Source organism: Winogradskyella poriferorum (assembly GCF_050618035.1).
Classification (GTDB): Bacteria; Bacteroidota; Bacteroidia; order Flavobacteriales; family Flavobacteriaceae; genus Winogradskyella; species Winogradskyella poriferorum_A.
Window position 1 is genome coordinate 1 of the sequence record NZ_JBODPY010000008.1, and the last position, 57,671, is coordinate 57,671.

A 57,671-nucleotide genomic window follows, 5' to 3' on the forward strand; every position below is an offset into this window, starting at 1 on the left:
GAACATCAGTATCACACCAAGAGATTTAATTGATACTCATCATATAATGACTATTGTTATGAAAGGTTCAGGTGTTTGAATTTTAACTCCTCTTCACCCAAGATAAAATTACTTTGAAACTTTCAAGGTTACTTTTGAAGAATTAAAATCGGTTTCGTCGATATGGCCTAACACTTTACGATCATCGGAAATAAAGTGTGCGTGAAAGAAACTGTCGTGGTGTGTAAAAACAGCCTTATGATTTCGAGAAAAGAAGCCGATCAAAGATCCACTAATATTTTTGAAATCATATTGAGTCAATCCTTGGTGCGCTTCATCTGGGGATGATACTTTCTTACCCTCAGGTAGATTCACACTGTGAACTTTTATGTTATCAAATAAACCATCGATACGTATTAATAGTGGTTGGTCATAATCTTTGTACACTGAATTAATATATTCCTCAAGCCCCTTTAACGTAAAATTTTCACGATTGAATTCAACAACTTTTAAATCACTATTTGTGCTGTATACAAAAAAGGGAGCCCTGACTGAGGGAATTTTAGTTACCTGATGAGAAACACTGTCAATAACCTTCGACACAAATGTTTGTCCTTCAAATACTACTATCTCTCCTTTCAAAAACTCAATAGGTCCTAATCCATAGGTTTCTTTGTAATTTAATGAATCTGTTGCAATCTTACCTTTTAAATCTCCTTTCCACATCACATCTCTCATTTCACCAACAACCTTAATAGAAGAAGTGTTTGTTGATTTGGTACATGAGGCTAACAAAAGCAGGGAAAAGATGTAAATAATATTTTTTAACATGCTGTAAAAATAAAAAAACGGTTACACTTTATAATAGTATAACCGTTTTATTGTTTTAGTAGATAACTCAATGGAAATATCGAACATCAGTTTTACGCCAATATATTTGATTGACACTCATCATATAATGACTCTTATTATGAACTAATGACGTTGCAGCACAACTGACGCGATTGTTTACTTAACTACCTGCAATAGGAGTTCCAAAAAGGCCTACTGCCAACTCTGCCCATATTAACATAAATATTATAACCAATATTCCAATGTATAGGACTCGATTTTTTAAATTCTTTACACGACTACTCACTAAATTAATTCCAATACCAAGGAGAATTAGTAGTGAACCCATAGTAAAGAAATCAAATGGACTCCAATTAATTTCATCAGTGATAGTCATCCCAATTAAAGGAATTAATAACAAAAAAAGAGGATAGAAAATTCTTTTTGACATATTCAAAAATAAAGAAACGGTTACACTTTATAAAAGTATAACCGTTTTATTGTTTTAGTAGATAACTCATTGGAAATATCGAACATCAGTTTTACGCCAATATATTTGATTGACACTCATCACATAATGACTCTTATTATGATAGGTTCAGGTGTTTGAATTTTGATTTCCCCTCCCCCTATTATTCAAAGTTGCAGCACAAGTAAATCTTTAAGTGAATTAAATTTTACTTGCCGTTCTGAATAGGGTCAGTGTTAGGTATAAGTTTGTTTCAAATTGAATAAACTGGGCAAAACTTAGTTATTGGACTAATAAGCTGAAGACCACCAACAGCTACAGCTACAGCTATCCATAAAAAATCCAGATTCGAAGTATACAATGTTAAACCAACACTTAACAGGTAAAGTATACCGTCAATAGCATCATGAGCTCTTACTTTAGAAACTTCTTCTTCCATATTGATTTATTCTTTTGGTTAATTGAAGTTAACTGTTCATAATGAGAAATACTTAAATTTACTACCATTGAAGAGTATAACATTAAACCCAACCTGCAGTGATTTAAATAGTTTCTCCTATCAAAATTGTGGGTGCACCTCCGGTTGAAATTCTAGTTGCATCTGCGGCTACTTCCTGCATACCAGTGGATGACATTGTTTTTTCAAGTTGTTCTTGCGATTCAAATGGCATGATGAACATGAGATGAAACGGTGGTTTGCCTTCAGAACCAGATAAAAATCTAGTAATGCTGTACGGCTTTACATCAGTTGGTATCCCTGTTTTTTCATGGAGTAATTTCAGATGAGCATTATAATCTGATTCAAATTTTTCTTGATTAAGCGGCTGAGGATAAAGTACAGTAACTTTCATAATTATATGGTTTTATAAGGTTTGATAAAAATTATTTAGAGGCTAACTTAAAGGTGAAAATTGAAACATTTCATTTGAGATTCCATTAAGTTTAATTACTTCATCTCTTTCAGGAGTAGATAATAATTCTTTCAACTTACTCATGTCCACATCAAACATTAGAACAATGAAATTATGTTCATCTATTTTACTAATTGTAGTTTTCGATTCGTCACAACATTGAGCTCTTGTTTCTGAGAGTTTCATAAAGTCTTTATGCACTGCAGCATAACTTGAAGTACATTTTCCTTTTATTACTAAGTTCATTTCTATTTAATTATTCCATTGCCGCAATAACTGGTGCCCCTAAAAGTCCAGCAACACAGTAAGTGTTTGTTAAATCCACTAGCTCAGCAAACATTGCTTCACGTTGTTGACCTAAAGTCATATGTGCTTGTACACCTTCGGGCCCACTGTATATTTCAGTTAAACCATAAAGAGTGTTTCCTGTTTCACCACTATTAGGATCGAAAGGATTGTTGAATTCTGGGGATTTAAATACAGAATAAGATAATATAATTGGTTCTTGATCACCAGACAGGTGATGAGTCTCCCGCATAAACTGTTCATGTGTTGCTATAAACTGATCCATTCTTTCTGTGGCATCGTTTGGCACTACAAATGATACATGAAAACCAATGTTTCCTCTTTTAATACTCATAGTTTTAATTTTTTAGTTAGTAATTATTTAAATATCTATTAGATAGCCTACGACATAACTTGTCCTAGGAAAACATTTACACCTGGATTTATAGGATTACCACTAATTCTACGAAAGGCAACTACCTGTCCTGTGTGATAAATTATATCCGAGAATGGTCCATTGATAAGATTCCAAAAGGGGGTGACAACTTCCTCACCATTCATATTTAATCGCACACTCACTTTTGAGAGATCAGAGTTTTCCTTAAGGGCCTTAAAGATTGCATCCAAATTGTTTAAAGTATTTTTGCGATAATCTTCAAATCCAGATTTCTGGTTTGAGAAATCATAAATTCTTCCTTCGAATGCATCTGAGATAGCATCGGTTAACATGGATATATGTTCAATGTTTTCATAGCTGGACCTCCCATCTTCACAAGGCTTATAATCCAAATCAATTTGTCGAAGGCCTTCGGTTGCCCAATAAAATCTAAAACCTATGCCTTCAATCATTCGAGATAATACGGTAGTAGAGGTAAACGAATCGGAGTAGGGTCCAATACTTGAAAAGGGTAAATTATTCATGATAAAGTGATTAGTTAAAAGTTGTATTCAAATTTAACATTTATTATTTAAATATGCAATATAATTATCCTTAACATTCCTTCTTACCATAATTGATTTATTAAAATTCTATTTAATAAGTAGTGGAAATTAGAAAGTCAAATTGAATCTGCGCAGGATTAGAATAGCTTATTCATTGATTTTCGGTCAGTAATTTTTCCAATTTAACCCGGTATTTTTTTCTATAATTTTCTGAATGTTTGGGGGGCTCCAATTGCTTTATTTCACTCAGCATTTCTTCAGATAAAGTATGAAAGTCAACCTTTATATGCTTTTGGGTCCAATTCATCATTTCAGCTAAAATAGGGTACAGGTCAATGCCCTTCTCAGTAAGATAGTAGTGTTTTATTTTGGAATCTTGCTTGTCTGCAATAACATTCAGAATACCATATGATTGAAGCTTTTTAAGTCGATCAACAAGTAAATTTGATGCTATTTTCTCAGGAGATTTCAGAAACTGAGAATAGGTATTTGCTCCCATAAAAATGTCTCGGATAATCAATAATGACCATTTATCTCCAACGAGATCTAAAAAAATATTTAAAGGGCAGTTTGATCTTAATTTCATAGTTAATTCTAATAGATGTCTTTTAAAATAACCTTGAATAACATAGAAGAAATTGTTCAAAGGTATTTCTAATAGCGTAAAAGAAATTTTGCAACATAAACCTCTTTTGTTATGTTACAAATTTAAATATTACTTATGATTCCCATAATATATAGGATGAATTAAAGTAAAACAATTAAATGTATCATTCCTTAGTTCAATCGATGTAAACAAAAAACCGCTACACAATAACACTATAACGGTTTTATCATTATAAGTTGCTCCCCCTATTATTCAAAGATGCAGCCAAGAATTTCTTAATTCACCTTCCTCGCTACATAGAAACCATACCCAAAGTAATCCTTAAACCTTTTGTATAGCTCTATTTCATCTTTGTAAGATTGAACAACTTCTTTTGTCTCTTCGTCTTTGGAAAGATCTTTCTTAAGAGTTGCGAGCTCCTTTTCTAAAGGACTATAGTAATTGCTGAGCCAACTTTCTTCAGATAGAATGAAATGATCAAGGAGTTGGTATCCGGATTTTATAACTATGGGATTGCTTTTAATGCGCAATTTCAAATGGGGAACAACCTTTGTAAATTTTGAAAACTTTACAGACAGAAGACAAAGTAGGTTTTCACCTTTGGTTTTGCCACCACACGACAATCCAGAATTTCCAGAAATTTATGCGCCTACGGACGGTTTTATTTTTAGTGTAGGAGTAATTATTAAACCTTTTGGTCAAAAAAGATGAAAGGTTTGCATTGTCCTGATTTTCGATTTTTTTTATGAGCGCAATTTTTATTTCCTCTATCAAAATTTCTGTTTCATCCTTTATGATTTCAAAACCGTGTTTGCTCAGCACTTTTTCTAATTCTAATGTTTGGATGCCTGTCTTTTTGTTTAGAACAATTTGTCCAAGCTCAACCGTTTTTATGTCACAACCCAATTCTTCCAACTCCCTTAATACAGTTGATTTGCATCTGTCACATACCATATTCTTTATGTTAAGGGTTTGTTTCATAATACTTTTTATAGTGCCTGAAATGGGAAGGGCTATTAACCAACCAACCAGTATTTCCTTCCCATATCAGGGCATTATTTTAATGTTTCTTTTAGGTTCTTCATATAATCAATAATCAAGGTCTTTTCAGAATTGGACAACTTAGCATCCTTGTGAATCAAGGTGTAAGATGCTAGTGGCATCTCATCATCTTTAACCTGACTAATTATTGACTTTAGTTTGCTGTTTTTTCTTCGGTTGGAATACGCATCCCATTCATTGAAATTCAATTCTTCCTTTCCTTCATTAATGTGGTCTTCTAAAAACCAAGCAACAGGTTGTACCTTATTGTACCAAGGGTATTCTGTGTTATTACTATGACAATCATAGCAGGACTCTTGTAATAATGCGCTTATGTTTTCTTGGGTGTTGTTTACCAACAAGAAGTCAGTTTTTGGCACAGTATCACTTTGATTGAGGTCTGTGGGCACAAACTGTATGCCCACAAATCCAACCAATAAAATCAGTGATATGATTTTTACAATTTTCATTTAGTTAATTTCTCGCTGTACTTTACCACATTTCAACATCTGGCTTCCATAATATGGATTGCGTATTTCTTCCTTTGTACTCAACCAAGCTGTACCGCCATCATACATTGGACAAAATTGCTCGTATAGTTTCACTTGTGTTCCCGTAATAGCTACCATATCAGTAACATCTTTGCTCAAAACTTTAAAATGTTCGCGTTGGTGTTTAATATCACTTTCACTGATATGTTCTGCGTGCTCGATAGCATCTTCCATAATGTCCTTTAATTCTGATTGCTGAGCATCCGTATATTTTGAAATGTCAAGCTTTCCTAATGATGTTGCGAGGGTTGCACCCAATTCTTTAGCTTTGGCATTATCATCTGCCACTAAGGCATCCTTTAAGTTGAAATAGTCATTTAATATTGTTTGGGAATTTCCATCTCCGTTCATTGCCATTTCCTTTTTATCCACATCGTGGTGACCATCGGAATTATCGTGGTTCATTTTTGAATGGTCTTCCTCAGTAATCATTTCAGAATTGGTACTGTTTTCTGTTTTCGCATCTTTACAAGACATTGCTGATAAGCTTATAAATGCCATTACCATAATTGTTGTTAATCTTACTTTTTTCATTGTTTAAAATTTAATTGTTATTACTTGATTTATTATTCTATTACTTGTTTTACTTCTCCACAGGTTAGCATTGCGCTGCCAAAATATGGATTGATTACTTTTTCTTCTTTGCTCAACCAATATGCACCATTGTTGTTATCTGCCATAGGGCAAAATTCCACATAAACCTTTTCATTAACACCAAACAATTGAACAGCATTGATTAGATGTGATGATAAATATTTAAAATGGTCTCTTTGTGCTTTTATATCGGATGTTTCAGAAATTGAGGTCGCTGAAGGTTTTATTTCCTTTTCTAATGACATCCAATGATTATGCGCCTTATTGTTTGATAACAATTTCATATCTACTCTGGTTAAATTGTTTAGTAAACTTATTACACTTTCAGAAGCGCCTTTTGAGTCTTCTTTCACTAAAGCATCTTTTAAATTGATATACGCATTGAAAACAGCATTTAACTGCTCTTGAAATTTCGCTGATACTTTCAGACGCTCATTCATAATAGTGTGGTCACTTTCTGTGTTGGGTGAATTGTTATCCATACCTAAATGACCCTCGTGACCTGTCATTACTTTACCACCATCTTTATTCATCAAAGACTTTTTGCCTTGTAATTGTGCTGCTGCATCAACCGTAAATGTACCGTTAGTCACTATTTCATTTCCAACAAATAATCCTTCTAAAACTTCATATTCATTACCAATTTGATTGCCTAATTTAATTTCACGCATTTCAAAAATAGTTTGGTCTGGATTTGTTTTAAGGTACACCACAGAACGTTCACCTGTCCATAACACAGAAGATGAAGGAATTGTTAATACTTCGTCATTTTTAGCTGTACTGTCTTCAATATTTGCGATTACAAACATTCCTGGTTTAAATACATCGTCCTTATTGTTTAAAACAACACGCAAGGTAACAGTTCTTGTTTTGGTGTTTAAAACTGGGTCAATGAAATCAACTTTACCTTTAAATTCTTTATTAGGATAGGCATTGGTTGTTATCATCACTTCCTGTCCTTTTTTAAAGCGGTTAATCTGATTTTCATACACATCAAAATTTCCCCAAACTGTGTTGAGATTGGCAATTTTTAATATGGGTTGACCTTGTTTAATGTAATCGCCTTGCTCTACTAATTTTTCTGTAACAGTACCCGAAAAGGTTGCATACACAGGAAAGTTTTCTTTCACTTTTCCTGTTTCTTCAATCTTATTAATTTGATTTTCAGAGAGCTTCCATAATTTCAATTTATTACGGACTGCTTTGTATAAAGCAGGTTGTGATTCTTTTAAAGATGCTGCTGTAATTAATTCTTGTTGTGCTGCATAGAGTTCTGGCGAATAAATGGTTGCCAATAATTGACCTTTACGAACTTCTTCGCCTGTAAAACTCACATTCAAACGTTCAATTCTTCCAGCGAAATAACTTACCTGTACTGCATTTGCTTCTTCGTTTTCAGCAATTTTACCAGATAATTTGATAGTATTGCCTTCAACATTGCCTTTACCAACAATAGATGTTTGAATATTAGCTAAAGCAATTGCGTTTTCAGTCAATTTGAATTGGTCTGCTAATAAACCATCACTTACACCATCAGCAGGAATTAAATCCATACCACAAATAGGGCAATCTCCTGCTTCTGGTTGCATAATCTGTGGATGCATTGAACAGGTCCACATTTGATTGGTTTCTGTAACTGCATCGTGATTATGGTCTGTTTCTTCTTTTGGTGAGCCACCAAACAGTATCCACCCTAAAAGTAGACCAACAGCTAATATTCCGAGATAAACTATATACTTTTTCATTTCTTTATTTTTTTTCGTTTTAATAATTTCCTAATTGAAGGTGACGAGGTGTACCACAACAAAAACCCACTTAAAACGGTTATCAATCCTAAAAGTGAAAAGGCTCTCAAAACAATGGTATTAAAATTGTCTCTGCCTTCATAGTCCATGGTATGTGTCATCCATAAAAAATCAAACCAACGCCAAGAACGATGTCTTACGGTTTGAAATTTTCCGTCGCTTACAGAAACGTATGCTTTTAGTGCTTCATCTGTTTTATATGAGATAACATAAGCAGGTAGTAGTTTTTCTCGATACTCGTGGTGTTTTCCAGTTTCCGTAATTTGCTCAACAGATTCTACCTCTAAACCACTTTTCATATGGTTTTTGGCAATATAGAGTGCCTCTTTCTGCGTAATACTATTTTTTGGCATTCCATCTAAAGCATTATACAATTGCTCTTTATTTATCCAATAGTACGGTGCATTATCAATATCTCTTAATTCAATAGTCTTTATACCATTTGGAACATCCATTTCTGAAGGACTTATTAAACTATTAAATGCTTTGGGTTGATACTTCAAGTTTTTAAATTGGTCTCCGTGTATTTCATCGATGTTCGTCCAACTAAAGTATAAACCACTAATAGTCCAAAACAGGAATTGAATCCCTAAAAAGAGACCCAAATACCTGTGGGTTTTTCTAATTTTTAACGCAGTATGCCTATTTACCATAACAATTTAATTTATAAGCATTAATGTCGCCATTACAATCATAATAGCATTTTCAATAAAAGTGGCTTCTGTCATAGGTAATTTTAAAGCAGTACCTAAACACGCACATCGTATTGATTTTTTGTCCAATAATGTTTTTGTTACTCCAATTGTTGTTATCCCTAATACTATAAGTGTAATTATTAAAGCTATATTAATTTCAAACCGCAATAAAAACATCAGTCCTAAAGCTGTTTCAATAAATGGATAAACTTTCCCATAAAAAGGAACACGTTTAGCTAAAGGGTCGTACATACGAAAGGATTCAGGAAAGCCTTTTAAATCTAACATCTTGAAAAAACTAAACACGATGTAAAATAACCCCATAAAGTCGAGCATAAAAGCGCTCCAAGTCCAATTTTTATAATGTAATAATACACTTGCAGTTGCTATATAAAAAATGATAAGCAATAAAGGTTTTAGCTGTTGTAATTTACTTTTTTCTTCTTCCATAGGCATTGCCGACATACTTGAAGATGCAAACACATTCTTCTCTTTCTTTTCAGATAAAGTATACTTTTCTGGTAATGCTTTTTGTAGTATATCAGTTGAAATATGTTTATTCATTTTCACTTCTGCCTCACCTTTTTCAAGATTAACAGACACCTCTGATACGTGGTCTATTTTACTTAAATATTTCTCGACGGAAGCCTTACAGTTATTGCAAGTCATTCCCGCAATCTTATATGTGTGTTTCATTATTGCTGTGTTAAATAATTAATAATCGTTGATTGAACATAATAAGTTCTAATTGATTCTATTTGGTTCATTTGAAACTTTAGTTGTAGTTCTTGAATATCCAAAACATCATTAAAATCTATCGTTCCTGTTTCGTAGCTTTTGATTAAAATGTCTTCTGCATCTTTAGCTTGCTTTAAGTTTTTTGTTTGAGTAGCATAACTTATTCTTGCAGAAATGCGTTCGTTATTTGCTTTGTCTAAAAGCGTTTCCAATGCATTTAAACGTTCCTGTTTTTGAGCAGTAATTTCCTGCTGCTGCAAATCATTTTGTTTGGTTTGGGATTTATATTTCTTATTGAAAATTGGGATAGATACCGAAACCATTGGCATTACAATATCCTTTCCGTTATCGCTGAAATCCATATTTGGTCTTTCAGCAACATTGATATAATCTAATCCAAAACCAATCATTGGACTGCTTTCTTTTTGATTTAATAATTCTGATTGCTCTATGGATTTATAAAGTTTATCATATTTTAGTAATTCGGGATGTAATGCTAAATTTTCAGAAGTAATATCAAAGTCTTCAGAAGGTATCAGTAAACTATCTACCACATTCACGGTAACATCATTATCTCTATTCAATAGATTATTGAAGTTAGTTTGTTCTGCTAAAAATTGTTGTTGCAATACGTCTTTTAATTGTTGCATTTCGTTCTGACGCATTTGCAATCGCAACACATCTACTGCGGATGCTTTACCAACCTCAACAGATGTTAGTGCTAATGTTTCGTAAGTTTCTAATAGTTTGATGTTTTCAGTTAAGACCTCTTGCTTTGCTTTGTTGGCGAATAGATTATAATAGGATTGTGATACCGAAGCCATTAGTTTTCGCTTTGCGATAACAATGTCCTCGTATTTAGCATCTGCCAATGAACTCACGTAATTTTCTCTTGATGTAATTGTACCAAACCACGGTAACATTTGTTTAGCAGATACCTTAAAACGTTGCGCTCCTGTTCTAGTTTCTGGCTCACTTACAAAGTAACCGACACCAAATTCGGTATTAGGAATGGTATTGACTTCATTTACTTTTTCGGAAGCTCTTTTGTATTGTAACTCAAACTTTTGAATTTCTGGATTGTTTGTTAAGGCTTCATCTATAAGTGTTTCTAATTGTTGTGCATTTCCTATGAGAACAAAGAATAACGAACAAAAAATAAAGACTGTTTTTATGTGTGATTTTATCTGTTTCATTTTACAGTTCTTTTAAGTTGAATTTCGGCTTTCCAGCTAAATAATACTGGAACTACGAATAAGGTTATTAAGGCTATAAGCATTCCACCAAAACTTGGTATTGCCATTGGTATCATAATATCACTACCTCGTCCTGTTGATGTCAGTACTGGTAATAATGCTAAAATGGTTGTAGCTGTAGTCATTAAACAGGGTCTGATACGTTTTTCTCCTGCTTCCACTATGGATGCTCTAATTTCTTTTTTATTCTCTGGTGTATTTCTATCAAAAGTTTGCGTTAAATAGGTTGCCATTACTACACCATCATCTGTTGCAATACCAAAGAGTGCAATAAACCCAACCCAAACTGCTACACTTAAATTAATTGGGTGCATCTGGAATAAGTCTCGCATATTTTCCCCAAAGAAATTGAAGTTTAAAAACCAATCTTGACCATAGAGCCATATCATTATAAAGCCACCTGCAAACGCTACTGCAATACCTGTAAAGACCATTAATGAGGTTGCCACAGAACGGAATTGGAAATACAGTATTAAAAAGATAATTGCCAAAGCTAAAGGCACAACAATCGATAAGGTTTTTTCAGCTCTTAATTGATTTTCGTAAGTTCCCGTGAAGGCATAGTTGATTCCTTTCGGAACTATCAATTCACCAGAATCTATCTTTTCTTGAATCAATGCTTGTGCATTTTCAACAACGCTTACTTCAGCAAACCCATCCAATTTATCAAACAAGACATAACCTACTAAAAAAGTATCTTCACTTTTTATGACTTGTGGACCTTGTTCGTAACGGATTGTTGCCAATTCATTTAAAGGCACAGGACTGCCTTTTTCAACTGGCACATAAATTTGTTCTAAATCAGTTGGGTTAGCTCGCATTTCTCTTGGGTATCTTACTCGAACACCGTATCGCTCTCGACCTTCAACCGTTTGGGTTATTACCATACCGCCAACTGCCACTTTCAAAACGTTTTGAACCTCTTCAATGGTAACGCCATAACGTGCTATTTTTTCTCTGTCAATATCAATGAGCAGATAAGGCTTCCCTACAATACGGTCTGCAAAAACCGCTTCCTGCTTAACGCCTTCAGCCTGTTTCAAAATGTTTTCCAATTGTATCCCAAATGCTTCTATTTGTTTTAAATCTTGACCCTTTACCTTGATTCCCATTGGTGCTCTCATTCCTGTTTGTAACATTACCAATCGGGTTTCAATAGGCTGTAGTTTGGGTGCAGAGGTTACGCCTGGAAGTTTTGTAACTCTTACAATTTCATTCCAAATATCGTTTGGTGATTCAATTTTTGGTCGCCAGTTACGATAGTACTCGCCATCATCATCTTCAATTAATTGAGACCTTTTTATAGTGCTAAAAATGACGTTTTCGGAATTATTAGGATTAGAAACCAAACGACCATCCTTCAATTCAAAGAAGCCATCATCATTTACTTTGTAGCGTTGGCGTACTCCGTTTTCATTCAGCATATATTCTGATTTATACTGAATCATATTCTCGTACATTGATAGTGGTGCTGGGTCTAAAGCTGATTCTGTTCTTCCTGCCTTACCAACTACAGTTTCAATCTCTGGAATACTTGCTACAGCCATATCCAATTGTTGTAAAACACGTTTGTTTTCTTCTACGCCAGAATGTGGCATTGAGGTTGGCATTAGTAGAAATGAACCTTCGTTTAATGATGGCATAAACTCTTTGCCTGTATTTTTCATAATGAAAAAACCTGCGATGACTATTGCTGTTGGTACGGATAAAAACAATAGTTTATTATCTAGACACCATCTCAAAATACGTCTGTAGTATTTTATAAATAATGAGAAAACACCTAATAAACCGAAGCATATAACGCTTACAAAAATGAGATTCCAAAAAATACTTTTGTCAACTCCTAACGGTCTCCAATATTCGGCTAACAAGAATACAATAGCTGATACAGAAATAATGATATTGATAAGATTCGCTTGTTTCTCTGATACTATCCCTTGTTGCTTTATAAGTGCAACAATTCCAAACCCAACCAATATTAACCCCAACCAATAACCGTAAACTATGGCAACAACACCTAGCACTATTAAAACGCCATTTAAAACATATATAAAATTGATTTTAATACTTTTCTTTCTGAATAAAAAAGCTGCAAAAGGCGGTATCAAGAATAAGGCAACAATAATAGATGCGGTTAATGCAAATGTCTTTGTGAAGGCTAACGGTCTAAATAATTTTCCTTCTGCACCAATCATAGTAAATACAGGTATGAAACTGATAATAGTGGTCATTACTGCGGTTACGATTGCACCAGACACTTCGGCTGTTGCGTTATAAACTACCGTATTTATGGATTGTGTTCCATTATCTTCATCTAAATGCCTTATAATATTTTCTGAAAGTATGACACCCACATCTACCATTGTTCCGATAGCAATAGCAATACCTGATAGAGCTACTATGTTTGCATCGACTCCAAAGAACTTCATTGCTATAAAAACCATCAATACTGCAACGGGCAATAAGCCAGAAATCAATATAGAAGCTCGAAGATTAAACACCATTATGATTATAACCAAAATGGTAATCAATATTTCAAGAGTTAAGGCTTCATTGAGTGTACCTAAAGTTTCTTGAATTAATTCTGTTCTATCATAAAATGGCACTATGGTTACTTGCGATGTTCTTCCATCTGATAACACTTTTGAAGGTAGTCCTGCGCTTAATTCCTTAATCTTTTCCTTTACGTTATTAATAACTTCCATTGGGTTTGCACCATAGCGCGCTACCACAACAGCACCAACAACTTCTGCGCCTTCTTTATCTAATAATCCTCTTCGTGTTGCAGGACCTAAAGAGACTTTTCCAATATCTTTTATTCTGATTGATGTATAGTCTTCGGAAGTGACTACCGCATTTTCAATGTCTTCAATAGATTTTACATAACCCAAACCACGTACTAAATACTCTGCATTATTGATTTCAATAGTTTGTGCACCAATGTCTTTATTACTTTCCTTAACTGCTTTTACAACTTGATTTAAACCGATATTGTATTGTCGCATCAATTCTGGATTTACATCCACTTGGTACTCTTGAACATAACCACCAATAGAAGCTACTTCAGAAACGCCACTTGCAGAGGATAAAGCATATTTTACATAGTAGTCTTGAATACTTCGCAATTCCTGTAAGTCCCAACCACCAGTAACATTTCCCTTTTCATCACGACCTTCGAGTGTGTACCAGAATATTTGTCCTAATCCTGTTGCATCGGGACCTAATGCAGGATTAACACTTTCTGGTAATAAACCACTTGGTAAGGAATTAAGTTTTTCGAGAATACGACTTCTACTCCAGTAAAATTCTATGTCTTCTTCAAAAATGATATAAATACTTGAAAAGCCGAACATAGAAGAACTACGGATCGTTTTTACCCCAGGAATTCCTAGCAAGGACGTCGTTAATGGGTACGTAATTTGATCTTCAATATCTTGTGGTGAACGACCATCCCATTTAGTAAATACTATTTGTTGGTTTTCACCTATATCTGGTATTGCATCTACAGCAACTGGATTACTTGGTAAGAACCCAGTATCCCAATTAAAAGGTGCATTAACCGTTCCCCATCCTATAAAAAGGACGAGTAACAGAACTGCTACGAGTTTGTTTTCTATTAAAAATTTGATGCTTTTATTTAGCATTTGTTTTGATTATTAAACAATTAGACATTAGTGTTTGGACAACACCGAATACAGCAAATTATCCTTACGACATTGCAGTCATAGGATAAAAAAGTCTATTGTTTAAAAATCAAATTAAATAAGTCTCGTCAATCTTGTAGATACGCCTTATGACGAGTGGCGGTTTGTATTCTTCGTAAGAAGAAACATTATTTTCTAAACCTTCAAAAAAGTTGATGTAAGTGTAGACAAAAGATGCAATGAATAGGTGTTGCTCAAACGTGATATTGTCAACTTGCAATTGTAATTCGTCTTGACCTTCAATTGCTAATTGTTTATCATCACAACAATTTTTCTTGGTAATTGAACATCCTTCGGTTGAAGGTTTTTCCATTTCCATTCCGCAACCTTTGACCTTTTGGAATATAGCAGTTTCAACTAAAGTGCCTCCACAATAATGCATATTGACAGTAAATGACATTGTAGAAAACAACACTACAAAAGCCATTGCTAAAGACATTATTTTATGGAAAAACTGCTTCATAATGATTGCGAAGTTACGAAATTTTAACAACTATTGATTTTGTTTAACAGAAGTTTAATCTTAACTCCAACTCATTCTCTGTAACCTAACCGCATTTAATATTGCTAATAATGCTACGCCTACATCTGCAAATACTGCTTCCCACATTGTCGCTAAACCACCTGCTCCTAAAATCAGTACAATTACTTTGACACCAAATGCCAAAATAATATTTTGCCAAACGATTTTTCTTGTGGAACGACTTATTTTAATCGCCTTTACCACTTTTGAAGGTTGGTCTGTTTGAATAATAACATCTGCTGTTTCAATAGCTACATCACTTCCTAATCCACCCATTGCTATACCTACATCACTTGCTGCCAAAACTGGTGCGTCATTAATACCATCACCTATAAAAGCTATTTTGTTTGCTGGATTTTGCTTTAAAATTTCAACTTCATTTAATTTATCCTCTGGTAGTAAACCACCTTTAGCCATTTCAATATTTAATTCTCTTGCTACTTGTTGGGTAATGGAATCTTTATCTCCAGAAAGCATCATTATATTATTAATACCAACTTTATGTAAGGCTGTAATTGTTTCTTTTGCATCTTCTTTTAATTCATCTGCAATGACAACATAACCTGCAAATGTATTGTCTATAGATACTAATACTATAGATTCTACAATAGTTTCTGTTTCCTCTAAAATATTAATATTATTGGCTGTCATTAAGGCTTTATTACCAACTAAAACAGTCTTGCCATTCACGATACCTTTTAAACCTTTACCTGCTATTTCAGATACATCGGAAGCCTCATAATCTGCACCTTCATCTTTATATTCCAAAATGGCTTTTGCAATAGGATGTGTGGATTGTTCTTCCATAGCCATCAGGTATTTCATAAATTCGGATTCGTCCCAACCAATAGCTTTGATTACTTTGATTTTGAAAACTCCTTTGGTAACCGTTCCTGTCTTATCCATTACCAAGGTGTTTATTTTGGTCATTGCATCTAAAAACGAAGCTCCTTTAAATAAAATTCCGTTTTTTGAAGCTGCACCCAATCCTCCGAAATAACCCAAAGGAATAGAAATAACCAAGGCACAAGGACAAGAAATCACAAGAAAAATTAAAGCTCTGTATAACCAATCTCTAAAGACATAATCATCTACAAAAAAGTATGGTAGAAACGTAACACCTATTGCTAAAAACACAACTATTGGCGTGTAGATACGTGCAAATTTTCTAATGAATAATTCTGTTTTAGATTTTCGAGCAGTGGCGTTCTGTACCATATCCAAAATTCTTGCAATGGAACTATCTTTAAATTCTTTTGTAGTTTCGATTTCAATTACACCATCGAGATTGATACTCCCTGCAAAAACTTTTTCACCTTTTGCAATCGTATCAGGTTTACTTTCGCCTGTTAATGCTGCTGTGTTGAATGAACCTTTTTTGGAAAGTAGAATACCATCTAAAGGAATTTTTTCTCCCACACGAACTTGCACTTTTTCGCCAATTTCAACCGTTTCTGGACTCACAGACACATAATCATTGTTGCGATATACCAGAGCTTCATTTGGTCTTACATCAAGTAAGGCTTTTATATTTCCTTTTGCTCTGTTAACAGCTGCATTTTGAAAAAGTTCCCCAACTGCGTAAAACAACATTACTGCAACACCTTCAGGATATTCGCCAATAATAAACGCTCCAATAGTAGCAATGGACATTAAAAAGAACTCTGTAAACACATCGCCTTTTTTAATACTTTCCCATCCTTCTTTTACTACAGGAAGTCCTACTGGCAAATAAGCTATACCATACCATACAATACGCAACCAATCTTTAAAAAATGCAACATCAAAATAATCTAAAGCAATGCCAATAATTAGCATTGTAAAACTTATGATTGCTGGAATATAGGCTTTAATTTGACTTGAATTGCCACTATGATCGTGACCATCATCCTGACTATGTTGCTCTTTTGAATTTGATTTTATATCTCTTAAATTTAATTTCTTTTTTTTCATATTTTCTTCGGACTAACAACAACTTTTGTTTTCTTGAATTGGTGGACAAGGAACTGTTCCAAAAGAGCAAAACACACAACAGTCGCCTTCTTTTGGTTTCAAAACCGTTTTGCACGTTTCACATTCATAAAAGAATTGACAAGCATTTGTTGGCATTTCTTCTTCTTTTTTATGACCACAGTTAGGGCACGTAATTTCTGATTTTAATATAATTTCCATTAGTTTTATTTTTTGTCGGTTACTTTATAACCTGTTGTGTTAATTGCTTTCTCAATTTCCATCTCACTGGTTTTAGTTTTGTCAAATTCAATAATTGCATTACCCTTTTTGTATGAGGAATTTGAGTTAACAATTCCGTTGAGTTTGTTTACTTCGTGATTTATGTGTTCTTCGCAACTCACACAAGTCATTCCACTGATTTTAAATTCAACTGTTTTAATATCAGATTTGTTAACTACGAGTATTTGCTTTTCTGTGTTTGGGTAAAACATTCCTGAATAATACGGGAAAGCCAACATCACTATTGCGAATACTGTTACAAATCCTAAAAAGGTTTTTGATTGAATAAATTTTGGTTTTTCATCCGTTTCACATTCGCCGCAGTATATTTCTTTTTCTGGCTTCAATTTTTGATACCAAGCAAAAAGAAGAACTAATATGGTTAGTCCTATTAAATAAGGTCTGAATGGTTCTATCCAAGAAATTGTTGAAGCTACACCGCTTGTTCCTGCTATTAAAGCCAAAACAGGTGTTATACAACATAATGAAGCTGTAATTGCTGTAAGCAAACTTGTTATCGCTAATTTACTTTTCATAATTACTTAATTCTTTGATTACAAAAATGCAATTAAAAACAGTGCAATGGAAGTGCAATTATTGTCCACTACATTTATCGCAAATACCTTTTACAACCAAGTTTACATTTTCTGACACAAAACCATCTGGTACTTTTATTTGAGGTATTTTATGTTCTGTTAAGCAAACGGTTTCATTGCAATTATTACAATGGAAATGTAGATGCAAATCAGTTTCAATTTCGCAATTACATCCGTTTTCACACAGAGCATATTTAGTAATTCCTGTGCCATCGTCTATTTGATGCACTATCGCTTTTTCCTCAAATGTTTTAATAGTTCTGTACAATGTGGTTCTATCTGCTTTTTCAAAAGCATTTTCTATATCACTTAATGTTACTGCTATTTGTTTATTTGCAAGAAACTTATAAATCAATAAACGCATTGCCGTAACCCGTATATCTTTTGACTCTAAAAATTGTTCTATTGTTTGCATAATTAATGTTCGTGTTCTGTTTCGCCTTTTTTCATTTCAGCTATTAAATAATACGCATTATTATAAGCAAATTTTGTGGTTTTATCTTGTACTTCAGTAAATTGAACTGCTATCCAATTACCATCTTTTGCCCCTAATAGCACTTCTATAGGTATAAAACTCCAGTCTTCATTTTCTTTTTCCGCCGAAAACACGAAAAATCTATCGCCTTCTTTTACTATGGCACTTTCGGGCAACGCCATAGTTTTCGTATTTTCTGTTTGGATTTTTCCTTGAATATACATTCCAGGAATAAGAATCCCTTTTTTATTCTCAATTTCTGCGTGTACGTGTACCGCTTTAGGATTGTCTTCGAAAGTTTTACTTACCGAATAAATTTCAGCTGTTAATTCTTCATCTTGCATTGTTTGTACATTAAAGGTTACTTTTTGACCTTTCTTAACTTTATATACATCCTTTTCAAACACCATTAAATCAGCGTGAACGTGATGTGTATTTACTATTTCAAAGAGTTCGGTTTGAGGTTCAACATATTGTCCTGTTTTTACTTCTACCTTTTGCACATAGCCTTCAATAGGACTGCGTAGTGAAATACGTTGTGCAATACTACCATTGCGAACCGACGTTGCACTAATATTTAATAATTGTAATTGAGCTGCCATTCCTTGAACCATTGCCTTTGAGGCTTCATATTCTGCTTCAGCTTTTTGGTAATTTGCACCAGATCCTACACCTGCATCGTACAATTTTTGTTGACGCTCATAATTCTTCTTTAAAAAATTACTATCACTATAGGCATTTAAATAATTGGTTTGCATTTGAATAATATTTGGATGTGAAAGATATGCCACTACTTGACCTTTATTCACTTTATCCCCTTCAATCACTTCAATAGAAACTACATTAGCACCAATTACTGATGTTATGGCAGCCTCGTTTTGTGGTGGTACTTCTAAAGTTCCATTGGCTTCCACATAGCCACTCATATTGCGTGAAGCAATGGTGTCTATTTTCATTTTTAAGGCTTCAAACTGTTGTTGTGAAAGCATCACTTCTTCGCCTTCGCTATGGTCATCGTTTTCTTCAGTATTTTGTTCTTCGTTATGCGAATTGCCATTGTCTTCTTTGTGGCTTTCTTTATTTCCGCAAGCAGAAACAAAAATGGATAACATTATTATGGCTAAAAATTTATATAATCTATTTTTCATTTTCTTATTGATTAAAATATTGTAATTGAAATGTACTTTCTAAATAGTTTGCTAAAGCTGTTTGTGCTTCCAGTTCTGATTGAATAGCTTCTTTTATAAGTTGTGTAAACGCTGTGTAATCAATCTCTCCTTCTTTATATGCAAACAAAGCACCTGTTTTTTGTTCTTTAATAAGTGGTAATACTTCATTCTTATAGAACAGCCAAGATGTTTTCCATTTTTGGTAATTTTCTTTAGTTTGATTAAATTTAGATTGTACTTCTTTTTGTTTGAACTGCATATTTGATTCGGCAATTTGTCTATCAATTTTTGCTGTTCTAACTTGTGCTTTTGTTGTACCAGATAAGAACGGAATGGAAATACCAGCTTGATAGGTGTAAAATCCAGTATTTCCATTTACTTTTTGCAGGCCACCTTGAAGGTTGAACTTTGGTAAATTTTCGGCTTTAGCAGCTCTATAGTTTGCTTCTGCTTCTGTGACTTGAAGTTGAGAAATAGTATACAACGGATGTGCTTCTAAACTAAAGGATTCTACATTTATTTCGCTCTCTATATCAATTTCATCTGAAACTGTATAATATTCATCAGAAACTAACCATAGATTTAGTTGTTGTAATGCAATAGCATATTCACTTTTTGATTGCATAAATTTATTCTGAATTTGTAAGGCTTGATTTTTGGCAGCCGAATATTCTAACCGCGAAATAGCTTCTACTTCATAATTTAATGCAACTGCTTTTTCAAAATTGGCATAAATAGAATCTAACTCTTTGTATAAATTATACTTCCTTTTACTTTGTAAGGCATTTGCCCACGCCTTTTTAACTTCCAATTCTAAATCTAATTCTGAAAGCTGAAAGGCTTTTTGGGCTAACTGAATACGTTGCTCCTGTAATTTTCTCTTTGGGGAAATACCAAACACGTCTATATTTGATTGACCAACACCTATAGTTGTATAAATACCTGTGCCATTGTTAATTTCTTCGCCACCAGTAAAAATTTGAGTAGTACCAAAATCGAAAGCAGTTCCTTTTAATTGTTGTTGCTTATCAATTTCAAGCTGTCGTTGTTTTAGACTTGGATAGTTTTCTTTAGCCAATTTCACTGCTTCTTGCATTGAAATAAATGGTAACGAATCTTTTATTTGTTGTGCGTTACCTGTTATTGGCAACAAAAACATAAAAGCTACCATAGCAGTAACTGTTATTACTTTTTTGTCAGTTCTAAAATTGAATGATTTGTTTTCTACCCAATGATATAATATAGGTAAAACGAATAATGTTAATAATGTAGAGGTTAATAAACCACCAATTACAACAGTTGCTAAAGGTCGCTGAACTTCTGCACCAGCTGATGCTGAAATTGCCATAGGTAAAAAGCCTAAAACATCTGTAAAAGCAGTTAACATAATAGGTCTAATTCTTCGCTTTGTACCTTCTATTATTCTATCTTTTAGATTGGTTACTCCTTCTTCTTTTAATTCGTTAAGTCCACTAATCATTACTAATCCGTTTAAAACAGCAACACCAAACAGTACAATAAAACCAACACCTGCCGAAATACTAAAAGGCATATCTCGTAACCATAATGCTACAACACCACCAATGGTTGCCATTGGGATAGCGATGTAAATCATTAAGGTTTGTGGTAACGATTTTAGTGCAAAATATATCAGTACAAAAATGAGTAACAAGGCAATAGGAACAACAGTTTGTAAACGGTTACTGGCACGTTCTAAATTTTCAAAAGCACCACCATAACGAATAAAATAACCAGAAGGTAGTTCTAATTGTGCATCTAATTTAGTTTTAATTTCGCCTACCAACGATTTTACATCACGACCTCTTACATTAATACCTACATAAGTTCTTCTATTGGTGTTATCTCTACTTATTTGCATTGGACCTGCTTTGTAACTTACATCAGCTACTTCGCGAAGTGGAATCTGTGCACCAGAAGGTAAGTTGATAAACAAATTTTGCACATCTGTTATGTCTTTACGATTATGAGAACTTAACCTAACCACCAAATCAAATCGTTTTTCTCCTTCAAAAATAGTTCCTGCTATTCCTCCTGCAAAAGCTGATTGCACAATTTGATTTAACGTGTTTATTTGAAGTCCGTATTGTGCCAATTTACTTCTGTTATAAGTAATTGTCATTTGCGGTAAACCAGTTGTAGCTTCCGCTTTCATATCTCCAATACCATCAGTACCTGCAATAATTTTAGATATTTCTTCTGCTTTTTGAGACAATACATTTATATCTTCTCCATAAAGTTTAATAGCTATATCTTCTCTAACACCTTCAAGCAATTCGTTAAACCGCATTTCAATTGGTTGCGTAAACTCATAATTCACACCAGGAATTATTTCCACTGCTTCTTTCATTTTTTCGATGAGTTCATCTTTTGTCTCAACGGTTGTCCATTCACCTTTTGGTTTCAGTATTACAAATACATCTGCTAAATCCATTGGCATTGGATCGGTTGGAATTTCGGCAACACCAATTCGACTTACAATTTTTTCAACTTCTGGAAACTTTGCTTTTACAATTTGTTCAATTTTTGTGGTTGTTTCAATCGTTTCTGTAAGCGAGCTTCCGGGTTTTAAAATGGCGTGAAATGCAATGTCACCTTCATCGAGTTGTGGAATAAATTCGCCACCCATTCTTGTAAACATAAAAACTGCAATACCAAATAAAACAACAGAAACACCAATTATTAATTTTCCCTTCTTTAATGCTTTTTCTAATAGTGGCTGGTATTTACGTTCTACCCAATGCACGAATTTATCGCCATAAGATTTTTTGTCTGACTTTGGCGCTCTTAAAATAAGTGCAGACATCATTGGAACGTAGGTTAAACAAAGTACCATTGCACCAATCATTGCGAAAATAAAGGTCAATGCCATTGGTTTGAACATTTTTCCTTCAATACCTTCTAATGCCAGTATTGGCAGAAATACAATTAAAATAATCAGCTGACCGAAAAAGGCAGCATTCATCATTTTTTTTGAGGCATCTGCCGCAACACCATCACGTTCTTTAGATGTCAATTTCCTTTTCTTTAGGACTTGCGAAGCAATTAGAAAAACGGTGCTTTCTACAATAATCACAGCACCATCGACAATAATTCCGAAATCTATTGCTCCTAAACTCATTAGGTTAGCCCAAACATCAAAAACATTCATTAGTATAAATGCGAATAATAGAGATAATGGAATTGTTGAAGCTACTATTAAACCACCACGCCAGTTACCTAATAAGAAAATAAGAACAAATATCACTATTAATGCCCCTTCAATTAGATTGGTAGCAACCGTTGAGGTCGTTTCTGCTATTAATTTACTTCGGTCTAATAAAGGTTCGATAATGACACCTTCTGGTAATGACTCTTCAATTTGAGCCATTCGCACTTTTACATTCTCAATGACATCGTTTGAATTAGCGCCTTTAAGCATCATAACCAAACCACCAACTACTTCGCCTTCTCCATCTTGGGTTAAAGCTCCATAACGAATAGCGGCACCAAATTGTACCGTAGCAATGTCGCCAACGGTAATTGGAATATTGTTAGTGTTTTTAACCGTAATCTTTTTAATATCCTCTAAACTACGCACCAAACCTTCTCCACGAATAAAATTGGCTTGATGGTTCTTTTCAATGTATGCTCCACCAGTATTTTGATTGTTAGCTTCAAGAGCTTCAAAAACATCGGTAATTGTTAAACCAATAGCTTTTAATTCGTTTGGGTCTACAGCGACTTCGTATTGCTTAATTTTTCCACCTATGGCGTTTACCTCAACAACACCTTCTACCATAGCCATTTGACGTTGAACAATCCAATCTTGCATTGTACGCAAATCAGTAACCGAATATTTGTCTTTATACTCTGGTTTTACTTTAAGTGTGTATTGATAAATTTCTCCTAAACCTGAAGAAATAGGACCCATAGTTGGCTCGCCAAAACCACTCGGAATTTGTTCTTTGACTTCGTTTAGTTTTTCTGCTACTAATTGACGTGGTAGATACGTTCCCATATCATCGTCAAAAACTATAGTAACTACAGATAAACCAAAACGAGAAATGGAACGGATTTCCTTTACATCAGGCAGGTTGCTCATTGCAACTTCCACAGGGTAGGTTACAAATTGTTCAATATCCTCTGTACCTAAATTGGGGGCTTGCGTAATGACTTGAACTTGGTTATTGGTAATATCTGGAACAGCATCTATTGGTACTTGGGTCATACTCCAAATACCTGCTCCAACAATGGTAAGCGTTAGCAAACCAATAATGAATTTGTTATTGATTGAAAAATCAATGATTTTATTAATCATAGAAAATGTATTAATTCAGTTGAAAACTTGCGGTGCGAATAGGTGCAACGCTTTTATAGAGCAATGCTTACTTTGAGAAGCATCACGTTAGGATATAGTTATCCTTAAAAAAAACTGAATTATACTTGAGGGGGTTGAAAAAGAGATTCCAGATATCTGGAAGTGAAGTTTACTTGATGTAAATTAAACTGTTTTTTCTCTTCAAATTTTAGTCGATTGGTTAAAGCCAAATTATTGTTCGCAATAATTAATACCAACGGGTGACAACATTGATTATGAGAATGGACTGGTGTATTCTCCTTATCTGGGTTATGATGATGCTCTTCATTTTTAGCATCGCTGCCAATGTAATCTTCAACTACATAATCAAGGAAAGAGTCACCATAAACTTTATGGTCTTGATAATGGGTAATAACGTTTGAAATTTCTTTAATTGGACCACAAAAGTCCATATCTATGCTTATCCCTTGAAAAAAGAATAAAATAGACATTGATATGGAAACGAATATTTTCATATAATTTAGACAAATATACAAATTATTGAATGCAATGGTTGTGCAAAAGATAATGAGTTATTTTTTACAAAAACCACAATTTGTTTTTTGCATCCTCTGGAACACCATTGTTAAAGCGTGGTGCTATTTGTGCCACCATTTCAGGGTATTTAATGGTGATTGGTACATTTTGTTGGCGTAATGATTTCCAATATAGCCTGCTGAATTGATAGACTTGCGTTAATAGTTCTAATGCTACATTAGCATCTTCAAACGCATCGTCGTCTGGACTACTCATTTTAATTTTTATTGGAAATGGATAGCCATCTGTATCTGTATAGTATTGTGAATTTGGATAGCGTGCATTATTAAATAGCAAAAATTGGTTGCTGTCTATACGAATGTACGTACCACTTAATGGCATCATTTTATTATTCCAATTAAGGTCGTAAGCAATAATGTCTTCGGATTCTGTTTTGTTGATGTTAAGAATATATAAAGGCACTCCTAATTTTAATTGATGCATTCCTTCAATAATAGGCTGTAATTCTTCATATTTCATTTCTTTGTAAAAATGAATGACTACTTTATCTGCTTGAGCTACTGAAGTAAAATCTCTAATAGCTTTTAAAATGCTTCCTGCTAATAACTTTGTTTGGTTTTGATTGAAATATTCAAAGTTTCTGAATAGACCGTTATTTTGAAAACTAAAAGCACTTGCTATGTAACGTCTGTTTTCGCCTTGATTGGTAAAGGCTCCTACTCCAATTACTAATTCTTTTTTATCGGTTACTGCTAACTTCCAAGGTGCGCCACCTAATTTAGCGTGCATTGCCAATGCCATATTTTGTAAGGAAAATTGAAAGTTGTATTGATTTTCAATATTTTCAATCATTTTATGATAATCCACTACTTGGGTAATAATACCTTCATTTAAAAACAATTCCTTTATTTGAATATAAATTTCTCTGTCTTCGGGATCTGGTGTAAACTTATCGAATGGGCTTAAATAAAAAGCAGCATACTTTACATTGTCGTGGTCAAATTTTAGGTTTTCCAGCTTTTGGATGATGTCTGGTAAAGGGTCGTTTTCGTTTGTAAATTCAATAAAATGTTCTTTGGATGTTGATGCTTTTATGTTTACATAATCCTCTATTCCTTTAAAATATTTCTTTTGTGCTGTGACACCAAATTTTAAATTGTTATAAAAACTTTTTACAGCTTCTTTATGTGAGGTGTGGTATATAAAAAAGAATTTAATATTTGGACCTTTAGGACGTCTGTAAGGTGTAAACATATTCATAGCCAATTTAGGCACTAAATGCGTTTTTTTATTCCCATATTGGTCTTTACCAAATTCCAATAAACCTACTTCTGGATTGATGTGGTTAATACGATTACCTGATACTTTTATGTTTTCTGGAGTAACTACATCTACAGAATTATACAAGTCACGAGTAATGGTTCGAATGAAAGATTTAGAACCGTCTGTGTCATTTAAGATTTATAAACCCGAAAATATTAATAAACAAGAATGGGAGGAGTTTTTAAGACTTTATAATTTGTTATCTCTAATATAAATAATGTCAAAAAGTAGACTCTCCAAATCAACATTTATTCGTGGACTTCAATGTGAAAAGTCATTGTATCTCTATAAGCATCAATATAGATTAAAAGATCCTACACCTTCATCACTACAAGCGGTGTTCGACCAAGGAACCAATATTGGTTTATTGGCACAAGAACTATTTCCCAATGGTGCTGATGCGTCTCCTGAAAATCATTTTAAAATGTTTGAATCGGTGAGGAAAACACAGAAGTTTATTTCTCAAGGGGAGTCAATAATTTATGAAGCAACATTCCTGTACAACAACGTTCTTGCTGCATTAGATATATTGGTCAAAGATAATGATGGTTGGAAAGCGTACGAGGTAAAAAGTTCTACTAAGGTTTCGGAGACCTATATCAAGGATGCTGCCATACAATATCATACCATCACAAATTCTGGAGTTGATTTAAAAGACATATCGATTGTTCATATTAATAACCAATACACGAGAGAGGGAGAATTAGATATACATCAATTGTTTACCATTGAATCAGTGTACGATCAAGTTTTAGAGTTTCTCCCACGAATACCAAATGAAGTCAGAAGACTCAAAAATGTGATTGAGAGTTCTGAAATTCCAAATGTAGATATTGGTCCTCATTGTTCTGATCCTTACGATTGTGATTTTAAGGGAACCTGTTGGAAACACATTCCTGACTATTCAGTTTTTAATATTTCAAGACTAAACAAAGACAAGAAATTTGATTTATACAACCAGGGAGTAATCACATTAGATGATATTGATTTAAGTCAAACAGACCTGAATCCAAATCAATTGTTACAGGTTCAATCAGAAGTTAATGGGACCACTCATATTGATATTGAAGAGATAAGAAACTTCACAAATGGATTAATTTATCCTTTATACTTTTTAGATTTTGAAACAATTGGTCCCGCAGTTCCAAAATATAATGGTAGTAGACCATACCAACAATTAGTATTTCAGTATTCACTTCACATTCAAGAGACTTTAACCTCAGTAATAGAACACAGAGAATATCTTGCAGATCCATCTCAAGATCCAAGAATTGGGTTCATAGAACAACTCATTGAGGACTGTGGTACCAGTGGAGACATATTAGTCTACAATATTGGTTTTGAGAGAGGGAAACTAAATGATCTAATCGATGTATTCCCTGAGTTTTCTAATGAGTTGTTAGGGATTGTAAATCGTCTGAAAGATCTAATGATTCCGTTCCAACAGAAATGGTACTATACCCCCGAAATGAAAGGAAGTTATTCAATAAAGTACGTTCTACCTGCACTGGTTCCTGAACTCTCATACAATGATCTTGATATTAAAGAAGGAGGTACAGCATCTAATACTTTTCTTTCGATGGTAAACGGAACATTTGCGGGTGATGTTGAAGAAACAAGAAATCAACTCTTGGAGTACTGTAAGTTAGACACCTTCGCGATGGTCAAAATTCTGGAGAAACTACTACTAATATAAAACTGATTTTCTTTCAAAAAATTGAAAAATTTTATTTTTTAAAAACTCGAGTTTTTACAAAAAAAACCAGAAAAATCTGGAGCGGGGTATTCACCCCCTCTGGAGAAGTCGATTTCACCCTAAATAGAGGGGGGATACGGCAGGGGATGCTGCAGGGAGGGCCCCCACGGGATGATCCTTCACCAATTTTAATCGGCAAAATCCATTAATCACAATAATAGCGTACACTTTGATTTGTGAGTGCTGTCATAGCGATAAAATATAGGTTTTATGCTGCTTGAGGGGTGTTGCTGCTATAATTTTAGGGTATGGATAGGTAAACCTTAGAATTATGAGTATTTCAGTATTATACACAAGAGTTTCGAGCGTAGATCAGAAAACGGATCGGCAAAGAGTAAAAGAAGATGACTTTGATAAGGTGATTGAAGATAAATGTTCAGGAGCTATACCTATTTTTCAAAGACCCGAGGGTTCATCCTTAAAAACCCTAATTGATCGACAATTGATCAAGTCAATTTCTGTTTGGCAAATTGATCGTTGCGGTCGTGACCTAAGAGATATTATAAATTTTATTCATTACACCACTGAGAGAGGAATCCCTGTCAATTTTTTGTCGCAGGGTCTATGTACGCTCAATGAAGCTAAAGAGGAAAATCCAATCTCTAAAATGATAATTTCAATTCTTGGAGTGGTCGCTGAGATGGAACGAAAACTTTCAAAAGAACGTCAACGTGAGGGTATTGAGTTGGCTAAATTAGATCCAACAAAATATCTTGGGAGAAAACCAGGATCTGTTGAAGATCCAATTCGTTTTTTGTCGAAGCCACGAAATAAAAAGGGTTTAGAATTACTTCGAAAAGGATATAAAAACATTGAAGTTGCTAAGATTACAGGTCTTCATGTGAATACCATTACCAAGATAAAGCGACACATTTAATGGATACCTTTTTCACAATTTATTTTATTGTTGTTGGAGGGTTATTCATTTTGAACTTGGCATATGAGCTAATTAAATTATTGACTCGTGACGGTGAAGACTGGCAATTTCATTTGGCAGAGGATGTATTGAACTGGTGCCTCTATTTATATCCAATTCGTAAACAAAAACCACTACTAACTTTAGCGGAGGGTAAATCTCATTTAGCGGGGGAGTATTGTTTCTATAACAACACAATTATCATCTATAGAGACAACAATGTAATACGCAAAGACTTGATTAGGACTGTAATTCATGAGTTCTTCCACTTTTATAATCTCACATCACAGGCGAAAAACACCTTGTACCATAATCAATTAGAACATTTTGGATATGAAAACCATCCGCAGGAAATTCTATGCAATACTATGGGTGAAACTCTCGCAAAACTGTACCTAAAGAATAATTAAAATTATGGTTAGTTCACAAAGGGAACAATACCCCAACAGTCATTGTGCCAATTAAAATTGAAACCAAATCCTGATCTATTATATCAAGATCCAAACTTCCTGTCGTGTGACCTAAAGTTCATCGATCCACTTTAAAATCTCATTTTTCCGACAATTTTTGGTGTTGATTTTTAATAGGGAATGTTCAATGGATTCTCTAATAAATTGTGATTTAGATTTTTTCTCTCTCACCAATGTTTCCAATAAAGTAACATATTGATTTGGTGTTAATCGCAGTGAAATCATAACGTCTTTTTTCATATCTAAATGGGTTTAACAATAAATAGTGTAATACGTAGAAAAACACTACTTAATATCTCTGGTCAGTTGATTAATTAGGTCATCAATATCAATTGGATCTAAATCATTGATGTAAAGTCCAACTGTTTTTCGACTAATACCTGTGATTTTACTAATAGATGACACAGAATAATCCTTCTCATCATTAATTAACTGATTGATTGCGGCGGCAATCACTGACTTGGTCTTATTTTTTCTAATACACCCATTTAACTTGTTGGCAATAATTGATTTCTGCCCTGAAGTTAAGTCTGCATCAGGATTAATATGTAAAGTCTTGTATCTATAATTTTTATACTCATAATGTTCACTTAGGATATATCCATACTGCATATTGAATAGGGATAATAAGTCTCTATAACTCATCTTTGGATCAGCACAATTTCTATTGACATTATAGATATAACCTAATACATATTTGGGTTCTACTTCAGGATTTAGATGGAATAATGAATGGATCAATCTGGTGTATATTCTTCTTTTATTACCGTCTTTAATAACTCTGGGGATTTTGATATCAGTCCAGGGAACAGTTTCGATATCAATATCCTTTTTGTTAATGTACTTGGTTCTGGTAATCAGATTCGAATTGATATCAGAAATGGATAAATACATTATCTCTTTTTCAAGTGCGTAGAACAGTGTATTATTACTAACACCCCTATGGATAATACCTTGATTTACGCACTTTAACCCTTCAGTAACATCAATACAAACCTCTGTATTTACAAACACATTTGGATCATGAGAAATAAACCACATCTGAGATAATTTATCTGATCCACTGTCAAATTCTACATCTCCGAAATATTGAGATTTTAGTAAGTCTATGATGCATTTATACTCATTTTTAGAGGTAATCAAATGATTGATTTTCACCAAAACGGACAAACCATTACCGCCGCTGGATAAACATACCATTGAAACCACCTCTTTATACTTTGAAATGAACTCTTTTTTAAATTCAATAGGGTTATTAAGATTATCAATATCTAAGTAGATGTACCCTGAACCTATTTCATAGTTTTTTTCAAAATTTGATCCACTAATTGAATTAAACTTGAGAACACAATTTGGGTGACATCGAACAAGTTCTTTTTTCCCTTGATTGTACTCTATATCCCCTTTTTTATGAGTTCTAATGACCTTATAATCTTTTTTATAGGGATTAGTTCTTATGATTTTAATTAGAGTCTTAAAATCTATTGTTTTGGAGGGAATGTTATTATAAATGTTACCCTCATAAAGAGAAAACATAAAACTATTGATCCATCTCTAAAACCGATGCAGCAGCCGCTTGAAAATGGATAAAACTAATTGATACGTATTGGAATCTAATCTGCATGTTTACACCCCACGTGTTAAAAAATATAAAGAAATTAAAATTTGAAATCAAGCTTCGACTTCCTGTCACGTGACATGAGGTTGACTATCTCGATTATTTTCTTTATAATTTAATTGATCTCCTTTGTGGAGGGAATAAACTAATCTGAAAAGAATTATTTAAGTAGGATTAGATGTTGTTAATACTGACAACCAATGAATATCATTATCAAAAATGTCCCACTTGAGACATTAGAATTACACCCAAAACTAATTGGGATAAAATCAAGTATAAACCCTAAACAATTCCAGAAGTTTTTACCCTCGATTAAGATTTATGGGATTATAGAACCTCTTAAAGTCATCAGGGAAAACCACAAGTACTTCATCGTTGATGGATATGTAAGGTATCAGACTTTATTGACTAATGATGTAGACATTGAAACTGTACCAGTACAAGAGATTTCAATTACTGATGCAGATGTTATTTTAGAGTCATTACTTCGTAACACCCGCATCAAACGTTCCTATCTTGAAATTGCCAAGTCTGCATATCACTTACTTCATTTAATCGGTACCTCGCAGGGAAAGAAAAGAGTTGATATTGGACCCTTAAAATCAGTTGATGATTTTGGACAGGTATCAAAAGATAGATTTCAACTCACTTGTTCGATTCTGAGTTTAGACATTTCACCTACAACTCTACGAAGACTGGTTAGAATCTATGAGGCATATTTGAATGATGAATTGATGGGAGCGTTCTATTTTAATAGACTTGACTCTGGAGAAAGTATCATAAAAATTTATGAAATGACGTGTTTGTCATCTGAGGAAATTAAAAGAAAGGTAGACAGACGTTTAGAACTTGCACAAAAGAAATTAGATCGAGAAAAGAATGCGCAAGATAAATTGAAAGAAAAATATCTCCGAGAAGGTTATGATAAAGCAAAAAAGGAAATTGAAGAGAAGGCAGGCGAACCTATTATTAGATCACTAAGTGACCAACTGTGGCACGAGAAAATTCAGAAATTGGATGAGATTCGATATCGAATCTCTACTGACGATGAACGAATTTTAGATGAAATTTTACATAAGTATTATTAGGTACTTGACTTCCAGAAATTTTTTCTTTATATTTTATTAAGTAACTGATAGTCAGTTACATATTATAACAATTATATCATTATACAATTATGACAACAGAAGAGTTTTTTGCCGTTGGCGGCACCGATCAGCATCTCAAGGATCCAAAATTTGATGTGAGAGAATTCATGACAAATTTTATTTCAGACGATGAATTTGAATCTTTAATAGAGGCGGAAGTTTCGAAAATCAATGAATTTCATGAGCAGACAATTGATGAAAATTTATACCATTCTATGGATTATATCTACAGAACATATGACGAAAAAATGATAAATGATATTAATGTAGAAAAGGTGATCTCTTCTAAAGAGTCAAACATGCTAAAGATCCATAGAAATAATAGTTGCTACTCCAATTTGGATATTAAAAGAATTGAAAATCGATGTATAGAAATCGGGAGATCACAGGGGTATGATTTAGCATATGAATTAGCAAAACTCGATTATGAATTTTTTGAAACAGGAGATTCGAGCCTTGCAGAACCTACATTAAGAAACAGATTATTGAAGATTGTAAATGTGAGAAATGTTATTTCTACAGAAGATGAGTCAATCATTGACAATATTTTGAATAAATACTGATGAGAGAACAATATCTACAGATATCAATTCAAATGATACAATTCATACAGAATGTATGCGATAATCAGTAAAATAATAGAGTTATAAGTTTATGGTAAAAGAAGAGTTTTTTGCCATTGGTGGCACCGATCAGCATCTAAAAGACCCTGAGTTTAATGTGATGGAATTCATGACCAATTTTTCCGAGGAAGATGAATTTGGAATTGAATTGCTACATACATCTCCGTTGATAGATGAATCATATTTGATTTACACTGAATATCAATACATCGATGTAATACCTGATTTTATTGGAATGGATACGGAGTATGGTTGTCAACATAAGTACGAAAGTGGGTATGACGATGGTTACTACGAAGCGAAGAAAAAATATGGTTTTTATCTCACATCACATGAGTCCATTATGGATTATGAATGGGAACAACTACTGCGGAATCTTTACAAGATTCGTTACATCATAAAACCGTCGCACGAAGAAATATTAAATGAAATAATAAATCAATATTAACTAAACACCTGTCTATAAACAATATCCTCAACGATAATGTAAAAGACATATAGAAGATTAAAATCAATGTACATCAATAGATAAATGAGAAAACTTTGATGCAGTGTAGGTCGAATATTTTTTATAGCATAGCAAATGGAGTAACCCTTCCATGAGTAAATGGGTTAAGGTATGTTATCAATAAAATCCATGGATAACGCCAGATGGTATAAACCACTCAAGTAATATTTGTGTGGGTAGAGTAATACTCTATTATTTTGGAAAATTCTGGAGAATCGAAAATCTCAATTGAGAAATTTCGACTAATAACAGGTGATCATGACACACCTGATGAAAATGTCATGGATATCATAAATCATTTGTATAATCTGAGTTGCATTGTTTGCAACCACAACAATTTAAAATAATGAATAACGAATATTTCAAAAGGTTCATAAAGAGTGAACCTCAAAAAGAAAAAAATAATCAAGTTTGGGTCTACACTAGGGTATCATCCAAACAACAATTTGATTCAAACCACAGTTTGGAAAATCAGATAATATCTGCAAAACGGTTGGCCGAGAAAAAGAATTATAAGATTACCAATGAGTTTGGAAACACGTACGAATCTGCGAAAAATGATTTTACTCGTAAGGAATTTATGAAACTAATCAATGAAGTAAAACAAAGTAGACAAAAACCATTCGCAATAATGATTTACAAAATGAGTCGATTCTCAAGAAGTGGAGGAAGCGCAATTGGACTTGTCAATGATTTAGTAAGAAATCAAGGTGTTCACCTAATCGAAGTATCGACTGAATTAGATACCACTACAGAAGAGGGAGAGATACAAATTCATTATTCTTTAATACATGCGAGAAAAGAAAATGTAGAGCGATTAACTCATACAATACCAGGACTGAAACGCTTTGTTAAAAGTGGAAATTGGTTAGGAAAAGCACCTAGAGGTTATGATCATTATGGTCCAAAAGTAAAGAACCCAAAGTTTGTGCAAGGAATTCAGGAGCTTAAGATTAATAGTGAAGGAAAACTTTTAAAATTAGCATGGGATTGGAAGCTTCAAAACGTACCTGATTATCAAATCAGACAAAAATTATCAATACGTGGACTTAAACTTTCAAAGCAAACTGTCAGTGCAATGTGGAGAAATCCATTTTATTGTGGTATTCACAAAAATTCTTTCTTAAATGGAGAAATTATAGAAGGTAATTGGGAAAGACTCGTCTCTAAAGAGGATTTTAAAATCATAAATGACAGATTTGATACAAAACCAAAAAACGAATACAAACCTTATACTGTGCAACAGGACAGACCTTTACAAAATCAACTCTATTGTGGATGCTGCGGTTCTAAAATGACTGGTTATAAGGCAAAAAAATTATTCGACTACTATAAGTGTTTAAATTCTGAGTGTAAATCAAAGGATATGAATGCAAATACTTCCAAAAAGTCAATGAAGGAGGGTCTTCACAATATTTTTCAAAATCTTCTCTTGAATTTTGCATTAAAAGAAGATTTAGAAGAGGTTTTTAAAAAACAGATGAAGATTACAGTGAATGGTCAAAGTTCGAGAATCTATAAAGACCAAACAGTTCTTAAAAAACGATTTAAAGAGTTAAAAACTAAAAAAGAAACTTTGGATAGTCGATTTGCATTTGGTGAAATAGATAAAGAATTATACAATCGTTTTATTGGTCCTGTAACATCCGAATTGGTTGAAATTGAAGAAAAATTGGACGATTTTCAAATTAAAATATCGAACCTGGATAAAAAGGTTTTAGAATTAATAGAATTCAGTAGAAACCTCAGTAATATATGGGTGTCTGGAGAATATGAAACCAAATTATCACTTCAAAAATTATTGTTCCCAGAGGGAATAGTCATAGACCCGAACGACAGAACATATCGAACCTCAAATTTGAACCCTATATTTAGGTTAATCCATTCATTTACAGGAGGTAAGGATGATTCCAATAAAAAACGGACTAGTAAAAATACTAGTCCGTCTTGTGTAGTAGCGGGAACAGGACTCGAACCTGTGACCTTCGGGTTATGAGCCCGACGAGCTACCTACTGCTCTATCCCGCGATATTGGACTGCAAATATACAATGCTTTTTAATTTTACCAAGCATTTAAATGAAAAAACGCTCAGAAATTCTGAACGCTTTTAAACCAATTATAAATAAAACTCGATATTTTAATTTTAGTCATCATCGTCATCGTCATCCTCATCATCTAAAGTTGCTAAAGCACCTTTTAAATTTGCGGCATCTAAATCGAAATCCACAATATTTGGTAAATTATCTTTTAAAGAAGCATAATTACCTTTAAGATCGTTATTTGTTAATAACAACGTTTTTAAATTTGTTAGCTGTGCTAACTCACCTGGTAGCTGACCATAAAATGCATTATTAGACAATACCAATTCCTCTAATTGAGTTAACTCTCCAATTGCAGAAGGTACTGTACCAAGTAAACTATTATCAAATACACTAAATACTTTAAGCGATTTTAAGTTTGAAACCGTTGAAGGTATTTTACCGATTAAGTTATTACTACTTAGTATTAATACTTCGAGGTTTTTAAGATTCCCTATTGAACTTGGTATCTCGCCAAAGAAACCATTGTTATATAATTCTAAAGATTTTAAATTTTCAAGATTACCAATTGTTGAAGGTAGCGCACCACTAAAGTTATTTGAGAATAGTAAAAGTTCCTCTAGAGCATTCATCTCTGTTAAGGTCGACGGTAAATTACCGTTAAGCTTATTAAAAGATAAATTCAAAACTTTTAATGATGTTAAGGCTGAAAGTTCTTCTGGTAAATTTCCTTTTAGATTATTAAAAGGTAAGTTGATAGCTACAACATTATTATTTTCTACAGTTATGCCATACCAATCTGAAATTGGCGCTTCTATATTCCAAGTCGTTTTCCACTCAGGCCCATTGGTAGCATTAAACAGTGCTAGAAGTGCGTCTTTTTGTTCTTGGGAAACGTTTGCAAATGTAAATGCAGAAAGCAAGCAACATAACAAGGTTAATTTTAAAGTTCTCATAATAGCAGATTTATGTGGAGGGGCACATTATACTATACGAATATAGCACGAAACAGGATAAACAACAAGTTTTTTCGATGAACTGCATAGTAAAATTTCATAAAACATTGATTATCAATATTTTAATAAAATCTACTGTTCTATATTTTCAGCTTGAAAACTAGTGATTTCTTGGTCTTCACAGGTTACATCAACCTGAATAGGATTGCAACATATTTCACAATCCTCAATATAATTTTGCCTACTTTGAGACGTATCTATAAGCATCGAAATCTGCTCCCAACAGTATGGACATTGAAAGAAATACTCGTCCATTTATTTCATTTTTAGAATTGTACGTTTAATAATTCACCACTTATTTGAAGCACAAGAATTTCAGCAAGTTTAGCATCGTACTTAGCTTGATTGCGACTTAATTCTGCGGTCAATAAATTCAGTTGAGCTTGTCTAAATTCAATTGAAGTCACCTGACCCAATTTAAATTTTTCTTGTGTTCTATTAAAGTTGTTTTTTGCCGTTCTTATATTTTCTTCCTGAACCTGATAAATTTTTAGACGGTTTTGATAATCATCCCAAGCATTATTAAAATTCCGTTCTACTTCCAGACGCAGTTGCTCTTTTTGTAATTTTAGATTCTCTAAATTAATCTTAGCATTTTTAACTCGTGTGATTGTGGTACCACCATCAAAGAGATTCCAACTTAAATTTAAACCTGCTGACAATCCTGTGTTTGTTGACACTGCTACGAATGAAGCCGCATTGTTATTGTTTTCATTCCAACCATATGAACCTACCAAACCAATAGTTGGCAAATAGCCAGATTTATTTGCCTTTACCGTAAAATCATTTATGGCGATATTCTTATCGTTTTGAATAAGCGTCACATTATTAGTGAGTACTTTTTCTTGCAATGTTTCTTTATTTAGTTGCATTAAAAATGTGACTGAAGTATCTACAGCAAACACTCTTTCTATAGCATTACCAGTGACAACATTTAGATCGCGTTTTGAATTAATTAGGTTTTGCTTAGATGTAATAACATTAATACTGTCATTGTTAATGTCTACTTGAGCATTTAAAACATCTAATTTGGTGTTTTGACCATAATCAAACTGATATTCTGAACGCACCAGTCGATCGTAAGAAATGTCCAATGTCTGCTCTAAAGATTTTAAATTCTCTGCGCGTCTAGCAACATCATAATACACCGTTAGTAATTGAAGAATTGTATTTTCAATAGTTTCTCTGGCCTGTAATTCACTTAAATTATATTCTTCCTTTAAGCGCTTATAATCATAATACCTGCCCAAGCCATCAAAAATGGTATAGTTTAGATTAATCCCAGCATTATATCTCGAACTTTCAGCACCATCTAGTGACGTAGATTCTCCATTATTAAACTCAGCTGAAATATTATCTTGGTTGTATGTAGCACCAGCATTACCGGTAAGTGTCGGCAAATACCCAGAATTTAAAATACTCTTATTATTTTCTGCAACCTCAACATTATTGTTAGCAATCTTAATTCCATAATTGTTCTCTAACGTGAGTGAAATGGCTTCTTCCTTAGACAATACATTTTGCGCAAACATATGACATCCCCAAAACGCTAAAATAAATGTGATGTAGATTCTTATTTTCATTTGTCTAAATTGCTTAACTGTTCTTGTTGTTGGCGAGTGGTTTCATTAGATTTCCCCAATAAAGCATCTTCTTGAAGTCTCACCCCTTCTTGCTGTTCTTTGATAGCGCGTTCCACCTCTTCTTTGGTTATTTGCTCACCAGTCCATAACCATTTTACATTGGTTTTTATGAAATTGCTGAAGGATAAGAAAATCGGCAATACCACTAAGGTAAGTATGGTTGCAAATCCAATACCATAGGCAATTGATATTGCCATTGGTATTAAAAACTGTGCTTGCCTACTTTGTTCAAAAATCAATGGTGCCAGACCAGCGATTGTAGTCAAAGAGGTTAAAAATATTGCTCTAAAACGTGAGCGTCCAGCTTCATAAAGAGCATCATCAAAAGACAAACCACTTTTTAGATTAGAATTAAACTTACTAATTAAAACTAAGCCATCATTCACCATAATTCCAATAAGGGCAATAATCCCTAACATGGATAAAATGTTTAATGGAAAATCGTGTATCCAATGTCCCCAAGCTACCGCTGGCAGACTAAATGGTATTAATGCCAATAATATTAATGGTTGGCTATAACTTCTAAATGTAAAGGCAATTACAATGTAAATCAATGCTAATACCGTCCACCCAACAGGACCTAAAGAGTTCATTAGCTTGTTTCGTTCTCTATTCTGACCTTCGTAAGATGGTGTCACTGTTGGATATTTTGATAATATCTCTGGCATAATTTCATCTCTGATTTCAGCCATAATATCCGTAGCACTTGTCTTCTTTGTATCCTTAATATCAGCAGAGACCTGTATCTCGCGTCTTCCTTCTAAATGATTTACGGCAACGTCACCACGCTCAATAGTGTAGGAAGCAATCTCTTTTAATGGTACTCTTTGCCCACTTGGTGTGCTAATGCGCATATTATCAAGATTATTAATAGAGGATCGGTTTTCTCTGTCGTATCGCACCCAAACTCTAATTTCGTCCTGACCACGCTGAAAACGTTGTGCCTGATTTCCAAAGAATGCAGAACGTACCTCAGACATTACTGCTCTTAAATCTAATCCTAACGCGTATGCATTTTGATTAAGTTTTAAACGGATTTCTTTAATACCTGCAGGATCATTATCCGTCACATCCTTCAGTAATACGTTATTTTCAAGATTCTGCTTCAGCTCAGCCTTCACGGCTTTTAATTCGGTAATATTATTCCCTAACAACGATACTGAAACTGGCAAGCCACCAAAATTTCCGCCACTTCCATACACAAGACTCTCAGCACCAAAAATAGGACCTACTCGATCTTTAACTTTATTAGAAACTAAATCTGACGTAATACTATTTGGTCGTTCTTCACCTGGCAGTAGATTTATTTCTAGAGAAGCTGTAGCTGATCCTGGCCCTATATTTTTAATCATATTTTCCACCAAGAACTTGCCTTGCATCTCCGATTTGTAGTCCTCATTAATCTCTTCGGTCACCTGCTTTGCTACCTTTTCTATATACGAGATAATGCTATCAGTAACCTTTTCGTTGGTACCATTAGGCATATTGAGTGTAATCTCCACACGGTCACTTGCTATTCTTGGGAAAAAGGCACCACGTATTATACCACCTTGAAAACTTGCATTTGTTAATATATAAATGACAATAAAGAATGAAAAGGTTAAGAACTTATTATTTAATGCAAACCTTAGAAAGGGGCTGTACATTCGATCACGTAAGCCTCTCATAATTTTATCGCCTAAAGTATTTATATACCTTAGCTTAGAAAAGACTTTCTGAAAGACACCTGCTAATCCTGCTTTTGGTTTTTTACTCTGTGTTCTTAATGCTTTTGAATGTGCAAGGTGAGCAGGAAGTATAATTAAAGCTTCTACTAACGAGACAACTAAGGTTAGTATAACAACGACAGAAACTTCGCCAAAAAATTCACCTATTCGTCCATCTAAGAAAAGAAAGATTCCAAACGCTAAAATCGTCGTAAGAATTGCCGATACAATAGCTGGTAAAACTTCCATAACACCATCTATAGCGGCTTGCTCTGGTGACTTCCCTTTTTCGTATTGCTGATATATATTTTCCGCAATGACTATACCGTCGTCTACAAGGATACCAATAACGATAATCATACCGAATAACGATAGTACGTTAATGGTAACATTGAAATACCCAACAAACATAAACATACCAGCAAAAGCAACTGGAAGTCCTACTGCCACCCAAAAGGCTAATCTGGTATTAAGAAATAGCGAAAGAAAAGTAAGGACAAGTATCATCCCTATAACCGCATTCTCTGTTAAGAGCTCAGTTCTTTGCACCAGTGTTGTAGATAAATCTCTAACCACATTGAGCTGCACATTATCATACTTCTGATTAAAATCCTCAATGTAGGCTTTCGTCTTATCTGCAGAAGAAATAAGATCTTCTGTATTGGTACTTGTAATTGTGATATTTATGGAGAGGTTACCATCAAAATAATTAGCATTTGGTGTTTCTGAAAACTGGTCTCTTACTTCTGCAATATCCTTAAGTTTAATCTTTCTTCCTGTCGCATCAGATTTTACGATTAAATTGGATAGCTCATCCGCATAATACGACCTATTATTAGCCCTAATAAGGTATTCTTCAGCATCTGTTTTTATTGTACCTCCTGTTGTAATTAAACTTGCCTGATTAACAGCTTGTGCGACTTCAGCAAAAGTTAAATCATAAGCCAACAGATTGGTCTCATTAACTGCTATTTCGATTTCCTCATCTGGATATCCAGAAATCTGAATCTGTGAAATACCATCTATCGCTCTTAAATCATTTTCGACTTGTCTTCCAATCTGTTTTAACGTAGACAACGGAATCTTTGAACCACTAATTGCAAAAGTTATAGTTGGCCTTAAGGCTTCTTGCTTGGCAACGATTAAGGGTTCCATACCCACAGGGAACGTAGGTACTCGGTCAACCGCATTTTTAACTTCAAGTAACATAAAATCAATGTCTTCTCCTTTTTGGATTTCTACATTGATATTTCCGCTATTCTCCCTAGACGTTGAGGTAACGCGCTCTACACCATTGAGGCCTTTTAAATTATCTTCAATCTTGAGAATAACACCCTCTTCAACTTCTTGAGGTGAAGCTCCTGGATAAGTAACATTAATACTAATGTTCTTTGAGTCTACTAGTGGGAAAAAAGAGGATTTTAACTTGGATGCTCCAAAAAATCCGAAAATCAGAAACGACCACATTACCACATTTACGGCAACACTATGTCTTATAAAATAAGCAATTAGCTTTCTCATTACTTATCTGATTTGCTATTTTTAGCGCTCGCTTTAGAAGTCTCTGTAAAGGGCTTAACAGACATACCTGCATAAGCACCAGGTACAGGTTTGGACAATAACACTGTACCATTTGGAATACCTTTTAAAACCACCTTAGAATCTGAAAAATAAACTGGTTGCACCTCAATAATATCCAAAACATTGTCTTTAACAACAAAGACTTGGTTACCATCTAACATTAAGTTCCTGTTAATTTCAATAGCATCTGATTCTTGCTTAGCATTAAGATTGGCCTCAAGGTACATACCTTCTTTTAAGCCTTCATTCTTTACTTCGATAAAGGCTGTTATGGTTTGTGTTGTTGGATCAATACGTCCATTTACACGTGTTACAATTCCTGAGTAATTTTCAGTATTGTCTATGTTATTTAACTGTACTTTCTCCCCTACCTTTAAAAGGCTTGCATATACCTTGCTTAGGGCAACTTCCATTTCGTAAATCCCAGGATTAATGTATTCTCCAAGCTTTTGACCATTTCTAATAAGTGACCCTTCAGTTACTAAAGCTTCCGTTAATATACCAGTAAAAGGAGCTCTTATCTGATACTTCGCTAATCGTTGTTCTAGATTTTTTACACTATAATAATTGGAAACAATACCTCTTCCTGTTATAAAAAAGTTTTCCTTTTCGGTTGTCATTTCAGGCAACTTAGGGGTTGAATTGTTAAGATCAAATCCATTAATATAAGCTTGCCATTTTTCGTAAACCTCTGGAAAATCTAATCTTAAATCTGGCATTATAGCCGCAATAGAATTGTATAAATTACTCTTAGCCGATTGAACACTGGCGTAATATTCGGAGGCATCAATACGAATTAGCGTTTCTCCATTTCTAAATTTTTGTCCAGGTCTAAACAACTTATTACCAGCTTTAAACACACCTTGAACTTCCGCAAACAACTCAACACGTTGCTTTGCTACCAAGCTTCCGTTAGCTGGTATGACAATTTGAACTGTTGTGTTATTCACCGTATCGGTAAAAACAGTTTTTACCACTTTTTCCGGGACCGGTCTTTTTCTCTTGTTTTGTTCAATAATGTATTGGCCTAGAAAATAGGCACCAACTATAAGTAAGACACCTAGAACAGATAGGATAATTTTGCGCATGTGATGGTTGTTATTGGCTGCAAATTTACCCTTTAAGTAAGCGTTAGGCAGTTAAAATAATCTTAATTGTTAAAATGGTCTATTTCCTCTTGAATACTAGCCCACTGCACCATTAGCTCCTCCAATTCTGCTTTTTTAGATTGGTACTGATCAAAAAAACTAGGATCTGACGCTATTTGATCATAGTTGGTTTCTAAAGCAACATCATCCGCTTTTATCGCTCTTTCAAGATCATTAATTTTAGCTTCAACCTTGCTCAATTTATTATTTAAAGACTTGAGCTTTTTCTGTTTTTCGTAACTCTTTTTGTTGTTCTCTTTTGGGTGTTCAACGACAACAGTTCTTTTTTCAGCTTCTCTTAGATTTTCAATATTACGCTGTTCCAAATAAAAATCGATATCACCTAGATATTCTTTAATTTGTTTGTCCTTAAACTCATAAACAATCTCTGTGAGACCTTGAAGAAAATCTCTATCGTGTGAAACGAGTATTAAGGTACCTTCAAACTTTTTCAGCGCCTCTTTTAAAACATTCTTTGACTTAATATCTAGATGATTTGTAGGCTCATCCATAATAAGAACATTGAGTGGTTGCAATAATAGTTTTGCAAGAGCCAATCGGTTACGTTCTCCTCCAGATAGTACTTTTACATACTTATCTACCTCATCACCTCGGAATAAAAACGATCCTAATATATCTCGTACTTTACTTCTATTAGACTCATTGGCCGCATCAATCATGGTGTCTAATACGGTCTTATTCCCATCTAGGTACTCCGCTTGATTCTGAGCGAAATATCCAATTTGGACATTATGTCCAAGTACTAGATTACCACTATGGTCTAGCTCACCGACAATAATCTTTGCTAATGTTGATTTTCCTTGACCATTTTGGCCTACAAAGGCAGTCTTAGTATCCCTAGCTATAGATAAGTTAACCTTATTAAGCACCTGAAGTGCATCATAATTTTTTGAAATATTCTCCAATTTAACAACAACCTTTCCAGGCGTTATAGATACTGGAAATTGTAAGTTCATTACACTGTTATCATCTTGATCCACCTCTATTCGATCCATACGATCTAGCTTCTTAATAAGAGATTGGGCCATAGTAGCTTTAGATGCTTTCGCTCGGAACTTCTCGATTAACTTTTCTGTTTGCTGTATTTGTTTTTCCTGATTTTTCTGAGCCGCTAACTGCTGGATTTTCATTTCCTCTCTTAAAGCCAAAAACTTAGTATACGGCTTATTATAATCATATATACGACCTAAGGAAATTTCAATGGTTCTGTTGGTTACATTATCTAAAAACATCTTATCATGAGATACGATAACAACAGCACCTGCATAATTTTTTAAAAATGATTCTAACCAAATTATCGATTCGATATCTAAGTGGTTTGTGGGCTCATCGAGCAACAACAAATCATTATTTTGAAGTAAAAGCTTTGCAAGCTCAATACGCATACGCCAACCACCGGAAAATGTATCTGTTAGCTTATTAAAATCTTCTCGTTTAAAACCTAGACCCTGTAGAATCTTCTCGGTTTCGCCTTGATAATTATAACCTCCAAGAATCTCGTATTGATGCTGAATTTCATTCAAATCTACCATAAGCTGACTGTAGGATTCACTTTCATAGTCTGTTCGCTCAGCTAATGCAATATTTATTTTTTCGAGTTGTGCTTCACATTTCTTAATGTCCTTGAACGCTTCATAAGATTCTTCTAGAACCGTCTTTCCAAAATCAAAATCTATATCCTGTTTTAAAAATCCTATTCTTAAATCTTTATCTGATGCAATCTGTCCCGTATCGTACTCCTGCTCTTTTGAAAGAATACGAAGCATTGTTGATTTACCTGCACCATTTTTTCCAATAAGTCCGATTCTATCGCCCACACCCAATTTAAAGGTGAGGTCCTTAAAAAGGTATTCTCCTTGAAATGAAATTGATAAATTATGGATATTCAACATAGAATCTAAGAGATTAAAACGCGTCTTATTGTCACAAATGTTACAGCAAAAGATGAATAATAATTTATCTTTGTAACGTATTAAAGCACGCAAAATTAAAGGTTTTAATTATGATTAAAAAAGGAATGAAACTTTATAGTATTCTTTTTGGCACTTGCCCTAAATGTCACCAAGAATCCATGTACGTGAATCGTAATCCTTATGCCTTATCTGAGACACTAAAAATCAACGACTCTTGTTCTCATTGTAATACACGCTATCGCATGGAACCTTCGTTTTTCTATGGCTCAATGTATGTTAGTTATGGTGTTGGTATTGCTTTTGCTGTAGCGACTTTTATATTAAGCTATGTAGTTTTTGAATCCTCTTTGCTCACAGCTTTTTTTGCTATTATTATTACCCTCGTGGTCTTAATTCCTGTAATTATGCGGTTATCTAGAAATATCTGGATAAATCTATTTATGCATTACGACAAGGAACTTGTTAAGAAGTAAAACGAGTAATATTAATTTCTTCATCTAGAGGTATATTATTGGTAATATTCTGGTAAAGTTTACTAGCCACGTAAGGTGCAATCATTACACCACGTGTACCCAATCCATTTAAAACATAGAGATTTTTATACTCTGGATGTACGCCGACTAAAGGACGTCTATCTTTTACAGTAGGTCTAACACCTGCTACATGTTCAACAATTTCAAAATCACATTTAAGGAAGGTTTTCAACTTACTAGTGAGTTCTGCTTTCCCCTCTGCAGAGGGTTCATTGGTTTTATCTGAATGGTTATATGTAGACCCAACGACATACTTATTTGAACCAATTGGAATAATAAAAACTGATGATTTTATGGCATAATCAATATTCAGATCTGGTGCGTGTATCGTTAATACTTCCCCTTTTGTACCTGTTAGTGGTATTGAGTTGAAAAATGGATTCTTTTTAACGCCAAATCCTTCTGCAAAAATGATTCGTTTTGCATTAATCTCATTATATAAAACCGCATCATTTGTGATCTTTAAAAGATCATAATCAAAAGGTTCTTCTATCAAACTGTTAGAGCTTTTTAAAAGCACCTTATAGTTATCAATAAGAGTTTCTGTATCGAGTCGTCCAGCATGCAAAACCTCACCAAATGAAAAGGGTGCATCGATATTAGTATTATTATTTTCTACTAATTGGGTGGATAAATAAGGCTCTAAAGTGGGTTTATCTGATGCTGTAAACCACTTGTTTTGCTCTTCTATAGAAGCGAATCGTCTTAGTATTCTTAGCTTATAATCTATAATAATATTAAGCTCCTCTTCGATTCTCTTATAAACTGGTAAGGCGATTTCTAATTGCTCTTTGGCCTTCCATACTTCAGTAAATCTTTTTAAAATGACAGGATTATACAATCCGGCTGCAACGCGTGATGATTGCTGTGAGCCATCATCGAATACCACAAAGGACTGATTATGTTCCCGTAATTTCTCACAAAAAGCAATACTGGCCAATCCACAGCCTACAATTATATACTCAACGTTTTGCATGATCACAAAAGTAATGTACCGAAACCCAAGGCACTATAATTATTTGAGATAATTACATAAAAAAAGCCCACTTTAAAAGTGAGCTTTAATCTTTGTGGGTTCATTAGTAACTCCACATATCTTGTTCGAAATTTCGAATCTTATCTTTTATACGTTCAGATTCTAAGAGTTGCATAAGTGCATTCTCAGCAATATACTCTTTAACCTCCCTATCACCATACACATTTTCTTCCTTGTAAATGATACCGTGGAATCGATGGCTATTTAGCAAATGATCAAAGGATATTGGCACTGAACTGTTTTTGTTATTAAATGCTTTAGCTTCATGCAAAATGTCTCTGATCTCTGGTACAAATACCCAAAACAATCCGTTTGGCTCTTTGTCTTCTTCATTATCAGAATCCAAGAAGTTAATATCTGAAGCCGCAGGTGCTAATGCAAGAATACGATACTTCATTTCTCCTTGTCTTTTGTCAAAATACCACATACCCTTAATAAAGTATGATTTAATATCCTGAGGCTGAATACGCGTCGTTGTGATGTATTCAGGATCTACGTAACCATCGGCATTTAATTGATCTATACCTATATCTAAAGTATCAACTTTTACTAAAGAGTTGTCTAAATCTTTTTTAGATAATTCTGTCGTAAAGTAAGAATCTGTATATACTTTAGAAATGATACCATTATCAATATTTTCCTTAAGTACAGAGAATAAAGATCGTCTGTTATCTCCTAAGTTCTCTTCTGTTGGAAAATATAATGGAAAATTAGCACGCTCATCTAAAACAACATTTTCCCAAATGATTTTAGAAAATAAAATATCTCTATCACCGACATATCCATATTCTAAAGGCTTGTCATTATCCAACAGGAGTTCCGCTTCTGTTTTCATACCTATTTCTTCAGGTATCTTGGCATTTAGAATGTTGGCTTGAGCAAACACATTGTTAATGGCCAACACTCCGATGAATATTAATAATAACTGTTTTATTTTCATTGTCTTCATTTTAATATTTGAGGCTTTAGAACATATTTCTAACGCACTATGATCTAAATTATTTTCTTATTAATTAGATAACTCAACTACAACTGCAGTTGGAGACTTAATTCTAATTGGGTTACTAGGTGCCTTAGCTCTAATATTTATAAACTGTACTAAATCACCACGTCTAGTTCCACGTAAAGCATTCTTAGCTGCACTGTTTAGACGGTTACCGTTAACATTGATAGAAGGTTTTCCTGGTACTTTCATAGTAAATGATGTAACTTCAATTGGTAATTTAAAGTCAAAATCATCACCGAAATCTGCAGTAAGGCGTCCTATCTCAACGTTACTCTTAGGCAATTTTGCATTACCTACCTGACCATTAAATTTACCTAACGGCTTTGGTAAGTCCTTAATTCTAAATGTTTTTCTATCACTAACTTTAGAACCATCATCTAAAGTTGCTGTTACATTAATAGTTACTTCTCTACCAGATCCTGGTCTCATTTCGTACTTACCATTAGATAACTTCTTAAGACCTGTTGCATTTGCTACAACTTTATTATCAGATACACCAGCAAATGAAATTGTCATAGGATTAACAACACCTCTATACACTACATTCATTTTATCAGCTGATATAGTTGCTGAATTTGGTCGTGGCACTACAACATAGTTTCCAGTAAACTCAATTGGTAACTCTTCACCTTTTTCCATAAAAGTGAATGTTCCTTTTACTTCGTTTTCACCAACACTTCCTGTAGTAAAGTTAAGTCTTGCATTTCCTAAGGAATCTATTGCACCTTCCTCTGATAATGCTACTTCATTACCATTTATATTAAGTTTAACAGGTGTTACATTAGCGTATTTACCTAATACAACTTTACCTTGAAACTTCTCACCAGCGAAAAATGCATTTTTATCTGGAATTACAATAGCTTGATAATTCTTAAGTGTAACTGCCTCCTCTAATGAATTTCCAAGGAATACATTATAAAGGTTAGCTTCTGTTGTTTTAACATCATTTTGAATCGATGTTAATTTTGCATGAGATGCAATTGCAGGGAAACCTTTAAAGTTATAGTCTAAATAACTCAATTTTGAACCTTCCTCTGGTTTAACATCACTAAAATCAAATCGCTTATCAAAGTTTTCTACAGCAGCCTCATAAGTAACATCTTCACCAAGTACTGCTTTAATATCTTCCTTATATTTTTCGAAAGTAGCCATTACCGCTTGACCTGGTTTAGTTAATCTGTCACCAGTAAACCATTTTTCATCGAGGTAATCTCCCTTATCCATTTTTTCAGCAGGTAATTCACCGTTTACTAATTCGTAACCACCACCTTTAACAATATCATCTTTCAAGCCTTGTAAATAAGTATTGAATCTATCAGAAATTGTTTTGATCTGAGATGCTTTATTAGCTACTACTCTAAATTCTGCTGGTTTTTCTTCTGCTTTTAAGGATAATCCCTTTAAAAGGTTATCATTAGATGAAGAAGTAAATTCGTTTGTCGCTTCAAATTTAGCGTCCATTGCGCCAAATGCTGAAAGAACTTCTTTGTCCATGGTCATCGCTATCATCGCAATGAATACCAAGTACATTAGATTAATCATTTTCTGCCTTGCAGATAGTTTTCCTCCTGCCATTGTAATTAGTTTTTAATGGTTAATTATTATTGTCTATAAAAACTAATTAGTTTTTGTTCATTGCAGATAACATACCACCATAAACACCATTTAATGATGAAAGGTTAGATGCTAATGATTGCATTTGTTCTTTAAGTTTAGTTGCGTTCTCAACTGCTTCTTCATTGATTGCTGCCTGACGATTGGCACTTTCCATCTGTACTTTATAAAGACTGTTTAAAGACTCCATTTGAGCCGCTGCTAAAGAAAGTTCTTCGCTATATTTTTTCTGTGCGTTCATAGAATCTACTGTTGGAGAAATACTTTTCGCAGCACCTTCAAAGTTTTTAATGCTTTCTCCTAAGCTAGACATAAGGTCGCTATCTATTCTTGCTTCTTTTAATAAATTATCTAACTTTTTAGATAATAAACCTTCAGCATCTTTAGGCTCTTCTTTTTTCTTCTTTCCAGAAGTCGCACCACCTGCTAATTCAGGATATACTAATGACCAATCTAAATCGGCTTGTTGTCTTTCAAAAGCTGAGTAGGCAAATACAAGAGCCTCTACAACCATACCAAGAGTTAATATCTCAGAACCGAAAGGCCAGTGTTGTATCTTAAATAATGCTCCTACGATTACGATTGCTGCTCCTAATCCGTAGATCATGTTAGTCAATGTGATTTTACCTTTTTGTGCCATAATTTGTTTAGTTTTAGTTTAAGTTAATGGATGTAACTTAAGTAGGTTAATTGAATTTTTTTGGTTATCGTTTTGTTTAAGTTTTAAGTCTTAGTTCGTTGCGGCATTTTTAGTCACCTCAGTTCCCATATAGTCCTGAACTGTTCTAAATCCGATGTAACTTCTAGCTGAATCCGCATATTCGTAATCTCTAGAACTCACTTGTAAGAAGTAAGCAACATCTTTCCATGATCCTCCTCTTACGACTTTACGTGCATTATTCGGATCGTTAACATTTGGGTTAATTGTAGATGAATACTCATACGAAGCTGGGTCGTAAGAACCATTTACCCATTCTGAAACGTTACCTGCCATATTGTACAAGTTAAAGTCATTTGGATCGTAAGCATCTGCTTCTACAGTATATAAAGCTTGATCAGCAGCGTAATCTCCTCTTAAAGGTTTAAAGTTTGCCATAAAACATCCTCTATCGTTCTTAGCATAAGGTCCACCCCAAGGATATGTTCCTCCTTGAAGACCACCTCTTGCAGCGTATTCCCATTCTGCTTCGCTTGGTAATCTATATGAATTTACAGGTTGCTTTCCTTTGCTCTTTTGGTAGCCATTATGCTTTAATGTTCTCCATTGACAAAATGCCTGTGCTTGTTTCCAAGACACACCAACAACCGGATAATCATCATAAGCAGAATGCCAGAAATAATCATTATGCATTGGCTCGTTGTATGAGTAAGCAAAATCTCTAATCCAAGCTGTGGTATCTGGATATACTTCAACTTCTTCCTTTATTAATACATCCGAACGCTTAAGGTTTCTGTCCTTAGCTGCTCTTTGTATATCCATATAAGTATATTGAAATTTAAATTGCTTCACATCCCAAGTGCGCTGACCATTATATGATTCCTCTAAAGGTAAGTACATGTTGTCCATAACCTCTGCATATAATTCATCTGGATAGTCTTCTGTATCAAAAATTAAATCTACGTCATTGTTAATTTTTCTTTGCTCGTTACCATAAGTATTAAGCATATAACTTTCGTAGGCATTTAATTCGTCAGGATTACTATCTAAATAAGCAAATTCTCCAATATCTCCATTTCCTGGAGTCTTTCCTTCTAAATCAGCCATTTCAGCTAAGTTGAATCTTAATATTGAATCTCTTACCCATTGCACAAATTGGCGATATTCGCTATTTGTGATTTCAGTTTCATCCATATAAAAGGCACGTACAGTTGCAGTTTTAGTAGGAGCATCTTGTACACCAGCAATATCATCATCGGATTTACCCATAATAAAAGCACCACCTGGAACGAGCGTCATTCCATAAGGCTTCTCTGGATGCCATTTTTTACCTTTAACACCTACTAATTGACCACGGTCTCCAGAATTACAACTGGCTACCATAACTAATACAGCGGTAAGTAAAATAAACTTCTTAATATTCATAGTAACTCGAGGTTAAATTAGTCGTCCTTAATTTTAAGGTCGTAAACATATTTATATATTTTCGAAAAAACAACTTTTTTCGATTTTTTTTTGCATTTCATCCTTAAAAAAGTGCATTTCATCGACGAAATTCATCAAAAACCTCGACGAAATGCTCGTTTTAGAAGCTGTTCTTCCTATAGGCTTTATACCACCTTTCGGGTATTTCACCCTCTAAAGCCAGCAGATAGTCGGCATGCATGCATGGTAATAACGTGTGCTTTTTTAATTTATTATTAACATCTGGCAAAAATGGAATTTCTATCCACCAGCGTCCAGTTTTAAGACTTTTGTAAAAGATTAATTCATCATCTTCAACTAAAACATTGAATTTCTGATAATACTTTTCGTTATTAAAATTATCATCTTTAATTCTGCAATTGACCCCTTCTATAAAATACCAGATCATCTGAGCCAAAAGCATAGAACTTGCATTATCATTCTTAGATTTATGATATTCGTAAATACCAAATGATGATACTTTATTACTTATACCTGCATATCTGCTGATTGCACAAATCTCCTTACCCGAAAATCCATTTGGTGAGTATTTAATATTGTCACTCACTTCTGAAGCTCTAACCGATTTAATATCTACAGAAACAATATGTGCATCTCTCAGTAATGGTTCTACTGAATTTATGTCTGCAGAAATATCTCCTAGCCTGTAAGCTTCAAAATAAAGCTTCTCCATAAGATCAATTTCCTCTTGAGAATTAAAATAAGTTTGATAGCCTATGGTGGAGTAATTGAATAAATTGTATGGTTCCTCAACAATGACTTTACCAACGTAGCTATTATTCTTAATTGGTAAATTCGCATCGCCCAAATCAAAGTTGGTATCAATATTTATGATATTAATCATTGGCATTACAGAATCGTAAGCTCTATAATTGGCATAAGTCAAATCTTGACTTCCTCCTAAAATGACTGGAATAATATTCTTCTCTAGTAAAACAGTAATAGCAGTACGAATAGCAAAGTAGGTGTCTTCAACAGATTCACCAGGATCAATATCTCCTAAGTCTGCTATTGTATTGTGCCAATTACCAGGGAATAAACTGTAAAAAGCAGAACGAATAGAGTCGAATTCCACAACCTCACCCATATAATTGACGTCATTTCTTGTTTCCTTAACACCAATTATAGCAATTTGAACATCATCGAGATCTGGAATGCCGTTTTGCCTAGAGTGAATTTTGATCTTTTTTCCTAGCGCTTGTTGCGCTAATAGTTCTTTGTGAGCTAAAACCGCATCTGATACAGGCGTTAGAAAATTAAAATTCATTTAAGTTATTTCTTTTTTGCAGTTGCTTTTTTTCTGGTTTTCTTTTTTGGTGCATTCTTTTCGAGGAGCGCCTTTGCTTCTTCCAATGTCATATTACTTACATCAACTGTCTTGGCCAATTCTACCTTTTGCTTGCCTTTTATAACATTATGCCTTCCCCATCTTGCTTTCTCAACACGGATGCCTTCCGCCTCCCATACATGAATAAGCTTATCCTTTTCCTTTTGGATTTTATCTTCGATCAAAGTTACGATGTCTTGCTCAGATAAATTATCCCAGTCGTATTTTTTATTCACATTTATAAACATATTATTCCATTTTATAAATGGGCCAAAACGACCTTTCCCTTTAGTTACATCTAGTCCTTTATACGTATATATTGGAGCATCTGCTTTTTCTTTTTCTTTTATTAATACGATAGCATCGTCTAATTCTATACTTAATGGATCTACACCCTTTGGGAGGGACACAAACTTTTTACCGTAACGAACATAAGGTCCAAAACGTCCATTATTAACTTCAACCTCATCTTCATTATAGTGCCCTAATGCTTTAGGTAATTCAAAAAGACTCATCGCCTCTTCGAAAGTAATAGAGCTTAATTGTTGATCTGGTCCTAAACTCGCAAACTGAGGTTTCTCCTCATCATCTACAGTACCTATTTGTACCATAGGACCAAACTTACCAAGTCTTACACTTACTTGTCTTCCACTTTTAGGATCTTCACCTAGAATACGTTCACCAGATTCTCTTTCTGCATTTTCCTTTACGTCTTCAACTTGCGGATGAAAACCTTTATAAAAGTCTTTCATCATTTCTGTCCAATCTTCTTTTCCTTCAGCAATATCATCAAAGCTTTCCTCAACCTTAGCAGTGAAGTTGTAATCTAGTATAGATTCAAAATGATTTACCAAAAAGTCTGTAACAATACTTCCTATATCTGTTGGAACCAATTTTCCTTTATCAGAACCAACACGTTCTTTTAAGTTCTTTTCGCTTACGGTATTAGATTCTAAAACAAGCTGTGTATAGGCTCTCTCTTCACCATCAACAGTACCTTTCTCTATATAATTTCTATTTTGAATTGTGGAAATTGTAGGTGCATAAGTAGATGGTCTACCAATACCTAATTCCTCTAATTTTTTAACTAAGGAAGCCTCTGTAAATCTTGCAGGTGGTCGTGTAAAACGTTGTGTAGCTGTGATGTAATTGTTTTCTAAATTATCTGCTACTTTTAATTCTGGCAATAATCCTGACTGTTCGATGTTCTCGTCATCAGTACCCTCTAAATATACTTTCAGAAACCCATCAAACGTTATCATTTCACCATTTGCTGTAAACTGTTCAGTTACATGTTGCGAAGCGTTTACTTTAATTTTTACACTAGTACGCTCCAAATTAGCTTCACTCATTTGAGAGGCTATAGCCCTTTTCCAAATAAGATCATATAATCTCACCTGGTCGCGTTCTATATTCACAGATTGATTTGCAAAATTTGTTGGTCGAATGGCCTCATGTGCTTCTTGAGCACCTTTAGATTTACCTTTATAGTTTCTAGGCTTACTATAGTTTGAGCCATATAATGATAAGATGGCACTCTCAGCACCTCGTTTAGCTTCATCCGATAGATTTACACTATCCGTTCTCATATAAGTAATAAGACCTGCTTCATAAAGACGTTGTGCATTACTCATTGTTCGGCCTACTGAAAACCCTAGCTTTCTAGAGGCCTCTTGCTGTAAAGTTGATGTTGTAAATGGTGGTGCAGGTGATTTCTTAACTGGTTTCTTTTCTAAGTCTGAAACTATATATGATGCACTAATATTTTTATTTAAAAACGATTCAGCCTCTTCTTTAGTTGAAAAATTCTTTGGGAGTTTTGCTCTAAAGGTATTACCATCATTAGCAATAAATTCAGCATCCACTCTATATGACGCTTCAGCATTAAACTTTTGAATATCGCGCTCACGCTCAACTATAAGACGAACCGCAACAGATTGCACTCTACCCGCAGAAAGACCACCTTTGACTTTTCTCCATAACACAGGCGATAACTCATAACCAACAATTCTATCTAGAACACGTCGTGCTTGTTGCGCATCTACTAAATTGTAATCTATTCTTCTTGGATTCTCAATAGCCTTAGTGATAGCGTTCTTAGTAATCTCTGAAAATACTATACGTCTTGTTTTCTCTTTATCTAATGCCAATGTTTCAGCTAAGTGCCATGCAATAGCTTCTCCTTCACGATCCTCATCACTCGCTAACCAAACAATTTCTGCTTTCTTTGCTAAATCTTTTAATTTCTTAACAACATCTTTCTTATCCTTAGACACCTGATATTTAGGTTTAAAATCACCATCTACATCGACTCCAAGTTCTTTTGAAGGAAGATCTGCAATGTGTCCAAAACTAGATTCAACTTTAAAATCCTTACCCAGAAATTTTTCTATTGTTTTTGCCTTTGCAGGCGACTCCACTATGACTAAGTTCTTTGGCATTCTTTATTTTTTTGAGGGTACAAATGTATGTAGAAATTAATTTACAATCCTAATTTGTATTTCTTAACGTCTCTTTTTTGACTCAAGTTTCTATTCTATTATAAATAAAAATGCCTCACTTTAAGTAAGGCTTTTGACAAGATATTTGGTCATTTTCTAAATAACATATCAATAGCTATAATTGACAGACTCTTCAAATCCTTCAAGATTAAAATTAATCTCATTTTCACCTTCCACCTGAAGCGTTGTTAAATCAAAAGATGTTTGTCTTGTAAAAACAGCCAAACATGCTTCATTATTGGTTAATATTAATTTTAGACCTCGCTGAACAGGCAAAGATTCATTAATAACAGTATTAGAAAATAATTCTATTTGCCAAGTTTCACCGCTACACCCACTTGCTGAAATCTCAATATTTAGACAGTCACCTTCAATATTGGCGCTAATAATTTCAAAAAATGAAGATTCATTATTGTCAAATGCAAAATCATCTATAATAGCAAAAGCATCACACTCAGATTCTTGAGGTATGGTATCATCATCGCAAGTTGTATTTAATAGTAATGCGCACAGCACAAGCAACATTAATTGTCTGACTTTCTTCATTATACCCTTTTTATATAAGATTAAAGATACATAAAAAGGTTGCGCGTTTTAATGTTAAATTAAATATTTAAAGAACTGCCAGATTGTCACATTTTCTAAATTAATCCTATCTTTGCATACTTATTGAATACCCTAGAATTCATTCATTATAATGGAAAAGATCATAGACGAAAATAAACAAGGCGAAGCGCTTATTTTAGATAACAAAGAAGGTAACTCTAAGAAATTATTCATCGAGAGTTATGGTTGCCAAATGAATTTTAGTGACAGTGAAATTGTTGCTTCTATTTTAAGTGAGCAAGGTTTTAATACCACCCAGCAACTCGAAGAAGCTGATTTGGTTTTAGTAAATACATGCTCCATAAGAGATAAGGCAGAACAAACGGTTAGAAAGCGTCTAGAAAAATATAATGCTGTTAAACGTATAAACCCAAATATGAAAGTTGGAGTTTTAGGTTGTATGGCAGAGCGTCTTAAAAGTAAATTTTTAGAAGAAGAGAAAATTGTAGACTTGGTAGTTGGCCCAGATGCCTATAAGGATTTGCCAAATCTTTTGGCAGAAGTAGATGAAGGTAGAGATGCTATCAACGTCATATTATCTAAAGAAGAAACTTACGGTGACATTTCACCTGTGCGATTAAACTCAAATGGTATTACTGCCTTTGTTTCTATTACACGTGGATGTGATAATATGTGTACGTTTTGTGTTGTGCCATTTACAAGAGGACGCGAACGCAGTAGGGACCCACAAAGTATTATTGAGGAAATAAATGATTTGTGGAATAGTGGTTACAGAGAGGTTACGCTACTTGGTCAAAACGTTGACAGTTATTTATGGTATGGTGGAGGTTTAAAGAAAGACTTTATTAAAGCTTCGGATATTCAAAAAGCCACTGCGGTTAATTTTTCGAAATTATTAGAACTATGTGCCAATGCACAACCTAAGATGCGCTTTAGATTCTCAACATCTAATCCTCAGGACATGACCATGGATGTTATTGAAACCATGGCTAAATATGATAACATCTGCAATTACATACATTTACCAGTACAGAGTGGTAGCGATAGAATATTGAAAGCAATGAATCGATTGCATACGCGACAAGAGTATTTTGAGCTTATAGATAATATTAAAAGGTTAATACCAGATTGTGCTATTTCCCAAGATATGATTTCAGGATTCCCAACTGAAACTGAAGAAGATCATCAGGACACGCTTAGTCTTATGGAATATGTGAAGTACGATTTTGGCTTTATGTTTGCCTATTCTGAACGCCCAGGAACATTAGCTGCCAGAAAATTAGAAGATGATATCCCAGAGGATGTAAAGAAAAGACGTCTTAACGAAATTATCCAATTGCAACAAAAGCATAGCTTAATGCGCACTCAAGAGCATGTTGGTAAAGTTGAGGAGGTTTTAATTGAGAAGGAATCGAAACGCTCAGACAAACACTGGTCTGGAAGAAATAGTCAAAATACAGTTGTTGTTTTCCCAAAGGAAGATTACAAGGTTGGGGAATTTGTTAATGTAAAAATAAACGACTGTACAAGTGCTACGCTAATAGGCGAAGCTGTTGGTTACTCTAAAAACCATTAGTAACCACTAAATGAAGAATAGCAATTATTGATTGATCCAACAAATTGCTAATATTAATATTTAAAGAATGGAATCTGTACAAGCCATAAAACAACGCTTCGGGATTATTGGAAATGATCCTAAATTAAATAGGGCCTTGGAAAAAGCAATCCAGGTCGCACCTACTGATATATCCGTTTTAGTAACAGGTGAAAGTGGTGTTGGTAAGGAAAGTGTACCAAAAATAATTCATCAATTATCACATCGCAAGCACGGTAAATATATAGCTGTAAACTGTGGCGCGATACCAGAAGGCACTATAGATAGTGAACTTTTTGGGCACGAAAAAGGCGCCTTCACAGGTGCAACTCAAACCCGTTCTGGATATTTTGAGGTTGCCGATGGTGGAACTATATTTTTAGATGAAGTTGGGGAATTACCTTTAACCACTCAAGTGCGTTTATTAAGAGTACTGGAGAATGGTGAGTTTATAAAAGTAGGATCGAGTAAGGTTCAAAAAACCAATGTCAGAATTGTTGCAGCAACAAACATTAACATGTTTGAAGCCATAAAGAAAGAAAAATTCAGAGAGGACCTTTATTACAGATTAAGTACTGTTGAAATAAATCTTCCGGCTTTACGCGATCGCAAAGAGGATATTCATTTACTCTTCAGAAAGTTTGCAAGTGACTTTGCTCTTAAATATAAAATGCCAACTGTAAAACTTACGGATGACGCTGTAAATCTATTGCTAAAATACCGTTGGAATGGTAATATTAGACAATTGAGAAATGTCGCCGAACAAATTTCTGTTTTAGAACAAAACAGAACTATTAATGGTGTAACCTTGCAACAATATCTGCCTAATGCAGGTAACAACTTACCAGCTGTCATAAACACTTCAAAAAGCGAAAGTGATTTCAGTAATGAGCGCGAAATTCTTTACAAGGTTTTGTTTGATATGAAAAGTGATCTTAACGACCTTAAGAAACTCACCTTAGAGTTAATGAAAAAAGGTAGTGTTTCTGACGTACAAGAAGAGCATCAACATCTTATTCAAAAGATTTATGGCGATAATGAAGATGAGGATTATAAAACTGAAACCGTAGTTGATAACTTAGAAGTATTATCGATACCAGAGCATAGTGAAGTCCAAGAAACCTCTAATCCTATGGATGATAAATATCATTTCGCAGAGGAAATAGAGGAAGAAGAGACCCTATCTTTACATGATAAAGAACTCGAACTTATCAAAAAATCGCTAGAGCGCCATAAAGGAAAACGAAAATTGGCAGCGGCAGAATTGGGCATTAGTGAACGTACATTATATAGAAAAATTAAGCAATTTGATCTTTAAGATAATATTATGAAGGCCGTAGAAATATTTATGATTAGAAAATCGTTTAGACCTAATAGTTCTGAAGCTATACGTAAAGAAGCAGAAGATCTCATAAATGAAAAACATTATCAAGGCTATCGATTAATTAATGTAGATTTTGATGTTGCCGATAATGCAGGTTATATTTATGCCTTTATCACAATGAAGCGTCCAAATACTTATTAAATGAGAGCCTTAAGATTAATATTGTTATTACTCCCAATTGCAGTTTCCACCAGCTGTGGTATCTACTCTTTTACTGGTGCAGATACTGGTAACGCCAAAACGTTTCAGGTAAATTTTTTTCAAAATAATGCTGAACT

54 protein-coding genes and 1 tRNA gene (1 of these 55 running past the window's edge) are annotated in these 57,671 nt (G+C 34.0%); 12 read left to right on the forward strand and 43 right to left on the reverse strand.

The genetic code is table 11. The annotated features are described in order from the left end of the window. Positions 1-108: 108 nt before the first annotated feature. From ACRHOC_RS14060 to ACRHOC_RS14185, 26 genes are all read right to left on the reverse strand, one after another. Entirely contained in the window at positions 109-774 is a 666-nt protein-coding gene (locus ACRHOC_RS14060) for an acetolactate decarboxylase (RefSeq protein WP_431159277.1), read from the reverse strand. 217 nt (positions 775-991) lie between these two features. Further along, positions 992-1,261 carry a hypothetical protein gene (locus ACRHOC_RS14065; protein WP_431159278.1) on the reverse strand — a complete coding sequence of 90 codons (270 nt, stop codon included), beginning with the start codon at positions 1,259-1,261 and terminating at the stop codon, positions 992-994. A gap of 271 nt (positions 1,262-1,532) precedes the next feature. Further along, positions 1,533-1,718, reverse strand: coding sequence for a hypothetical protein (locus tag ACRHOC_RS14070; protein WP_431159279.1), 186 nt, complete (start codon positions 1,716-1,718; stop codon positions 1,533-1,535). A gap of 103 nt (positions 1,719-1,821) precedes the next feature. Beyond that, positions 1,822-2,130, reverse strand: coding sequence for an EthD family reductase (locus ACRHOC_RS14075; protein WP_431159280.1), 309 nt, complete (start codon positions 2,128-2,130; stop codon positions 1,822-1,824). Between the two features lie 42 nt (positions 2,131-2,172). Further along, entirely contained in the window at positions 2,173-2,436 is a 264-nt protein-coding gene (locus ACRHOC_RS14080) for a hypothetical protein (RefSeq protein ID WP_431159281.1), read from the reverse strand. A gap of 10 nt (positions 2,437-2,446) precedes the next feature. Beyond that, positions 2,447-2,830 carry a hypothetical protein gene (locus tag ACRHOC_RS14085; RefSeq protein ID WP_431159282.1) on the reverse strand — a complete coding sequence of 128 codons (384 nt, stop codon included), beginning with the start codon at positions 2,828-2,830 and terminating at the stop codon, positions 2,447-2,449. A 47-nt stretch (positions 2,831-2,877) separates the two neighbouring features. Continuing rightward, the gene (locus tag ACRHOC_RS14090) at positions 2,878-3,396 is read right to left on the reverse strand and encodes a hypothetical protein (RefSeq protein ID WP_431159283.1); all 519 of its coding nucleotides are present in this window, start codon (positions 3,394-3,396) and stop codon (positions 2,878-2,880) included. Between the two features lie 172 nt (positions 3,397-3,568). Further along, on the reverse strand, positions 3,569-4,003 hold the full coding sequence (locus ACRHOC_RS14095) for a winged helix-turn-helix transcriptional regulator (protein WP_431159284.1): 435 nt from the start codon (positions 4,001-4,003) through the stop codon (positions 3,569-3,571). A 296-nt stretch (positions 4,004-4,299) separates the two neighbouring features. Beyond that, positions 4,300-4,560 (reverse strand): hypothetical protein, encoded by a 261-nt coding sequence (locus tag ACRHOC_RS14100; protein WP_157506012.1) that lies wholly within the window; start codon positions 4,558-4,560, stop codon positions 4,300-4,302. Positions 4,561-4,618: 58 nt separating this feature from the next. Further along, positions 4,619-5,005: a hypothetical protein gene (locus ACRHOC_RS14105; RefSeq protein ID WP_069674110.1), complete on the reverse strand. Its 387-nt coding sequence runs from the start codon at positions 5,003-5,005 to the stop codon at positions 4,619-4,621. Positions 5,006-5,079: 74 nt separating this feature from the next. Beyond that, on the reverse strand, positions 5,080-5,535 hold the full coding sequence (locus ACRHOC_RS14110; protein WP_431159285.1) for a heme-binding domain-containing protein: 456 nt from the start codon (positions 5,533-5,535) through the stop codon (positions 5,080-5,082). Next, complete coding sequence (locus ACRHOC_RS14115; protein ID WP_069674108.1) at positions 5,536-6,150, reverse strand: DUF3347 domain-containing protein; 615 nt, start codon at positions 6,148-6,150, stop codon at positions 5,536-5,538. A 32-nt stretch (positions 6,151-6,182) separates the two neighbouring features. Beyond that, a complete protein-coding gene (locus ACRHOC_RS14120) occupies positions 6,183-7,955 on the reverse strand; it encodes an efflux RND transporter periplasmic adaptor subunit (RefSeq protein WP_431159286.1) in 1,773 nt (590 codons plus the stop codon). After that, positions 7,952-8,668 (reverse strand): PepSY domain-containing protein, encoded by a 717-nt coding sequence (locus ACRHOC_RS14125; protein ID WP_298949610.1) that lies wholly within the window; start codon positions 8,666-8,668, stop codon positions 7,952-7,954. The genes ACRHOC_RS14120 and ACRHOC_RS14125 overlap by 4 nt, the downstream gene beginning before the upstream one ends. A 6-nt stretch (positions 8,669-8,674) precedes the next feature. Beyond that, entirely contained in the window at positions 8,675-9,406 is a 732-nt protein-coding gene (locus tag ACRHOC_RS14130) for a heavy metal translocating P-type ATPase (protein WP_298949612.1), read from the reverse strand. Then, positions 9,406-10,644, reverse strand: a complete 1,239-nt coding sequence (locus ACRHOC_RS14135; protein ID WP_316940435.1) for a TolC family protein — start codon at positions 10,642-10,644, stop codon at positions 9,406-9,408. Before ACRHOC_RS14135 ends, ACRHOC_RS14130 begins: the two co-directional genes overlap by 1 nt. After that, on the reverse strand, positions 10,641-14,348 hold the full coding sequence (locus tag ACRHOC_RS14140) for an efflux RND transporter permease subunit (protein ID WP_431159287.1): 3,708 nt from the start codon (positions 14,346-14,348) through the stop codon (positions 10,641-10,643). Before ACRHOC_RS14140 ends, ACRHOC_RS14135 begins: the two co-directional genes overlap by 4 nt. Before the next feature lie 109 nt (positions 14,349-14,457). Beyond that, on the reverse strand, positions 14,458-14,871 hold the full coding sequence (locus tag ACRHOC_RS14145; protein WP_431159288.1) for an HYC_CC_PP family protein: 414 nt from the start codon (positions 14,869-14,871) through the stop codon (positions 14,458-14,460). Positions 14,872-14,931: 60 nt separating this feature from the next. Beyond that, entirely contained in the window at positions 14,932-16,884 is a 1,953-nt protein-coding gene (locus tag ACRHOC_RS14150; protein WP_431159289.1) for a heavy metal translocating P-type ATPase, read from the reverse strand. Positions 16,885-16,896: 12 nt separating this feature from the next. After that, positions 16,897-17,103, reverse strand: coding sequence for a GDCCVxC domain-containing (seleno)protein (locus ACRHOC_RS14155; RefSeq protein WP_431159290.1), 207 nt, complete (start codon positions 17,101-17,103; stop codon positions 16,897-16,899). Positions 17,104-17,108: 5 nt separating this feature from the next. After that, a complete protein-coding gene (gene merTP, locus ACRHOC_RS14160) occupies positions 17,109-17,699 on the reverse strand; it encodes a mercuric transport protein MerTP (protein ID WP_431159291.1) in 591 nt (196 codons plus the stop codon). A 58-nt stretch (positions 17,700-17,757) separates the two neighbouring features. After that, positions 17,758-18,174, reverse strand: a complete 417-nt coding sequence (locus tag ACRHOC_RS14165) for a Fur family transcriptional regulator (RefSeq protein ID WP_431159292.1) — start codon at positions 18,172-18,174, stop codon at positions 17,758-17,760. A 2-nt stretch (positions 18,175-18,176) separates the two neighbouring features. Further along, positions 18,177-19,382, reverse strand: coding sequence for an efflux RND transporter periplasmic adaptor subunit (locus ACRHOC_RS14170; RefSeq protein ID WP_431159293.1), 1,206 nt, complete (start codon positions 19,380-19,382; stop codon positions 18,177-18,179). A gap of 4 nt (positions 19,383-19,386) precedes the next feature. Continuing rightward, positions 19,387-23,721 carry a CusA/CzcA family heavy metal efflux RND transporter gene (locus ACRHOC_RS14175; RefSeq protein WP_431159294.1) on the reverse strand — a complete coding sequence of 1,445 codons (4,335 nt, stop codon included), beginning with the start codon at positions 23,719-23,721 and terminating at the stop codon, positions 19,387-19,389. Positions 23,722-23,840: 119 nt separating this feature from the next. Continuing rightward, entirely contained in the window at positions 23,841-24,236 is a 396-nt protein-coding gene (locus ACRHOC_RS14180) for a hypothetical protein (protein WP_431159295.1), read from the reverse strand. Positions 24,237-24,300: 64 nt separating this feature from the next. Beyond that, the gene (locus ACRHOC_RS14185; RefSeq protein ID WP_431159296.1) at positions 24,301-25,665 is read right to left on the reverse strand and encodes a Piwi domain-containing protein; all 1,365 of its coding nucleotides are present in this window, start codon (positions 25,663-25,665) and stop codon (positions 24,301-24,303) included. A 133-nt stretch (positions 25,666-25,798) separates the two neighbouring features. Between ACRHOC_RS14185 and ACRHOC_RS14190 the strand changes: the two genes are divergently transcribed. The 3 genes from ACRHOC_RS14190 (at position 25,799) to ACRHOC_RS14200 (ending at position 28,663) form a co-directional block, all read left to right on the forward strand. Next, on the forward strand, positions 25,799-27,277 hold the full coding sequence (locus ACRHOC_RS14190) for a DUF2779 domain-containing protein (protein ID WP_069674096.1): 1,479 nt from the start codon (positions 25,799-25,801) through the stop codon (positions 27,275-27,277). A gap of 331 nt (positions 27,278-27,608) precedes the next feature. Next, a complete protein-coding gene (locus ACRHOC_RS14195; RefSeq protein WP_431159297.1) occupies positions 27,609-28,214 on the forward strand; it encodes a recombinase family protein in 606 nt (201 codons plus the stop codon). 80 nt (positions 28,215-28,294) lie between these two features. Then, positions 28,295-28,663, forward strand: a complete 369-nt coding sequence (locus tag ACRHOC_RS14200; RefSeq protein WP_431159298.1) for a hypothetical protein — start codon at positions 28,295-28,297, stop codon at positions 28,661-28,663. Between the two features lie 111 nt (positions 28,664-28,774). On the opposite strand, the gene ACRHOC_RS14205 is transcribed toward ACRHOC_RS14200, so the two are convergent. Both ACRHOC_RS14205 and ACRHOC_RS14210 read right to left on the reverse strand, forming a co-directional pair. After that, complete coding sequence (locus tag ACRHOC_RS14205) at positions 28,775-28,963, reverse strand: hypothetical protein (RefSeq protein ID WP_431159299.1); 189 nt, start codon at positions 28,961-28,963, stop codon at positions 28,775-28,777. Positions 28,964-29,008: 45 nt separating this feature from the next. After that, the gene (locus tag ACRHOC_RS14210; RefSeq protein WP_431159300.1) at positions 29,009-30,259 is read right to left on the reverse strand and encodes a hypothetical protein; all 1,251 of its coding nucleotides are present in this window, start codon (positions 30,257-30,259) and stop codon (positions 29,009-29,011) included. A 282-nt stretch (positions 30,260-30,541) separates the two neighbouring features. On the opposite strand from ACRHOC_RS14210, the gene ACRHOC_RS14215 reads away from it, so the two are divergent. From ACRHOC_RS14215 to ACRHOC_RS14230, 4 genes are all read left to right on the forward strand, one after another. Beyond that, on the forward strand, positions 30,542-31,429 hold the full coding sequence (locus tag ACRHOC_RS14215) for a ParB N-terminal domain-containing protein (RefSeq protein ID WP_431159301.1): 888 nt from the start codon (positions 30,542-30,544) through the stop codon (positions 31,427-31,429). Between the two features lie 89 nt (positions 31,430-31,518). Further along, positions 31,519-32,052: a hypothetical protein gene (locus ACRHOC_RS14220; protein ID WP_431159302.1), complete on the forward strand. Its 534-nt coding sequence runs from the start codon at positions 31,519-31,521 to the stop codon at positions 32,050-32,052. Positions 32,053-32,143: 91 nt separating this feature from the next. After that, positions 32,144-32,560, forward strand: a complete 417-nt coding sequence (locus ACRHOC_RS14225; protein WP_431159303.1) for a hypothetical protein — start codon at positions 32,144-32,146, stop codon at positions 32,558-32,560. A gap of 406 nt (positions 32,561-32,966) precedes the next feature. After that, positions 32,967-34,616 carry a recombinase family protein gene (locus ACRHOC_RS14230; protein WP_431159336.1) on the forward strand — a complete coding sequence of 550 codons (1,650 nt, stop codon included), beginning with the start codon at positions 32,967-32,969 and terminating at the stop codon, positions 34,614-34,616. Here the strand turns inward: ACRHOC_RS14230 and ACRHOC_RS14235 are convergent. The 7 genes from ACRHOC_RS14235 to ACRHOC_RS14265 all read right to left on the reverse strand — a co-directional run bounded on the left by ACRHOC_RS14235 (position 34,576) and on the right by ACRHOC_RS14265 (position 43,667). Next, positions 34,576-34,648 (reverse strand) — tRNA-Met (locus tag ACRHOC_RS14235). The two genes, ACRHOC_RS14230 and ACRHOC_RS14235, sit on opposite strands and share 41 nt — an antisense overlap. Before the next feature lie 116 nt (positions 34,649-34,764). After that, on the reverse strand, positions 34,765-35,616 hold the full coding sequence (locus tag ACRHOC_RS14240) for a leucine-rich repeat domain-containing protein (protein WP_431159304.1): 852 nt from the start codon (positions 35,614-35,616) through the stop codon (positions 34,765-34,767). Positions 35,617-35,748: 132 nt separating this feature from the next. Next, on the reverse strand, positions 35,749-35,931 hold the full coding sequence (locus ACRHOC_RS14245; protein ID WP_431159305.1) for a CPXCG motif-containing cysteine-rich protein: 183 nt from the start codon (positions 35,929-35,931) through the stop codon (positions 35,749-35,751). 11 nt (positions 35,932-35,942) lie between these two features. Continuing rightward, a complete protein-coding gene (locus ACRHOC_RS14250) occupies positions 35,943-37,259 on the reverse strand; it encodes a TolC family protein (protein ID WP_431159306.1) in 1,317 nt (438 codons plus the stop codon). Then, positions 37,256-40,546, reverse strand: a complete 3,291-nt coding sequence (locus tag ACRHOC_RS14255) for an efflux RND transporter permease subunit (protein WP_431159307.1) — start codon at positions 40,544-40,546, stop codon at positions 37,256-37,258. The genes ACRHOC_RS14250 and ACRHOC_RS14255 overlap by 4 nt, the downstream gene beginning before the upstream one ends. Then, positions 40,546-41,694, reverse strand: a complete 1,149-nt coding sequence (locus tag ACRHOC_RS14260) for an efflux RND transporter periplasmic adaptor subunit (protein WP_431159308.1) — start codon at positions 41,692-41,694, stop codon at positions 40,546-40,548. The genes ACRHOC_RS14255 and ACRHOC_RS14260 overlap by 1 nt, the downstream gene beginning before the upstream one ends. A 62-nt stretch (positions 41,695-41,756) precedes the next feature. Continuing rightward, on the reverse strand, positions 41,757-43,667 hold the full coding sequence (locus ACRHOC_RS14265; RefSeq protein ID WP_431159309.1) for an ABC-F family ATP-binding cassette domain-containing protein: 1,911 nt from the start codon (positions 43,665-43,667) through the stop codon (positions 41,757-41,759). A gap of 110 nt (positions 43,668-43,777) precedes the next feature. Between ACRHOC_RS14265 and ACRHOC_RS14270 the strand changes: the two genes are divergently transcribed. After that, entirely contained in the window at positions 43,778-44,161 is a 384-nt protein-coding gene (locus tag ACRHOC_RS14270) for a DUF983 domain-containing protein (protein WP_431159310.1), read from the forward strand. Here ACRHOC_RS14270 and ACRHOC_RS14275 read toward each other — a convergent pair. The 8 genes from ACRHOC_RS14275 to ACRHOC_RS14310 form a co-directional block, all read right to left on the reverse strand. After that, complete coding sequence (locus ACRHOC_RS14275) at positions 44,151-45,197, reverse strand: NAD(P)/FAD-dependent oxidoreductase (RefSeq protein ID WP_431159311.1); 1,047 nt, start codon at positions 45,195-45,197, stop codon at positions 44,151-44,153. The genes ACRHOC_RS14270 and ACRHOC_RS14275 overlap by 11 nt on opposite strands. 103 nt (positions 45,198-45,300) lie before the next feature. After that, entirely contained in the window at positions 45,301-46,197 is an 897-nt protein-coding gene (gldN, locus tag ACRHOC_RS14280) for a gliding motility protein GldN (protein WP_431159312.1), read from the reverse strand. A gap of 69 nt (positions 46,198-46,266) precedes the next feature. Beyond that, the gene (gldM, locus tag ACRHOC_RS14285) at positions 46,267-47,838 is read right to left on the reverse strand and encodes a gliding motility protein GldM (protein ID WP_431159313.1); all 1,572 of its coding nucleotides are present in this window, start codon (positions 47,836-47,838) and stop codon (positions 46,267-46,269) included. Between the two features lie 46 nt (positions 47,839-47,884). Next, the gene (gldL, locus tag ACRHOC_RS14290) at positions 47,885-48,517 is read right to left on the reverse strand and encodes a gliding motility protein GldL (protein ID WP_431159314.1); all 633 of its coding nucleotides are present in this window, start codon (positions 48,515-48,517) and stop codon (positions 47,885-47,887) included. A 90-nt stretch (positions 48,518-48,607) separates the two neighbouring features. Continuing rightward, entirely contained in the window at positions 48,608-49,960 is a 1,353-nt protein-coding gene (gene gldK / locus ACRHOC_RS14295) for a gliding motility lipoprotein GldK (RefSeq protein WP_431159315.1), read from the reverse strand. Positions 49,961-50,120: 160 nt separating this feature from the next. Next, a complete protein-coding gene (locus ACRHOC_RS14300; protein WP_431159316.1) occupies positions 50,121-51,287 on the reverse strand; it encodes a formimidoylglutamase in 1,167 nt (388 codons plus the stop codon). A gap of 5 nt (positions 51,288-51,292) precedes the next feature. After that, positions 51,293-53,788, reverse strand: a complete 2,496-nt coding sequence (topA, locus tag ACRHOC_RS14305) for a type I DNA topoisomerase (protein WP_431159317.1) — start codon at positions 53,786-53,788, stop codon at positions 51,293-51,295. A 168-nt stretch (positions 53,789-53,956) separates the two neighbouring features. Then, the gene (locus ACRHOC_RS14310) at positions 53,957-54,394 is read right to left on the reverse strand and encodes a hypothetical protein (RefSeq protein ID WP_431159318.1); all 438 of its coding nucleotides are present in this window, start codon (positions 54,392-54,394) and stop codon (positions 53,957-53,959) included. A 151-nt stretch (positions 54,395-54,545) separates the two neighbouring features. Here ACRHOC_RS14310 and miaB point away from each other — a divergent pair, with 151 nt between their 5' ends. From miaB to ACRHOC_RS14330, 4 genes are all read left to right on the forward strand, one after another. Next, the gene (gene miaB / locus ACRHOC_RS14315) at positions 54,546-55,991 is read left to right on the forward strand and encodes a tRNA (N6-isopentenyl adenosine(37)-C2)-methylthiotransferase MiaB (RefSeq protein ID WP_431159319.1); all 1,446 of its coding nucleotides are present in this window, start codon (positions 54,546-54,548) and stop codon (positions 55,989-55,991) included. Between the two features lie 67 nt (positions 55,992-56,058). Then, positions 56,059-57,327, forward strand: coding sequence for a sigma-54 interaction domain-containing protein (locus ACRHOC_RS14320; RefSeq protein WP_431159320.1), 1,269 nt, complete (start codon positions 56,059-56,061; stop codon positions 57,325-57,327). Between the two features lie 9 nt (positions 57,328-57,336). Next, the gene (locus ACRHOC_RS14325; RefSeq protein WP_224476722.1) at positions 57,337-57,534 is read left to right on the forward strand and encodes a hypothetical protein; all 198 of its coding nucleotides are present in this window, start codon (positions 57,337-57,339) and stop codon (positions 57,532-57,534) included. After that, positions 57,535-57,671: the 5' end (the start) of an LptE family protein gene (locus ACRHOC_RS14330; protein WP_431159321.1), read on the forward strand. Its footprint extends 364 nt past the window's final position; only the first 137 of its 501 coding nucleotides appear in the window; it begins with the start codon at positions 57,535-57,537; its stop codon lies off the right edge, out of view.

Bases quoted from the DNA above. Each gene is read 5' to 3' on its own strand.
- topA (WP_431159317.1), bottom strand. From the start codon at position 53,788: ATGCCAAAGAACTTAGTCATAGTGGAGTCGCCTGCAAAGGCAAAAACA.
- gldK (WP_431159315.1), bottom strand. From the start codon at position 49,960: ATGAATATTAAGAAGTTTATTTTACTTACCGCTGTATTAGTTATGGTA.
- ACRHOC_RS14130 (WP_298949612.1), bottom strand. From the start codon at position 9,406: ATGAAACACACATATAAGATTGCGGGAATGACTTGCAATAACTGTAAG.
- ACRHOC_RS14215 (WP_431159301.1), top strand. From the start codon at position 30,542: ATGAATATCATTATCAAAAATGTCCCACTTGAGACATTAGAATTACAC.
- ACRHOC_RS14300 (WP_431159316.1), bottom strand. From the start codon at position 51,287: ATGAATTTTAATTTTCTAACGCCTGTATCAGATGCGGTTTTAGCTCAC.
- ACRHOC_RS14250 (WP_431159306.1), bottom strand. From the start codon at position 37,259: ATGAAAATAAGAATCTACATCACATTTATTTTAGCGTTTTGGGGATGT.
- gldL (WP_431159314.1), bottom strand. From the start codon at position 48,517: ATGGCACAAAAAGGTAAAATCACATTGACTAACATGATCTACGGATTA.
- ACRHOC_RS14325 (WP_224476722.1), top strand. From the start codon at position 57,337: ATGAAGGCCGTAGAAATATTTATGATTAGAAAATCGTTTAGACCTAAT.
- ACRHOC_RS14205 (WP_431159299.1), bottom strand. From the start codon at position 28,963: ATGAAAAAAGACGTTATGATTTCACTGCGATTAACACCAAATCAATAT.
- merTP (WP_431159291.1), bottom strand. From the start codon at position 17,699: ATGAAAAGTAAATTAGCGATAACAAGTTTGCTTACAGCAATTACAGCT.
- ACRHOC_RS14210 (WP_431159300.1), bottom strand. From the start codon at position 30,259: ATGTTTTCTCTTTATGAGGGTAACATTTATAATAACATTCCCTCCAAA.
- ACRHOC_RS14075 (WP_431159280.1), bottom strand. From the start codon at position 2,130: ATGAAAGTTACTGTACTTTATCCTCAGCCGCTTAATCAAGAAAAATTT.
- ACRHOC_RS14255 (WP_431159307.1), bottom strand. From the start codon at position 40,546: ATGAGAAAGCTAATTGCTTATTTTATAAGACATAGTGTTGCCGTAAAT.
- ACRHOC_RS14090 (WP_431159283.1), bottom strand. From the start codon at position 3,396: ATGAATAATTTACCCTTTTCAAGTATTGGACCCTACTCCGATTCGTTT.
- ACRHOC_RS14150 (WP_431159289.1), bottom strand. From the start codon at position 16,884: ATGAAAAAAAAGAAATTAAATTTAAGAGATATAAAATCAAATTCAAAA.
- ACRHOC_RS14120 (WP_431159286.1), bottom strand. From the start codon at position 7,955: ATGAAAAAGTATATAGTTTATCTCGGAATATTAGCTGTTGGTCTACTT.
- ACRHOC_RS14095 (WP_431159284.1), bottom strand. From the start codon at position 4,003: ATGAAATTAAGATCAAACTGCCCTTTAAATATTTTTTTAGATCTCGTT.
- ACRHOC_RS14310 (WP_431159318.1), bottom strand. From the start codon at position 54,394: ATGAAGAAAGTCAGACAATTAATGTTGCTTGTGCTGTGCGCATTACTA.
- ACRHOC_RS14175 (WP_431159294.1), bottom strand. From the start codon at position 23,721: ATGATTAATAAAATCATTGATTTTTCAATCAATAACAAATTCATTATT.
- gldN (WP_431159312.1), bottom strand. From the start codon at position 46,197: ATGAAAATAAAACAGTTATTATTAATATTCATCGGAGTGTTGGCCATT.
- ACRHOC_RS14180 (WP_431159295.1), bottom strand. From the start codon at position 24,236: ATGAAAATATTCGTTTCCATATCAATGTCTATTTTATTCTTTTTTCAA.
- ACRHOC_RS14220 (WP_431159302.1), top strand. From the start codon at position 31,519: ATGACAACAGAAGAGTTTTTTGCCGTTGGCGGCACCGATCAGCATCTC.
- ACRHOC_RS14155 (WP_431159290.1), bottom strand. From the start codon at position 17,103: ATGGAAATTATATTAAAATCAGAAATTACGTGCCCTAACTGTGGTCAT.
- ACRHOC_RS14320 (WP_431159320.1), top strand. From the start codon at position 56,059: ATGGAATCTGTACAAGCCATAAAACAACGCTTCGGGATTATTGGAAAT.
- gldM (WP_431159313.1), bottom strand. From the start codon at position 47,838: ATGGCAGGAGGAAAACTATCTGCAAGGCAGAAAATGATTAATCTAATG.
- miaB (WP_431159319.1), top strand. From the start codon at position 54,546: ATGGAAAAGATCATAGACGAAAATAAACAAGGCGAAGCGCTTATTTTA.
- ACRHOC_RS14065 (WP_431159278.1), bottom strand. From the start codon at position 1,261: ATGTCAAAAAGAATTTTCTATCCTCTTTTTTTGTTATTAATTCCTTTA.
- ACRHOC_RS14125 (WP_298949610.1), bottom strand. From the start codon at position 8,668: ATGGTAAATAGGCATACTGCGTTAAAAATTAGAAAAACCCACAGGTAT.
- ACRHOC_RS14240 (WP_431159304.1), bottom strand. From the start codon at position 35,616: ATGAGAACTTTAAAATTAACCTTGTTATGTTGCTTGCTTTCTGCATTT.
- ACRHOC_RS14265 (WP_431159309.1), bottom strand. From the start codon at position 43,667: ATGTTGAATATCCATAATTTATCAATTTCATTTCAAGGAGAATACCTT.
- ACRHOC_RS14080 (WP_431159281.1), bottom strand. From the start codon at position 2,436: ATGAACTTAGTAATAAAAGGAAAATGTACTTCAAGTTATGCTGCAGTG.
- ACRHOC_RS14115 (WP_069674108.1), bottom strand. From the start codon at position 6,150: ATGAAAAAAGTAAGATTAACAACAATTATGGTAATGGCATTTATAAGC.
- ACRHOC_RS14105 (WP_069674110.1), bottom strand. From the start codon at position 5,005: ATGAAACAAACCCTTAACATAAAGAATATGGTATGTGACAGATGCAAA.
- ACRHOC_RS14145 (WP_431159288.1), bottom strand. From the start codon at position 14,871: ATGAAGCAGTTTTTCCATAAAATAATGTCTTTAGCAATGGCTTTTGTA.
- ACRHOC_RS14135 (WP_316940435.1), bottom strand. From the start codon at position 10,644: ATGAAACAGATAAAATCACACATAAAAACAGTCTTTATTTTTTGTTCG.
- ACRHOC_RS14245 (WP_431159305.1), bottom strand. From the start codon at position 35,931: ATGGACGAGTATTTCTTTCAATGTCCATACTGTTGGGAGCAGATTTCG.
- ACRHOC_RS14170 (WP_431159293.1), bottom strand. From the start codon at position 19,382: ATGAAAAATAGATTATATAAATTTTTAGCCATAATAATGTTATCCATT.
- ACRHOC_RS14140 (WP_431159287.1), bottom strand. From the start codon at position 14,348: ATGCTAAATAAAAGCATCAAATTTTTAATAGAAAACAAACTCGTAGCA.
- ACRHOC_RS14070 (WP_431159279.1), bottom strand. From the start codon at position 1,718: ATGGAAGAAGAAGTTTCTAAAGTAAGAGCTCATGATGCTATTGACGGT.
- ACRHOC_RS14225 (WP_431159303.1), top strand. From the start codon at position 32,144: ATGGTAAAAGAAGAGTTTTTTGCCATTGGTGGCACCGATCAGCATCTA.
- ACRHOC_RS14275 (WP_431159311.1), bottom strand. From the start codon at position 45,197: ATGCAAAACGTTGAGTATATAATTGTAGGCTGTGGATTGGCCAGTATT.
- ACRHOC_RS14110 (WP_431159285.1), bottom strand. From the start codon at position 5,535: ATGAAAATTGTAAAAATCATATCACTGATTTTATTGGTTGGATTTGTG.
- ACRHOC_RS14190 (WP_069674096.1), top strand. From the start codon at position 25,799: ATGTCAAAAAGTAGACTCTCCAAATCAACATTTATTCGTGGACTTCAA.
- ACRHOC_RS14085 (WP_431159282.1), bottom strand. From the start codon at position 2,830: ATGAGTATTAAAAGAGGAAACATTGGTTTTCATGTATCATTTGTAGTG.
- ACRHOC_RS14260 (WP_431159308.1), bottom strand. From the start codon at position 41,694: ATGCGCAAAATTATCCTATCTGTTCTAGGTGTCTTACTTATAGTTGGT.
- ACRHOC_RS14270 (WP_431159310.1), top strand. From the start codon at position 43,778: ATGATTAAAAAAGGAATGAAACTTTATAGTATTCTTTTTGGCACTTGC.
- ACRHOC_RS14230 (WP_431159336.1), top strand. From the start codon at position 32,967: ATGAATAACGAATATTTCAAAAGGTTCATAAAGAGTGAACCTCAAAAA.
- ACRHOC_RS14165 (WP_431159292.1), bottom strand. From the start codon at position 18,174: ATGCAAACAATAGAACAATTTTTAGAGTCAAAAGATATACGGGTTACG.
- ACRHOC_RS14195 (WP_431159297.1), top strand. From the start codon at position 27,609: ATGAGTATTTCAGTATTATACACAAGAGTTTCGAGCGTAGATCAGAAA.